We start from the raw sequence: 56,497 nt of genomic DNA on the forward strand, positions 1-56,497 counted from the left end.
CTTCGTCGTACAAGCCGCTGGTGGCCATGATCGAGTTGAGTTGCTTGGTCTGCCGGGCGGTAAGAATCTGCTGGCCGCTGTGTACGCAGAATCCCTGGTTGGCAAGAAAGCCAAAGGCCCGCGCCAGATCGACGCAACTCATGCTCATCGCGCAATGGTGAAAGTAGCTGCGCAACACGTCTTCCACGTCGTTATGGAAGTTTTCGAACGACTTCATCAGATAGGCCGCTGCAGCATTGCGCGAGCGGTGCTGGTATTCGGACTCGGCCACTTTCGAATCGGAGATTACCTCCGGGTTGCCGCAGAGCCTGCGCACGAAGTCGCGCAAAGACAACGAAGGCGCGGCGAAGCGCCCCTGGTTGATGTCGCAGATCACCAGCGCCCCCGCGTTGATGAATGGGTTGCGCGGTCTGCCTCGCTCGAACTCCAGCTGCACCAGGGAATTGAACGGCTGACCGGACGGCTCATGGCCCAGCCGCTGCCAGATGTCCTCGCCCGAGTGGCCGATGGCCTGTACCAGGCTGAAGACTTTGGAAATACTCTGGATCGAGAAGCGCGTCGTGGCATCCCCGGCATAGTGCAATTCGCCATCATTGCTGTAGACCGCGATACCCAACTGATCCGGAGCAACGCCACCCAGTGCCGGGATGTAGTTGGCGACCTTGCCCTGACCGATCAGCGGCCGTACTTCATCGAGTATCTCGTTCAACAGCTTTTGCATGGATGCGCTCATTGTTCTTTGGGACCGCAAGCTAGACGACCAACGGTCGCAACGCATCACACCGGCAACTGCGGACAACCCCGCCGGTTCACTCAGCTCCGGTTGCTCAAACAGCTGCTAGGCTCGATCTGTACTCAATCGAGAGGGCTTTCTCGTGACTGCAAAAATCATGCAAATAACCCCGTGCGCAGGCTGGAATTTTATTCACAAGGACGGCCATTCCGGCAAACTTTACATCCACCCGGTCGCGGCCTGGGCGTTGCTGGAAAGTGGCGAAGTAGTGGGGATGATTTCCGGCGATACCAAAGAACCGATGACGCCGGGGAAAACCGCGATGCTGATTCAGCCGCCAGCGGTGGGCGGGTATTACGCGCCGGTGGAATCCTGAGGCGTTATTTGTGGGAGCGGGCTTGCTCGCTCCCACAGGTGAAATGCGGTCATCCCGTGGGACCGGATTTATCCGGGAAGGCGTCGGTGCAGACACCACATCTGCGGCGTCTGTGGGTTGCCCTCAAACATAGAATGTCCTACAGGAGGCATGCGTATTTATCCGTCTCGGGGTCAATGCGGCGTAGGGTTCCGCTCTTACGGCGGGTCCTGCAGCGTTATCACCCTCACTCCACGCGCTTGACCGATATCACCTCGAAATACTTGAATTTCTCCTTGGCCGCCGCCTTCTTCGCTTCCTGCTCGGCATCGAAGGTGCTCAAGGTCTTGGCGTCGTAGACGAACATCGTCTCCTCGCCTTCGAACACCTTGGTGCAGCGCATGGTTACCCGAAGTGCCGGCGATACACGCTTGGCTTTGGGACGCGGGGCTTCAGGCTTAACCTCGGGCTGAGGCGGCGCGATGATGAACTCGGGTTCAGGTTCCGGCGCAACGGTCGGCTCGAGGTCGAATTCGATGACCGGCTCAGGTTGTTCGGCGGGTTTGGCTGGCTCATCAAGGCCCAGCGCCCGGCGCATGTCTTCTTCAGTCAATCCCATACTCATGTCACTTATCTCTTTACCAAATAGCCGTAAGCGGAATGATCAACAGGAAGGCCCAAGAAAACAAGCCAAGGATCGCCGGTGACCGGATAAAAGTGTAAATCGATCCACAATATGCGGCCTTGGTCCCGGATGACGCCCATCAATCAACCTCCGGGCCATTGGCTCGTGACAACAGCGCCCTCGTCCACTAGATTAGGCGCCCCGAAAAGCTCAATGCCTTTCGCGCCTCAAACCCGGTTAACGAAATAGTGAAATTCAATGCCTGATTCCCATACAGAACACGCCGTGACCTCCGCAAAGCTCGCTTACGAAGATGCCATCAGCCTTTCCCAGCACGTGCCTCAGGCCAAGATCATCAGTGAAATGGTGCTTGATACCTTTCAGAGCGCCAAGGAAAGCGATCAGATTCGTCAGCTGCGCGCCGCAATTCGCCAGGCCCAGGACAGTCTTGATGACGACAAGGCCTACGAGTTGATGGGTGAACTCAAGCAGCTCAAGGATGCCGAGGCGTCCGACAGCGCGGCCCTGGCGGATTTGAGCACGCGGTTCTCGATCAGTCGCATCCTGTTCAGCTACAAGGATGACCCGGCATTTCAGGAGTTGGTGTATAGCCTGGCGCTCAAAGTGCTGAACCAGACTCATCAGGCAGTCAGCAATCCGAGTGCCGGCAAAAGCAAGGTCGCCCGGGCCAAGAAGGACGTCGAAGTGTTTTCCATCAGCAAGGATGGCCTCAGCGTCAGCCTGCCGATGCGCACGCCGCGCTCCCGGCCGAACGTCGACCGTGAAGCCTTCGAATTCCTCGGTTTCAGCTTTGTGGGCGAAGGCGACGAGGCGGAACTGGAAAGCGAAACCTTCGTCGATAACGAAGGCAACGAGTTACCGGTGACGCGCAAAAATATCATTACCGCTTTGCAACAGCAGAAGGCGTTTGACGGTTACAGCATCGCCTGACCGTCCTGAAACGCAAAAGCCCGGTCCTGCGACCGGGCTTCAGTAAACAAGCAGCTGATCAGACGCGCCGCACCACCAACTCCACCGCCGCAATCCGCTCTACGTCCTGATAGCCATCTTCAAGCAATTCTTCGCCGAAGACATCCGGATCAATCTCCCGATAGGTCCAGGCCCACGCCGGACCGGCAATATCATCTGCCACGGCCGCCAGGAACGGGTCCGCGCCGTCAACCATTGCCACGCCGGTGTACAACACCAACGCGCCACCCACCGCCAGCCGCTGCAATGACTCGCGCAGGATTCGCACCGACAGATCAGCACCCAGCGCATCGCCACCGTGCCGGTACGCTCGCTGGCGCGCGTCCTTCATGTAGGGCGGGTTGGCGACAATCAGATCGAACTCGCCGTCCACGCCTTGCAGAATGTCACTCTCCAGGCGCTCAACGTTGTCGACCCCGACTACCTCGGCATTGACCTGTGCAAAATGCAACGCCTTGGGGTTGATATCCACGGCAAACACTTGAGCGTGAGGTTGCGCACTGGCAATCACCAAAGCGCCTGCGCCGCTGCCGCAGCCGATGTCCACCGCGCGCTTGATGGGCGTGAAAGTCCTGCTCAACTGGTCGCGAATCGACTGCGCGAAACGGTAGGTATCCGGGCCGAAGAATACCGAATCCTCGTCCGTGGTCGGATACGCCGAATGCGCCAGCAGCAAATCTCCCAGGCTCGACCACCTGACACGACTGATAAAGCCGCGCGCGTGGGCGGCAACAATGCCAGCGGCGAGCAACTCGTCAAGTTCCGCAGCTGGAAATAACCTTTCAGAAAATGGCCGACTCCAGCCGAACACATCCCGCAACGATAACGCTGTTTGATTGCCTTCGCGCGCGTTGACCCGTTGATGAGTCAGCGGCGTAGGCGTGATAAAGCGGTAACCGCCAGCAATGAGGCGTTGCCCGAGTTTCACCAGCGCATCATGAGAAGAGCGCTGGAGTTTGACGTCCGATGTATCAATCACAAAAGCCTGGTTGGCGTTCATGCTCGCTCTCCCGTCAAACGCTCAGCCATGGCTTCGACATAGCGTTTGGTGGCGAACAGTCCGGCGGGAGTCGCGTGCCTGGCGGGCGACATGCGCTCGATCAGGACCTGCATCTTCTGCGCCGCCGTGGCGTTCTTGAAATCGGCCAACAAGCCTCTGACATCCGGATCGACATCTTCGAGCCGCGTGTGCTGGTCAGCTGTGCGCAGGCCATCGTTGCGCGGCGCCGACCTGAAACGCGCGCGGAAAGCGTCTGGTGTCCGCTTGCCCGAGCTCGCCTGCGCCGCCGTGGCGGACCAGTCGCCCGCGATCCAGTCATGCAGCACTTGCTTTTCATAGGCATTGAACACGCCAAACATGGCCGCGCCCGCGCCATCGATCAGCTGCCAGAAGCGACTCTCGGTCGGATCCTGATGGCGTTTGATCCAGCCACGATTTTCCAGCACGGCAAGGAACTCACCCATCTGGTCCGGCTCCGCCAGCCATTGGTTGACGGTCTTGCCATCCAGCCGGCAATAGTCCGAATGCATATGCTGACCAAAGGTCCGCTTGCGCTCCAACAGGGCGATCAATTCCTGCTCCAGATCAAACGCCCGGATCACTGCAGTGGTGCCTGGCCCCAATTCGTTGAGTCGATAACCGTTGGCAATGCGCTGATAGAAATCGTCACGCTGCTCACCCATGGGCAACAAGGCCAGGACGCTTTGCGCCGCCTTGCGCGCATGGCCGGTGCTGGCGTTGTCGATGGTGATGTGCAGCGTGAAATAGTACGGATCGATACCCAGCTCGTTCAGCTCGAACGAGGTGATCAGCAAGTGCAGCGGCAATTGTTCATAACCCAGGTTGTAACCGATCACTTCCGGGAGAAATTGCCCAGCCTGATTGCCGAGCGCCAACTGAATGGCCCCTTGTAAATAAGCTTCGTCATCGAGCCCGTCGCTTAAATCGCATTCCAGGTCCGCCAACAGTTTCTGATACAGCGAAACGTGGTTCAGCGCGGCATCGCCATCGCCCAGTTCTTCGAGATAGGTGCGGATCAGCCCATGAAACCGGTAATCAGCCCAATGCGGCAGCAACCCATACAGCCACGCCCCATCGACCCGTTTGGTCGGCGCGACATGTTGCAGGAAATACATCGCGTGGGCCTTGTTGGTAAAAAACCGGCGAGGCGCCCCGGCACGACGTTGTTCCAGATACGCTGAATACTGCTCGGCAACTTTGCCCACACCTTCGGCAATCCACTGCTCAAGATGTTCAGGCTGATCGGGCAGATCGCAGGGATGCATGTCAGCGAGTTGCAGCTGTTGGCGTAGAAAAGCTGCCGCCTGAGGATCATCCTGCAACATCGGACTGTGCATCAGCGCGTCATAGGTCGCCTTGTAATAAGTTTGCGCAGTTCGGTGAGGCTGAGAGAAAGCGGTCTCTGTCGGCATTTGAAGAGAGGTCATAAATACTTCCTGGCAGTTCCTGATACAAGCAAGACATGCTCACGCGCAGAGACTCACGCGAAAGCGCTTCTTTAAGTCGTTGTAAGAAGGAGTACTGGCCGTTTGGAAAATTCACCGCTCTTGATTGGGGTCCAGATGGATGGTCGAAGGCCACGCCGTCGCCCATCCGAATACAAGGCCTATCCGTAGATAAGCCATTCGTTCGCAGACAAACTGCCTTTCAGTGATCGAGCTCAGTCATGACTGGATGCGAACATGCTCACCGCTTGCACTGCATCACTGGTCCCGGTTCGAATTTGCAGGATAACCGTACCGGCCTGATCAGCGAGGCTGACGCCGCGTTGCGCGCCTTCCTGAGTGGCGTCCATACTGGCGACCGCATTACGGGTTTCGCTCAGGATCATGCCGATCATCTCGGCGATCTCCGCTGTCGAGCGACTGGTGCGCCCGGCCAGTTGCCGGACTTCATCGGCAACCACCGCAAAACCCCGGCCCTGATCTCCCGCCCGTGCGGCCTCGATGGCGGCGTTGAGGGCCAGCAGGTTGGTCTGGTCGGCGATGCCGCGAATGGTGTTGACGATGGCCGTGATCTGCTCGGAACGTTCACCCAGCTGGCCAACCAGTTTCGCCGAAGCGCCAATATTGTCGGCAATCTGGCGCATTTCCCGAGCGGTCTGTTGAATGACTTCCGCACCGTGCTCGGCGACTTTTTCCGTCTCGGCAGAAATATGGTAAGCGCGTGATGCGCCACGGGAATCCGCCTCGAACTTTTCGACCCGATCGCTGATATCGGCGGCAAACTTGACGATCTTGTAGAGTTTGCCGTCAGCGTCGTACACCGGATTGTAAGAAGCTTCCAGCCAGACCACGCGCCCATTCTTCGCCAGTCGCTTGAATTGCCCACTGAAAAACTCACCGGCATTCAGTCGACGCCAGAAGTCGGTGTACTCGGCACTGTTGACCAGACTTGCCTCACAGAACAGGCGGTGTTGCTTACCCTTGAGTTCGGCCGCCCCATAACCCATCACTTTCAGGAAGTTGTCATTGGCGACCAGGACATTGCCGCTCAGATCAAACTCCACGACCGCCATGGCCCGATCAAGGGCGGCCAGCTTGCTACGGGTTTCGGCTTCCTGGCTCACCTTGGCGGTGACGTCCAGCGCATACTTGACCACCTTCAACACCTTGCCCCGTTCATCCGTTACCGGGTTGTAGCTGGCCTCAAGCCAAATGTTCTGCCCCCGGCCAGTGACTCGCTGGAAGGTACCCGAAACATATTTGCCGGCCCTGAGCTGCGCCCAGAACTCGCTGTATTCCTTGCTGCGCGTCAGGTTCGGCGAACAAAAGTCCTGGTGGGACTTGCTCAGCAACTCATCCTCGCGATAACCCATGGTCTTGAGAAAATTGTCGTTGGCGCGCAGCACTTTACCGGTGAGGTCGAACTCCACCACCGCCATCGAACGCTCAAGTGCCGCAATCAGTCCTTTGAACTCCACAACCTCGGCCGTCCTGGCCGCCAGTTCGTTTTTTAGAAGTGTGTTGAACATGACGTACCCTCAGCGATAGCAGAAACCAGCGAGCTCTTAACGTAACTATCGGCGGGGAGTGGGCGAACTGAAGCAGACCTAAACAGTTAAGAATTGACGTCAACCATAAGTTATTAGCCAGCTAACAACTTACAGTGACTAAGTTACCGCGAGATAGCGCTTATGATTGTTAAACCGATTGTTACTCATCAGACATCGCATAAGACTTGTATTGGGAAGCATTCCGCGAGGCTTGGTTTTGGATACACGACAGTGCCGCGCCAGGCTGCGGTTGTCATGACCTGATCCGCAGCGAGCGATCAGTCTTTTCACATACCGATAATGGCTTCAAGCCGCCACCCAATTAGCGCCAAGCGCATATTATCAGGCTAAGTTATTAACTTGATGGTTGAACATGCCTTGCATCAGGTTTGCCCTGCGACCTTGTCAACCACAGCTATCCTGCCTGCAGTCGCCCCTGCCATTCCTCCTCGCTGATTACCTCCTGAGTCATTTCGACGAACACCTTTGCCAGTGCGCTGGGGACTTTTTCGGTGGGCAGGATGGTAAAGCCAAAAAACGGAATCACGCAGGTCAACGGCCGGAAAATCAGGCCGGGCGGTGCGTCGAGGGTCGACAGCGGATTGGCGATCGACACGCCCATGCCTTGGGCGACCAGGGCGCAAAGGGTCATGCTGTACGGGGTTTCGATGCTCAACTGACGGCTTACGTCGGCGCGCTCGAAGGCTTCGTCGATAAGGCGACGCGTGCGGTCGACGGCGGACAGGGAAATAAACGGCTCGCCACGCAAGTCTTCAAGGCTGACTCGGTTTTTTACTGCCAAGGCATGGCCCGTGGGCAGTACTGCAACGCCTGGCAGCTGATACAACTGTTGCGCATGCACGTTGGGCGATTCACCAATGCTCGACGCGTAACCGATGTCGCAATAGCCCACTGACGTCCAGCGCCGGACCGTGGCTTCGCTGCGCATTTCCAGCAAGATTGCCACTTGCGGGTAGCGCTTCTTGAAGCGTTTGATCACGCGCGGCAACAGCCCTGCGATGGCCGGAATCGCCGCGATGCGCAAACGACCGGTACCCGAAACGCGAATCTCGTGGGCGGCCTGATTCAGATACGCCAGCCCGCTGAAACTGTGCTCGACCTCCCGATAGAACGCCGAGCCCTCATCGGTAGGCGTCAGGCGACTCGCGCCGCGCACGAACAGCTTGAACTGCAAACGCTCTTCAAGCTCGGTCACCAGCCTGCTGATGCTCGGTTGCGAGGTGTGCAGTTCACGCGCTGCGGCAACCATGGTGCCGAACATCATGACCGCCCGAAATGCTTCAACCTGACGCAAGTTCATGCCATAGACCTATATCACTGGTGAATAGCACACTTGAATATAACAATTGGACTGCATTGCCAAGTCGATCAACACTGAAATCGTTCAGCACATACCCCACCTGGTCGCCGCGGAGTACCTCATGACATATTCAGGTTTGAGCACCACCCTGACTGCTTGCGCTCTGGCGTTGGGCATTTCTGCTGTTAGCGCCGCCGAATTGCCCGCGCTGCCACCGGAAATCGCCGCCAAGGGCGAACTCAAGGCAGGCGTGCGCTGTGACCAGCCACCGTTCGGCTTCAAGGATCAAAACGGCGGCTTTGCCGGTGTGGAAGTCGAGATCGCGCGGCAAATCGCTGAGTACGCCTTTGGCTCCAAAGACAAAGCGATTCTCACCTGTGTCACGGCCGAGAGCCGCATCCCGCAGTTGATGGGCAACAAGGTCGACATGCTGGTGGCGACGCTGGGCATTACCCCGGAACGTGAGCGAGTCGTGGCGTTCAGCAAGCCGTATCGCTGGGACAGCAGCGACATTCTGGTCAAGAACGACAGCCAAACCATCGCCGACCTGGACGGCAAGACCGTCATCGCCCTCAAAGGCTCGACCCAGACGAACACGCCAGCGGCGTGCAGCTGACCAATCTAAACAGCTCGTCGGAAGCCTTGATGGCATTCCAGCAAGGCCGCGCCGACGGCTACGCCCACGATACCGCCACGCTGGTGATGATCGGTGCCCGGGACAAAAGCGTGCGCCGCATCGGCCAGCCTTATGGCATTTCCGAAGCCGCGATTGGCCTGCGCAAGAACGAAGCGGCATGGCTGGCCTATGTGAACGCGGCACTGGCACGCATGCAGGAACAGAATCTCTATAGCGGCTGGATCAAGGCCGTAGCGCCAGAAGGCACCGAGCAGTTCTACCTCGATGGCTTCACCAAGCCGACACCGGTCGCCAACCTGTAACGGCTGATCACCGCTGGCCAGAGGAACGCGCTCATGGATTTCGACATGCACTACCTGTTGCAACAGTGGCCGGCCTTGCTCAAAGGCGTCGGGGTTACGCTCAACGTCAGTCTGGTGGCGATCGGTCTGTCGCTGGTGATTGGCCTGGTCGGCGGCACCCTGCGCTATTTGCAGGTGCGTTGGGCGAGTCCGCTGATTGCCGGTTATGTCGAATTCATCCGTAACACGCCGTTGCTCGGCCAGATGTTTTTTATCTACTACGGACTGCCGGGGCTGGGCGTCCCGGTTTCGCTGTACTGGTCGGGCGTGTTGACCCTGACGCTCTGGGCCGGCGCTTATCAGATTGAAAACTTCCGCGGCGGCCTTGCTTCGGTACCGGCCGGGCTGCGCGAAGCGGCGACGGCCATGAGCCTCAATCGCTGGCAGTTCATGTGGCTGATCGCACGCCCTATCGCCCTGCGCACCAGTTTGCCTTCGCTGTTGAACACCACGGTTTCCCTACTGAAAAACTCGGCCTTCCTGCAAGCCATCGGCCTTGCGGAATTGACCTATGTCGCGGTGAACAAGATCGCCTCGGACTTCCGCACCCTGGAAATGCTCGCCGCCATGTGCGTGCTGTATCTGGCGCTGGTCGGGGCGCTGGCACTGGCTTCGGCCTGGCTCGAAGCGCGGCTGCACAAGCCGTATCGCACCTGAGGGCTGACCATGAACTTGTTGATTAATAACGCAGGCTTTTTCCTGCAAGGTTTGCTGACCACCCTGGCGCTGGCTGGCGTGACACTGGCCGGTTCGACCCTGATCGGTGTGCTGGTCGGCGCGATCGCCAGTTCACGCTTCGCCCCGCTGCGCTGGCTGATGCGCGCATACATCGAATTGCTGCGCGGCATCCCGCTGATCGTGAACATCTTCTTCGTGTTTTTCGGTGCGCCACTGCTGGGGCTGGATTTCTCGCCGTTCACTGCGGTCACCCTGGGTTTGTCGCTGTGGGGCGGCGCGAATGCCGCCGAACTGGTGCGCGGTGCACTCAATGCCGTACCGCTGCATCAGGTCAACAGTGGCCGGGCGCTGGGTCTCAAGGGCTGGGAAGTGCTGCTGTTCATCAGTGGTCCGCAAGCCTTCAAACATCTACTGCCCGCCTATGTCGGCCTGCTGACGCTGTTGCTGCAATCCACCACGTTGGGCGCCATCGTCGGCGTCGGGGAGTTCTTCCGGGTCGGCCAATTGGTGGTGGAACGCACGTCAATGATGGACGGCTACAACCCGGCACCGGCGGTGTATGCGCTGATCCTGCTGGTGTACTTCCTGTTGTGTTCGGTGCTCACGGCACTGGGCCGACGCCTGGAACGCAAGCTCAAGCACGAACGCGTGGCACTGGCCCCGACGCCAGAGAACACCCCTGCGCTGACGCCCAACTGACGCCTACAGGAAGCCTCCCATGTCCGAGACAACTCACCTGCCCTTGCTGCGCCTGCGCGGTTTGCACAAGCGCTTCGGGACGCTCGAAGTGCTCAAGGGCATCGATCTCGATGTACAACCGGGCAGCGTCATGGTTCTGATCGGACCCAGCGGTTCGGGCAAGAGCACATTGATCCGCATGCTCAACGGCCTGGTCCAGCCCGATCAGGGCACGCTGGAGCTGCGCGGTCAGAGTCTGAATATCCATAGCGAACGGGCGTGGCAAAAACTGCGTCTGGAAGTGGGCATGGTGTTTCAGGATTACACGCTGTTCCCGCACCTGAACGTTCTCGACAACATCACCCTGACGCCGGTGCGGCGCAAGCTCTGTAGCCTGGCCGAGGCGCAAGCCGACGCACGAAAACTGCTGGCCAAAGTCGGTCTGGAGCACAAGGCGGATGCCTGGCCAAGCGAGTTGTCGGGTGGTCAACAACAACGCGTGGCCATCGTCCGCGCCCTGGCCATGCGCCCCAAGGCCATGCTTTTCGACGAACCCACCTCGGCCCTCGACCCGGAAACCATCGGCGATGTGCTCAAGGTGATGCGCGATCTCGCCGACGAGGGCATGACCATGGTGGTGGTGACCCACGAAATGCGCTTTGCCCGTGAAGTCGCGGACCAGGTGGTGTTCATGGCGGGCGGCAAAGTGGTCGAGCAGGCCCCGCCGCAGGTCATGTTCAGCGCCCCGCAGGACCCGCACACCCGTCAATTCCTGTCTTCTTTCATCACTGCCGGAAACTGAGCCATGCCTTCGATCTATTCAGCCGACTTCAAGACCACGCCCTACTGGTGGGAGGCGGCCTCCCCGGAAACCCACAATGACCTGCTGCCTCAGCGCGTCGAGATGCTGATTGTCGGCTCCGGCTTTTGCGGGATGGCGGCGGCCATCGAACTGGCCCGGGGCGGGGTGCAAGTGCTGGTGATGGATGAACTGGCGATTGGCGCCGGCGGCAGCACGCGCACCGGCGGCATGGTGTCCGGCGGGCAGAAGCTGGTGATCGGCGGCGCGATCAAGGGCGTGGACGAGGCCCGCAAGGCGCGCTTGCTGAAAGACTCCCTGGCCTCGTTCGATTACCTGAAACGTTTTGTCGGCGAAGACCAGCTCGATGCCGATCTGAACATCAGCGGGCGTTTCTTCGGCGCGATCAGCCAGCGTCATTACGAACAGTTATGCCGCGATGGCGAGTTGCTGGGTACCCACACCGGAGTGACCGTGCACGAAATCCCCAAGGCCCGCCAGGCCGAAGTCAGCGCCACCGAGTTCTACAAGGGCGGCATCGTCATCGATGAATACGGCGGCCTGCATGCAGGCAAGTACCATGCGGCGCTGCGCAAGCTCGCCACGGCCCTGGGCGTGAAGTTCGCGTCCCATGCGCGGCTGGAAAAAGTCGAAGAGCAAGGCCTCACCAAGCGCGTCGTCACCAGCCGGGGCACCTTGATTGCCAGGACAGTCTTCATCGCCACCAACGGCTACACCTCGAACGCGACGCCTTACCTGGGCAAGCGGATCATCCCGGTGCGCAGCTATCAGATCACCACCGAACCGCTGCCGACGGCGCTGATGGACGAAATCAACCCGCGCCGCCTGATGATCACCGACAGCCAGCGCGAAGTGATCTACACCCGACCTTCCCCTGACGGCACACGGGTGATGTTCGGTGCGCGTCCGGGTGCGTTCGAAATGGACGAACGCGAGGCCGCGCCGCATCTGTACGCCAAGATGCTGGAGATCTGGCCGCAGCTGGAAGGCTATCAAGTCACCCATTGCTGGCATGGCCAGGTCGGCATGACCTTCGACAAGATCGCGCACATGGGCGAGCACGACGGCAGCGAGCATGCCGTGGGCTGCAACGGCAATGGCGTCGCCTTGATGACCTATCTGGGTTATCAGTTCGCCCGCAAACACCTGGGCACGCTGGAGCAACCCTGCGAGTTCGACAACCCGCAGTTCCCCGGACACCTGCTGTATCAGGGCAAAGCGTGGTTCCTGCCGATCGTCAGCGGCTGGTATCGCGGCCTGGATTACCTCGATCGTCGCCGCAACTAACGTCCGCCAGGACAGCTGGAGAATGCCGCCTATACTGCAAACCACCTACCTCTGAACCCGTCCCCCGGGCACGGAGGCCTGCATTTCCAACAATAAAAAGCAGAGGTGGAACATGGTCTGGCAGCAAGTCTACGATCCGTTCAGTAACCCGGTGCTTTCCACCATCATGGCCGCCGTGCCGGTGGTAGTCATGCTCGCTGCGTTGGCGTTCTTTCACATCAAGGCACACATTGCAGCACTGTTGGCACTGGCTTCGGCTCTGTTGATCGCGATCTTTGCGTTTGGCATGCCCGCCACCATGGCCGGTTCAGCAGCGCTGTTCGGGGCGGCCAACGGCCTGTTGCCCATTGGCTGGATCGTGCTCAACATCATTTTTCTGCACCGCCTGACCACCGAGAACGGCTCGTTCAAGGTGCTGCAAGACTCACTGGCGCGCATCACCGATGACCGACGCCTGCAATTGCTGCTGATCGCCTTTTGCTTCGGTGCGTTTTTCGAAGGCGCAGCCGGATTCGGAACGCCGGTGGCGGTGACCGGGGCCATCCTGATCGGCCTGGGGTTTTCGCCCCTTGCGGCGTCGGGCCTGGCGCTGATAGCCAATACCGCGCCAGTGGCCTTCGGCGCATTGGGGACGCCGATCATCACGCTGGCCAAGGTGACCGGGCTGGATGAAATGGAACTGTCGATGATGGTCGGCCGCCAGCTGCCGTTTTTCTCGGTACTGGTGCCGTTCTGGCTGATCTGGGCGTTTGCCGGCTGGCGCAAGATGCTGGAAATCTGGCCGGCGATCCTGGTCGCGGGTGTCAGCTTCGCCGTGCCGCAATTCGTCGTCTCCAATTACCATGGGCCGATGCTGGTGGATGTCATCGCGGCATTGATTTCCATGGCTTGCCTGACCGGGTTTCTCAGGGTCTGGAAACCGGCCACGATCCATACCTCGGCCGCCTTGTCGGGACGCGTGGACAATTCGCGAATCGACGAAGATCCGGATGAAAAACCCACCCCCACCTTTGCCACCGACGCCAAGCCGGCAGTGATGCGCGCCTGGATGCCGTGGATCATTCTCACAGTATTCGTGTTCGCCTGGGGCACGCAAAGCTTCAAGTCGATGTTCGACACACGCCAGGCGATGAACGTGCAAACCGGCGCGGCCATGCTTGACCCGCAAGGCAAGCCGGTGCGCGAGGCCAACCCGTTCTTCTCGCCCGCCGTGACCTTCGGCACATTGCATCAGCAGGTCGAAAAAGTCCCGCCGGTGGTGCCGCAGCCGAAAACCGAGGAAGCGGTGTACAAATTCAACTGGTTCACCAGCACCGGCAGCGGCATCCTGCTGGCGGCGATTCTCGGTGGACTGCTGATGGGTTATTCCATCCCGCAACTGGTCAGGCATTACCTGAAAACCATCTGGGTGGTGCGCTATTCGCTGATCACCATTGTGGCGATGCTCGCCCTGGGATTTTTAACGCGATATTCAGGACTGGATGCGACCATGGGCCTGGCCTTCGCCGCCACCGGGATTTTTTACCCCATGTTCGGCACGCTGCTGGGCTGGCTCGGGGTTGCCCTGACCGGCTCGGATACCGCTTCGAACGTGCTGTTCGGCGGCTTGCAACGGGTCACTGCAGAACAACTGGGGCTCAGCCCGGTATTAATGGCGGCCGCCAACAGTTCCGGTGGCGTGATGGGCAAGATGGTCGATGCGCAGTCCATTGTCGTCGCCTCCACTGCAACCCGCTGGTACGGCCATGAAGGGGAAATCCTGCGTTACGTGTTCTTCCACTCCATCGTCCTGGCGATTCTGGTCGGTGGTCTGGTGACCTTGCAGGCGTATGTCGCGCCGTTCAGCGACATGGTGGTCGGCGGACGCTGAAATACCGGACTGCACGCCTTGCTGATCCAGTCCGGTCAGCAAGGCGTGCGCAAGCTCAGGGGTGCGCTACCAACGCGGTCGCCAGTGCCGGATCGCGGCTATACACATCCGGGATATACAGCAGTTGACCCTGGCTATCGACCTGGGCGGTCCAGTAAGTCAGGAGAATCGGCACGGGCTTGGTCAGCCTGAATTCGTGGGTGATGCCGGTGGTCAGCAACACCTCGGTTCGCTCACGATCCACCGGGCCCAGCAGCATGTCGCGCAGGCGCAGCGGCTCCTCGACCCGCACGCAGCCGGAGCTGAAGGCGCGCGGGCCTTTGCTGAACAATGCCTGGCTGGGCGTGTCGTGCAGGTAAACCGAATAAGGGTTGGGAAAACGGATGACGATCTTGCCAAGCGGGTTTTTCGGCCCGGCATCCTGCCGCAACAGGATGTTGCCCGGATTGTCCCAGTCGATTTGTTCAACGGCCAGAGGATTGCCGTCCAGGTCCAGCACTTGCAGATTGTGTTTGAGCAGGAAGCCATGATCCCGGCGGATTTCCGGCAATTTGTCTTCGCGCAGAATGGTCGGTGGAATCGTCCAGGTCGGGTTGAGCGTCAAGCGCGTGACCACGGATTTGAGCAGCGGAGTCTGTCGCTCGGCACGCCCGACCTGGGTGCGGGTTTGCCAGACCGGCACCCCGCCCTTGTAGACGCTTAGTTGGGCGGCTGCGACGTTGACCAGCACGCTGTCGGGTTCCAGATCCTGAGCGAGCCAGCGAAAGCGTTCAAGGTTAACCCGCAGTTGTTCGCGACGCATCGCCGGGCTGACGTTCAATTCAATCACGGTTCCCTGGCCGATTACGCCATCGGTTTGCAGCGAATGATTGAGCTGAAAGCTTTTCACGGCATTCACCAATGCCGGGGCATAGCTGTTGTCCGGACCCGCAAACGGGCTGCTCAGATAGCCTTCGCTGAACAACCGCTGGGCCAACTGAGGGATTCGCGCATCCTGCATGCCGGGGCGCAGCAAGGGGCCGCTGTCGAGGGGCTTCCAGTTGAGCAACGCCAGGTGCCGCTGCTGGGCATAAACGCGGCGCAGATTCTGATACTGCTCAAGTCTCGGACGCGCCTGGCGAAACGCACCGGCCATGTCTTGCAAACCGGGGCCGGCAATGGCCAATACTTGCGGGGCGCGATCAGGCAAGAACTCGCGGGAACGCCAAAGCGGCTCGAAACGCGCTTGCAGCAATCGGCCGTAACGCAGGTCCTGCAAGGCTTGCAAATACTGCTGGCTGGTATTGAGGTCGGCACAGACCGAATCAGTGGGGCCCGGATCGGCAGGTTTGGCGTAATCAGCCGGGTTGAGGCCGTCGTCCGCCAATTGCCGAATCTCCGCCTCCAATAGCGCCAGGCGCCCTTGGCCAGACCAGACCGGCAAGTAGCCTTGCTGCTGATAAAAGGCCTGCAAGAGACTGAGCGCCGGCATGTCCAGACGCGCAGCCAGAACAGGACATTGCACAGGCAATTGGTTGAGCGCCAATTGCACCGGGTTTAATTGCACCGGGCTTTGCGCTTCGACGAGCCCATCCTGGGCAGTCGCGACCAATGGCGCAGCGAGCAGGCAAATGCTCAAGTAATATGCACGTTTTTTGACCAACTACTTTACTCCAATCCATGGCCGTCGATTTGACGGAATACCAACAGGAATCAGAAGCCGCTCACTGGCGAGGACTCCCTGCACATGCTGACCTTCATGCGCCGACTCTGTCTGGCAGCTATTACCCTATGCGCAACCTGCGGTCCAGCCCTCGCCGCCGGCACCAATAATCAGATTCTTTACAGCAAGCTCACCCAAGCCGCCCCGGAACTCAACCCCACAGTGCTGAAAAGCGCCCTGAATGCGGTGCAATGCGCAGTCAGCAGTGGTGACAGACAAGCCAAACATCTGGCCGTTATTGACTATTCCCAGCCCTCCACCGCTCGTCGGCTATGGATTTTCGACCTGACCAAACGGACATTAGTGCTGCGCGACCTGGTGGCCCACGGACAAAAATCCGGCGAGAACTTTGCCACACAGTTTTCCAACCGCCTGGGCAGTTATCAGTCCAGCCTGGGATTATTCCGCACTCAGGAAAGCTACGAAGGCAGTCACGGTTATTCACTGCGCATGGACGGTCTTGAACCGGGTTTCAATGATCGCGCCCGTGATAGAGACATCGTGATTCACGCCGCCGACTATGTGAACCCGTTGTGGAGCGAACGCCAGGGTCGTATCGGGCGCAGCCAGGGCTGCCCGGCCGTGCGCCCGCAAGTGGCGCGTCAGGTGATCGACAAACTCAAGGATGGCCAATTCATGTTCGCCTGGTACCCAGACCAGCGCTGGCTGAAATCTTCGGCGTACCTGAATTGTCAGTCACGGCAGATGGCGAGTCTGCCGACGATGAAAGGCGGCTAGGCTTCGCGTGTGGGACCGGATTTATCCGGGAAGGCGGCATTCCTGACGACGAAGATGCGGCGGATGTAACGGCCTCTTCCCGGATAAATCCGGTCCCACGGTTCCTCATAAGTCAGATGGCTATGTGTTTTACGGCTTACTGCTTCTGCTTACTACGACGCGGGCGCGATATTACTGACTCAATATTCTTGCGCCCGATCAGCTTCGGCTGTTCGGCGGATTGCTCGTCTGCCAACCATTTGAACATCACCAGGCAATCGACCAGGCCCAAGCGCGCGTGACGATAAGCGCGCGGCAGGCGACCGACCACGTCGAAGCCGAGTTTTTGCCAGAGCGCGACCGCCACCTCATTGCTCGCCACTACTGAATTGAATTGCATGGCCAGGAAGCCCGCGTCGGTTGCAACGCGCTGGGAGTGTTTGCACATCAGGCGCGCGACGCCCTTGCCGCGAGCCGCTTCGGTGACCATGTAGCCGCAATTGCAGACATGCTTACCGGGGCCGGCGGCGTTGGCCTTGAGGTAGTAACTGCCCAGCAACTCACCCTCTTCTTCGGCAACGAAGGTGTGCAAAGGCAGCTCCAGCCACAGCTGCAAAGCCCGCTCCCGGCTGAGTTCGGGGTCATAGGCGTAGGTCTCTTGCGCACTGACCACGGTGTGAAAAGTGGGCCAGAAGCGCTCGAAGTCTTCGGCAGTCATGGAGCGGATATGGATCATCAGAACAGCCTTGAACGGTCAGTGAAGCGGCAATCTTCGGGATTCAGGCTGCGGTTGGCAAGTCAGCCGCTCAATTGCACCTCAATCATGCGAACAAGGCCATGGGCAAATTCGATCCCGGCCCCTTATGATTGGTCCCATGACGACCCCTCTGCCGATCCGTCCACCCTGCCCGCCCGGCGCCTGCGATTGCGGGCGCGACTCGCTGCTGGAAACCCCGGGCGCGGACTTGCGCGTGCTGCTCCTCAATCGCGCGGAAGAAAAGCGCCTGCTGGATCGACTGGAAAACCTGCAAAGCCTTGCCGATCTTGAACGGTTGCAAGGGCGGATTTATGAACAGTTGGGCGTGCGCGTGCATATCGAGCCAGGCTTCAATGAAGTGCGCACCATGCGCGGCATCGGTATTACCTTGAGTGAACGGCCTGGCCTGTGCCGCAAGACCCGGCAGTCGATCCCGGCCGCGATTCGCCGGGGGCTGGAAAAGCACCCGGAAATCGCCTACGAACTGCTCAACGCCAACGACCTGTTGCGTGATACCTGAGTCTCATCCGGCCGAATGAACGCCTTCGGCTGTTGCCAGTGGCTCCGGTTTCGCCGCAGGCTCCTTGAGCAGCGTGAAGTACGCCACCGCCGAGCACGCGGCTACCACTGCGCTGATCACAAACGCCGAGGAGAACGAGCCGCTCTGCTGCACGCTGAAGCCGGTGAGAATCGGCGCGATGGAACCTGCCAGATAACCGCCGAAATTCTGGATCGAACCGAACGATGCGACCCGTTCCGACGGCACGATGGTATTGACGATCATCCACGCCGTGGCGCTGGAAATGTTAATGAAAAACATCGTCAGGCACAGCAGCACCACGCACGCCACCGCGTTGGTGGTGAACGCCACGATCAGGGTAAACAGCGCGCCGCCGAGCAAGCCGATGATCACCATCAACTTGCGGCTGGCGAGTACGCGCATGCCCCGCGCAACCAGCTTGTCGCATACCTTGCCGGCAACGATGGTCCCCACGGCGCCGAACAGATACGCCAGCGATACCACCCAGGCGGTGCGATACAGATCCAGACCGTGCTCGCGCTCAAAGTAACCGGGCAACCAGGTCAGGTTGAGCCAGATCATGTAGATCACGCCCATGAATCCGAGAAAAGCACCCCAGGTATTGCGGTCCCTGAACAATGCGGTCCAGCGCACTTTCGGCCCGGTAGTTTGCTTGACCTGGGCAGGCACCGGTTCGGCGCGCCCGGTTTCGGCCATGTATTGAGCCTTGCTCTTGTAGAAGGTAAACCAGCAGGCGGCCAGTATCAGACCGATGATGCCGGTGAGCACAAACATGCCGCGCCAGCCCAGATGAACCATGAACAAGGTCAGCAATGGCGGCGCAAGACACGGCCCGATGCAGGTTGAGGACCAGACCCAACCGGTTGCCGTGCCGCGCTCCTTGGTATCGAACCACTCCGACAGCGCTTTGGCCGCTGACGGAAACACCGGCGCTTCGCCGATCCCCAGCAATACCCGCAAGCCCACCAGATGCCCGTAGCTGCTGAACAGGCCGAACGCAGCCTGAGCAATTGACCAGACGATCAGCGAACCGCCCAGCGCCAGCTTGCTGCCCAAGCGGTCGATCAAGGCGCCAAGGGGCAACTGCGAGAATGCGTAGGCGACGGAAAAGGCCGACAACATGATGCCCATTTGCATCGGGCTGATTGCCAGGTCTTTCTGGATGGAAGTATTGGCGATGGACAGCGCACTGCGGTCCAGGTAGTTGACTACGCCAATCAGAAACAGGAACAGAATGGTCAGCGTCTTGTAGCTTTTTATTGTTCTCATGCGCGCCTCTGTTGAGCGGTTGACGCCCCTACCGTGGAGGTGGAGCGTCGGTCACTCTAGTAGGCCGATTGCCAGCTGCCCAATGACGAGATTCAATCAAACGATAACCAACGGTTATCAAGGTGTCTGGCGTGCGCTGCGCAGGGCATCTGCGCCCGCCAGCAGCTCTTCGATGAAGGCCTGCGCGGACCAGCCGGGCGTCTCGTTGCGCCGGGTAATGATCCCGTAATCAGCCAGCACCAGCGGGAACGGCAGCGCCAGGCGGGTCAGGCGACCGGCCTGAATATCCGGCCCGACCATGGATTCGGCGAGCATTGCGACCATGGGTGCGGTTTGCAGGAGTTGCAGCGTGGTCTGCATTGAGCTGGTCTCCACGGTATTTTCCGGGGTCTGCATGCCCGCCTCGGCAAAGGCTCGTTCCAACCGGGCGCGCATGGGGGTGCCCGCCGGATAAACGATCCACGGCCAGCTACCGAGCTCGGCCAGTGGCAATTCCCGCGCACCGGCCAACGGATGCTGGCTGCCGGTGACCAGGCACAGCGGCTCCGGCGCCAATGCCTGAAAGTCGAACAGTTTGCGATGACTGTCCAGTGTGAACCGGGCGATAACCAGATCCAGTTGCTTGTGTTCGAGCATACTCAACAGATTGGCGCTGGTGCCTTCCAGCACATCCAGCGCCAGCAGCGGCCAGCGTTGCTTGATGCCGACAATCGCGGCGGGGAGCGCCACCGAAGTGGGCGCAAAGATGGTGCCGATCTTCAGCAGGCCGTGCCCGCCCTGACGCAGATGATTGACCTGGCCGACGAAATGTTCGGCATCGTTCAGGGCAATCTGCGCATAGCGCGCGACATGGCTGCCCAGATCGGTGGGCGACATGCTGCGCGGCAGACGCTGAAACAAGTCAAAGCCCAGTTGTTTCTCGACCTCACGCAGCATTTTGCTGACCGCCGGCTGGCTGATATTCATCGCCTGCGCCGTGGCGTGCATGTTCTGCGTGCGGGCCAGGGTATCGATCAACACCAGATGACGGAACCTCAGCCAATTGCACAGCTGTTTGAAGCCGACGTCCGCCATTCGATAACCTCCAGTTATTAAGCCTTGAGAATATCTCATTGGAGATTATCGGCAAGTCGCCCTAGGGTTATGTCCGGCGTATTTAATAACAACAATGGATATCCACCATGAACCTCGCCAATAAACGCGTTTTGATTACCGCTGCGGCACAAGGCATCGGCCGGGCTTCGGTCCTGGCTTTCCAGGAGGCCGGTGCCCAGGTGATCGCCACCGACCTGCACATTGAAGCGTTGCAGGACATCCCCGGCATCCAGGTCCTGCAACTGGACGTGACACAGCCCTCGGCCATCGACGCCATCGCCCAACAGGTGGGCACGCTGGACGTGCTGTTCAACTGTGCTGGCTACGTGCACAGCGGCGCATTGCTCGATTGCGACGAACAGGCCTGGCAGTTTTCCTTCGACCTCAACGTTACCGCCATGTACCGGATGATTCGCGCGTTCCTGCCCGGCATGCTCGCGGCGGGCGGCGGCAGCATCGTCAACATGGCCTCGGTGGCTTCCAGCGTCAAAGGCGTACCCAACCGCTTCGCCTACACCGCCAGCAAAGCCGCTGTGATCGGCCTGACCAAATCAGTGGCCACCGATTACGTCAGCAAAGGCATTCGCTGCAACGCCATCTGTCCCGGCACGGTCGACTCACCTTCCCTGCGCCAACGTATTGCTGAACAGGCGCGCGCCCAAGGGCGTACGGAAGCGGAGGTCTATCAGGCTTTTGTTGATCGCCAACCCATGGGCCGCATCGGCACCGCCGAAGAAATTGCCCGCCTGGCGTTGTATCTGGCCAGCGACGCCAGTGCTTACACTACCGGCGGCGTGCACGTCATCGATGGCGGCATGAGCGTCTGACCCCTTTTCAACTCCATTCAGGAATCCTCTATGAAACTGCTGCGTTATGGCGATAAAGGCCAGGAAAAAGCCGGTCTGCTCGATGCTCAAGGACAGATTCGCGATTTGTCGGCCCACATTGCTGATGTGGCCGGCAAGGCTCTGGAGGCTTCCAGTCTGGAAGCGCTGAGCAAGCTCGATCCTGAAAGCCTGCCCTTGGTGAGTGGCTCGCCGCGCATCGGCGCATGCGTCGGTCAGGTGGGCAAATTTGTTTGCATCGGCCTCAACTATGCCGATCACGCGGCAGAATCGAATATGCCCGTGCCCGACGAACCGGTGATTTTCAATAAATGGACCAGCGCCATCAATGGCCCGAACGATGACGTGCAGATCCCGCGCGGCTCGACCAAGACCGACTGGGAAGTCGAGCTGGGCGTGGTGATCGGCAAGGGCGGTCGGTACATCGACGAAAGCAACGCCATGGACCACGTTGCGGGCTATTGCGTCATCAACGACGTGTCCGAGCGCGAATGGCAGCTTGAACGCGGCGGCACCTGGGACAAAGGCAAGGGTTTTGACACCTTTGGCCCTATCGGTCCATGGCTGGTGACCCGCGATGAGATCAGCGACCCGCATCAGCTCGATCTCTGGCTGGAAGTCGATGGCCATCGTTATCAGAACGGCAATACCCGCACGCTGGTGTTCCAGATTCCTGCGCTGATTGCCTATCTCAGCCGCTGCATGTCATTGCAACCGGGCGACATCATTTCCACCGGCACGCCACCGGGCGTAGGCCTGGGCGTGAAACCCGAGCCGGTGTTCCTGCGCGCAGGCCAGGAAATGCGCCTGGGCATCGCCGGTCTTGGCGAACAGCGGCAACGCACGGTGCAGGCTGACTGACTTAGTCCTGTTGGAGCGAGGCTTGCCCGCGAAGAACGATAACGCGGTGTGTCTGGTTCACCGAGGTGCCTGATTCGCGGGCAAGCCTCGCTCCAACGACATTCGACAATAAAAAAAGGAGTGACACATGCGGATCCTCATCACCGGCGGCACAGGTTTTATCGGCAAACAGCTGGCCGAGCGTTTGCTGAGCCTGAACAGCCTGACGTTCGAAGGCCAGGCACCCCAGGTCATCGAACGCATCGTGTTGTTCGACGCGTTTGCCGGCGAACACCTGCCCAACGACCCTCGCATCGAACTGGTCACCGGCGACATCGCCGACCCCGGCGTGGTGGCGCGGGTCACCGATGGGGTGGATCTGGTGTGGCATCTGGCAGCGGTGGTCAGTTCGGCTGCCGAGGCTGATTTCGATCTGGGCATGCAGGTCAATCTGCATGGCCTGATGACGCTCCTGGAAACCCTGCGCAAGCAGGGCAAAACCCCTCGATTCGTCTACGCCAGCGGTTTCGCGGTGTTTGGCGGCAAGCTGCCGGAGGTCGTGAACGATGACACCGTGCTGACGCCAAAATCGTCATACGGCATGCAAAAAGCGGTGGGCGAATTGCTGGTCGCCGACTATGCCCGCAAGGGCTTCGTCGACGGGCGCGTGTTGCGCCTGCCCACTGTGGCGGTACGTCCCGGCAAGCCGAACAAGGCGGCCTCGACCTTCTTCAGTTCGATCATTCGCGAGCCGCTGGTGGGGCAAACCGCCGTCTGCCCGGTGCGACCTGACACTCAGGTGTATCTCACCTCGCCGCGCCGGGTCATCGAAGCGATGTTGCACGCCATGCTGCTGGGACCCGAGACCTTGGGCGATGAACGCATCATTCCCCTGCCCGGCGTGACCACCACGGTCGCCGACATGGTTGCAGCCTTGCAGCGGGTGGCCGGTACCGAGGTGGTCAAGCTGATTCGCTGGGAACCGGACGCCACCATTCAGCGCATCGTCGAGGGCTGGCCGAGCAAGGTTGACGCACCCCGCGCCCGAGCGTTGGGATTCAACGCCGACGCCGATTTCGACGCCATCATCCGCGCCCATATCGAGGACACCGCCGCTGGCTAGCGGTCACTGACGACTCACGCTTCCCCTATCAATAACAACAAAAATAACGAGGCTGTGCGAAATGATCACACCACATCCCGATGTCTCGGACATCGAAAAACAAACCATCAAGCGCGTAACACGGCGCCTGATTCCCTTCCTTGTCCTGCTGTTCGTGGTGGCCTTCCTGGACCGCAACAATGTCGGCTTTGCCGCATTGCGCATGAACGAAGACATCGGCATCAGCCAGACCATTTACGGGCTGGGCGCGGGGATTTTCTTCCTCGGCTACTTCATGTTCGAAGTGCCGAGCAACATCTTGCTGCACCGCTACGGCGCCCGGGTGTGGATCGCGCGGATCATGGTCACCTGGGGGATTATTGCCGGGGCCATGGGATTTCTGCAGACCGCCGGGCACTTCATCACCTTACGGGTACTGCTCGGCATCGCCGAAGCGGGGTTTTTCCCCGGGGTGATTTACCTGCTGTCGCTGTGGTTCCCGGCGCGTTACCGCGCACGCATGATCGCCTCGTTTTACCTGGGCGTGCCTATCGCGCAAATCGTCGGCGCGCCGCTGTCGGTGGGCCTGATGCAACTGGGCGACGCCTGGGGTTTCGTCGGCTGGCGCTTGATGTACATCGTCGAAGCGGTCCCGGCACTGATCCTGGGTGTGGTCTGCTACTTCTACCTCACTGACCGCCCGGCCGACGCCCATTGGCTGACTGCCGAGCAGCGCAACTGGTTGATCAAGACCCTCGAACAGGAAGAGCGCAACAAACCGTTGGTGGTCGGCGTGCAACCGACCAAGGGCCAGATGATTCGCAAGGCACTGGCCAGTCGTCAGGTGTGGATGCTCGCGCTGGTGTACTTCGGCATCACCTCAGGCTCCAACGCCATGAACTTCTTCCTGCCGACCGTGCTGGCGTCATTCCGCGCCTCGTTCGGGCTGGAAATCGGCCTGATGCAGAACGGCCTGATTACCGCCGTTCCCTACGCTGTCGCCGCAGTGGCGATGATCTGGTGGAGCCGCCGCTCCGACCGTTTGCAGGAACGTCACTGGCATGCGGGCGGCGCTGCGATGCTCGCTGCTGCGTCCATTGCCCTGGCGCTGTTGATCAACCAGCCGTGGATCATCGTCATCGGCTTCATCCTGCTGGCCATGGGCGTGTACAGCGCAATCAACGTGTTCTGGGCAGTACCCGGACAAGTACTGACCGGCGTCGGCGCCGCAGCCGGGATCGGTTTGATCAACTCCATCGGTAACCTCAGTGGTTTCACCGGTCCTTACCTGACCGGGTTCCTGTTCAACGTGACCGGCAGCTACACGCCGGGCTTCCTGATCATTGCCGCGCTGGTCGGCGCCGGAGGTCTGGGTATGGTGTTGATGCCGCGCAATCCGGTAGCCGTGATTGACACTAAAAGCGCGCCCACTGACGCCTTGGGAGACAAGGCATGACCCTTGAAACCGTGGCCTTCGCAGGCACCGGCATCATGGGCAAACCCATGGTCCGCAACCTGCTGCAGGCCGGTTATCCCGTACAGATCTGGAATCGCTCGGCGGCCAAGGCTGCGGAACTGGTGGCCAACGGCGCAGCAGTTTTCGAGACAGCGGCGCAGGCAGCAGAAGGCGCAGATGTGCTGATCTGCATGCTCAGCGATGGCCCGACCTGCGACCAGGTTCTGTTTGGCGAAGGCGGCGCCGCGCGGGTGTTGGCCGAAGGTGCGCTGGTGATCGTGATGAGTTCGATCCCTGTGGAAACCGCCGTCGAACACGCCCGCTGGTGTGCTGCGCAAGGGCTGCGCTACCTCGACGCACCGGTCTCCGGCGGCGAACGCGGCGCCCGTGAAGCCAGCCTGGCAATCATGGTCGGCGGCGACGCAGCGGCTTTCGATCAAGGGCGCGGGGCATTGGCGGCCATGGGTCGTCCGGTACACGTCGGTCCGACTGGCACTGGCCAGCTGTCCAAGCTGGTCAACCAGTTGATCGTCGCCAGCACCATCGCCACCGTTGCCGAAGGGCTGCTGCTGGCTCAACGCGGTGGTGCCGATCCGGCGAAAGTCCATGAAGCGCTGCTCGGCGGCTTCGTCGACTCGCCAATCTGGCGCCAGCACGGCCAACGCATGCTCGACAACGACTTCACCCCCGGCGGCGCGGCCAAATGGCAACTCAAGGACACGCACACCGCCCTCGCCCAGGCCCGAACGCTGGGCCTCACGCTGCCCGTAGCCAGTCTGGTCGACGGACTGTTCCAGGCCATGGTCGACGCCGGTGACGGCGAGCTCGACCACGCTGGATTGATCCGTCAGTTACGCCGCCACAACCAATTGCCTGAATAACTTGCTGGAGCCTGCCATGACCGATCCAACCCCACGCCGCCTGCGCAGTCAGCAGTGGTTTGACGATCCCGCCCACGCCGATCTCACCGCGCTGTATGTGGAACGCTACATGAACCAGGGCCTGACCCGCGCCGAACTGCAATCCGGGCGGCCGATCATCGGCATCGCCCAGACCGGCAGCGACCTGACACCGTGCAACCGCCACCACATCGAACTGGCCAAACGGGTCAAGGACGGCATTCGCGACGCGGGCGGCATCCCGATGGAATTCCCCGTCCACCCGATTGCCGAGCAGTCGCGCCGCCCCACTGCCGCACTGGACCGCAACCTCGCGTACCTGGGACTGGTGGAAGTGCTGCACGGCTATCCGCTGGATGGCGTGGTACTGACCACCGGTTGCGACAAAACCACGCCGGCCTGTCTGATGGCGGCGGCAACCACCGACCTGCCGTCCATCGTGCTGTCCGGCGGGCCGATGCTCGACGGCTGGCACAAGGGCCAGCGCATCGGTTCGGGCACCGTGCTGTGGCATGCGCGCAATCTGCTCAGCGCGGGCGAAATCGACTACGAGGGATTCATGACCCTGACCACCGCGTCATCGCCCTCGGTGGGTCACTGCAACACCATGGGCACGGCCCTGTCGATGAACGCGTTGGCTGAAGCGCTCGGCATGTCGCTGCCGGGTTGCGCGAGTATTCCCGCACCGTACCGCGAGCGCGGGCAGATGGCCTATGCCACGGGTCTGCGCATCGTCGATCTGGTCCGCGAAGACGTGCGTCCTTCGCAGATCATGACCCACGCGGCCTTTGAAAATGCCATCGCCGTCGCCTCCGCACTGGGCGCATCCACCAACTGCCCACCGCATCTGATTGCCATTGCCCGCCACAGCGGCATCGACTTGTCGCTGGAAGACTGGCAGCGGGTCGGGGAAGACGTGCCGCTACTGGTCAACTGCATGCCGGCAGGCGAATACCTCGGTGAAGGCTTCCACCGCGCGGGCGGCGTGCCGGCGGTGATGCATGAACTGGACAAGGTCGGCCGTCTGCACCGCGATTGCCAATCGGTGAGTGGCCGAAGCATGGGCGAAATCGTTGAAGACGCGGTGACCGGCGACCGTGACGTCATCCGCACCTGGGAAGACCCGCTCAAGCACCGCGCCGGTTTCATCGTCCTGAGCGGCAATTTTTTCGACAGCGCCATCATGAAGATGTCGGTGGTTGGAGAAGCATTCCGCAGCACCTACCTGAGCGACCCGCTGCAACCCAACTGCTTCGAAGCGCGGGCCATTGTGTTCGAAGGCCCGGAAGATTATCAGGCACGGATCAACGACCCGACCCTGGACATCGATGAGCGCTGCATCCTGGTGATTCGCGGCTGTGGCACCGTCGGCTATCCCGGCAGCGCCGAGGTGGTGAACATGGCGCCGCCGTCCGCGCTGATCAAGGCCGGTATCGACTCGCTGCCGTGCCTGGGCGACGGTCGCCAGAGCGGTACTTCAGCCAGCCCGTCGATCCTCAACATGTCTCCGGAATCCGCAGTAGGCGGCGGCCTTTCGCTGCTGCGCACCGGTGACCGGCTGCGCGTCGACCTCAATGCGCGCAGCGTCAACCTGCTGGTGGACGACGCCGAACTGGACGTACGCCGCCAGGAACCGCTGCCCGCCCTCGCCCCGTCGCAAACCCCATGGCAGGAACTGTACCGGCAACTGGTCGGCCAGCTGTCCACCGGCGGATGCCTGGAACCAGCCACTCTTTACTGGCGCGTTATCCCGGAAAACGGCACCCCGCGCCATTCCCACTAAACCCAAGGATCAGCCTTATGCAAGCGCTGCAATTGACGATTGGAAATACCCTGCCCGACGACTGGCAACGCGCGACGCTGGTCGGTCGCGTGTGGCTGCCGGGCGAACTTGGCGGTCCGGCCGTGGTGGTGCTGCGTGACGGTGAAGTCATCGACTGCACCGCACGCTTCCCGACCTTGAGCCAACTGCTGGACAGCGAATCCCCGCTGCAGGCGGTACGCGACGCCATTGGCAACTCGCTGGGCACGATAGAAGCGTTGCTGGCCAACAGCGGCGAGCTGCGCGATCCGTCGAAGCCGAGCCTTCTGGCACCGGCGGATCTGCAAGTCATCAAGGCCGCCGGCGTGACTTTCGCCGCGAGCATGATCGAACGGGTCATCGAGGAGAAAGCCGGCGGCGACGCGCAGCGTGCCGAGCAAATCCGTGGCCTGGTGCAGAACGTGATCGGCGACAACCTGCGTGACCTGCGTCCCGGCTCTCCGGAGGCACTGCGCCTCAAGCAGGTGCTGATCGAGCAGAAAATGTGGTCGCAGTACCTGGAAGTCGGCATCGGCCCGGACGCTGAAATATTCACCAAGGCGCCGCTCCTGGCCGCTGTGGGCAGCGGCAGCGCCATCGGCATTCATCCGGAGTCGAGCTGGAACAATCCGGAACCGGAAGTGGTGCTCGCAGTGGATAGCCGCGGGCGCATTCACGGCGCGACCCTGGGTAACGACGTCAACCTGCGCGACGTCGAAGGCCGCAGTGCATTGCTGCTGAGCAAGGCCAAGGACAACAACGCTTCCTGCGCACTCGGGCCGTTCATTCGTCTGTTCGACGAACATTTCAGCCTTGACGATGTGCGGCGCTGTGAAGTGGCCTTGCGAGTCGAAGGCAACGACGACTACGTGCTCAACGGCAGCAGCTCCATGAGTCAGATCAGCCGTGATCCGGCAGATCTCGCCGAGCAGACCCTCAATGCCAACCACCAATACCCTGACGGCTTTGTGCTGTTCCTTGGCACGCTGTTCGCTCCCACCGATGACCGCGATTTACCGGGCCAGGGCTTCACCCACAAGGAAGGCGATGTGGTGAGCATTTCATCCGCGTCGCTGGGCGCCCTGCACAACCGCGTCACCGGCAGCCATCAGGCTCCGCCCTGGACGTTCGGGGTCGGCGCACTGATGAAGAATCTGGCGCAGCGCGGAGTGCTGGGCTAACCATCACGCAGCTGAGCTCAACCATCAGTACCGGCGCAAGTAGCCAGATATGCTCTAATGGCCAACACCATTTATGTTTAAGGAAGGACATATGCAGCATCTGATACTTGCCCTGGCATTGACACTGCCGATGCTCGGTGGCTGCGCTGTATACAGCGAACGCGGCACCGGCGAAGGCCAGGGTTCAAGCAAAGTCGGGAAGATATCCTGCGACGCAACACCCGCCAACCAGCCAGGCTGCTACCAGAAGAGTTCGTCAGACTGGAAGTTTGGCAACTTCAAGTTTGGGCTTGGGGTTTGAATACCTGGCAAATGACTATCCCGCGCATCACTGACCCAGGCGTTCAGGTACAGGTGGGTTTGTACCTGTAACTGGCTGAGTGAGCATTTCAAAACATCAGTTTTGTGGCAGGGCAGCGGCAAGCGCCGCCGTTTATTCAAAGGGCAGCGCATTCCCTCAATCAATCTAACCCTTGAATGTCTTGTTCCACACCTCAAGCATCGAGGACTGGTGTTCGATGATGTACGCATAATCAGGCTTGAGCATGCGATCGCGCTCTGCTTCGGTGAAGTTGATCTGCTTGTTAAGCTCGTCAGGGAGCACTGCATTGCTGACCGTGGGCACGTAGCCCATCCGTTCGGCGAAAGCCAACTGAGCGCGAGGGTCCAATACCGCATTCAGATACTGGAGTGCGTTGTCCTTGTTGCGCGAGTTCTTCGGCACCCCAATCCCATAGATATTAGGAAAGCCACCCTCTGTCGGGACGACATGCGCCAACGGCATGCCCGCTTTACGCCACATGTAACTGCGCGCCAGGGAGATTACCGTTATCCAGATGTCTTCGGATTTCAACGCTGCGGCGACCGCTTCGGTAGAAGGCAGGATTTTCACATCCAGGGAACGCAATTCTTCCAGCTTGCCTTTGGCAGGTCCGAAATCAGACATGGAGCCGCCGCCGACAACCGCTGCGATGGCCGTATTGGTATTGAACAGGAAGTCGGAAAGACCGACTTTACCCCGATATTTCGGGTCCCAAAGATCGGCAAATGACTGAGGAGGCACCGAGACCTTGTCAGTGTTGTAGACAATGACATGCGCCGAGTAAATGTGAGGGACCGAGAAATCCTGTTTGAGAAACGGAAGTACATTGGCGAGATTTGGTACAGCGTCGACAGTGATTTTTTCCAGAGCGTCCCGCTGGGCAACCGCCTGCATATCAAAATCGGCAAGGCAGCACACGTCCATGGAGCCACGTCGCGACTGACGCTCGGCCAACAACCTGGTTCGCCGCTCAGTGGGAGATCCGATACTTTGGATGACCTCAATGCCTTGGGCCTGCAACAGGACGTCAACGCCCTGGCGCAGCAAATCGCCATAGTCGCCGCCCCAGGTTCCGACTACCACGGGCGCACCTGAGGCGCTCAGGGCAAGGCGGGGCAATGCGAGCATGGCAGCGGCGCCCACGGCACCGCCCAATAGAGTACGTCGGGAAATATCAAACATAGCGGGCTCCAGATTGATTAACGTGCAGTGACCTGATTCATTCGGCGGCTGAATGCGCGGTCGGATTGATCGACATCCACTCAGCAACCGCCATGGACACAATGCTCAAGGCTGACTCGACTTTTTGTTCGGTGTAGAAATGCTGCTCATGCAGCAGATTGATTTGGCCGACGACCTCACCTGCGATGCTGATCGGAAGGTTCACCAGAGATCCGCAGCCCATGGCAAAAATCGTTTCATGGTCCGGGAAATCCCGGATCAGCGCCGGGCGATCCATCGCCACGTACGGATGACCTGTGTCACGCACCCGCACCATGATCGGTCCTTGCTTGAAGGACTTGCGACCCGTCGCTGGGTAGACAGCCGGGTTGTTGCTGAATACTCGCCTGGCGTCCGCAAGATTGGCGTCGTAGACAAGCACGGTCATATAACGATGGCCCACTCCTTGAGCAAGCTGCTGCTCAAGCCGTGGCAGTACGTTGATGAAAGAATCCAGGAGCGCAGGGTTCATGACTCAAGCCCCCATCGTCTTGACGTAGTTGCGATGAATGAGCCAGTTCGACAGGGAGGCCAGGATTAACGTCGTAACGATCAATACCAGCGCCATCGCAGCACCAAATGGCCAGTTGGACGCTTTGGAAATCTGGTCATACAGCGATGGAGCCATCATCGTCAGCCCGGTGCCGCCCAGCAGCACTGGTGTGGCATAAGCATTCATGCACAGGATGAAAACCAGCATGGTCCCCGCTGCGACTCCGGGTGCGGCAATGGGCAGGACGATGCGGCGGAATGTAGTGGCGAAGGTCGCACCCAGATTTTGCGCAGCCTCTTCAACCGAAAAATCGATGCCTTCCAATACGCTTTGCAAGGTCAGAATCATGTAGGGCATGACCACTGCCGTGGTGCCGATAATGACGGCGAACGGCGTGTACATGAACTTGACGGGCTCATCGGTAACGCCCAGCCACATCAACGTCGCATTGACGACGCCCACGTTGCCAAGAATCACCATCCAGCCAGCAGCCCGCACCACATTGCCGACCATCAGCGGAAACACCAGCAACACAATAAAGAGACTTTTGAAGCGACTTTGCGTCTTGGCAAGGAAATACGCGACCGGAAACCCCAGGACCAGAGCCAGGACTGTGCATATAGCCGCCACGCCCAGGGTGGTCATGAAGACCTTACGGTAGTAAGCATCGCCGAAGAACTTCGCGTAGTTCTCCAGAGTGAAGGTTTCCTGCATCAGTTCAACGGGGTCAAAATGATTGAAGCTGTATCCCAGCATTAAAAACAGCGGGACGACGATGATCCCCAGCACAACGATCGAGGCTGGAAACGCGAGACTGGCACCGGTCAACTGCGGAGAGTTACTCATGATTTCGCCCTTAGTCCGCGAAGAGAACGCAGTCACTTGCGCGGAACGACGCAACAAGTGAAGTGCCTGGCGATATTGCCGTGGTCGTCGACAATGCGTTATTGGCGAGGTGGAAATTCAGCGAGTCACCGCCGGGCAAGCGCAGGCGGATATCGATCAGCGAGCCCAGATACGCAGAGGATTCGACAACACCACTTAGAACGTTTTCGCTCTCAGGGCCAGCGCCAACCGTGATGCGTTCCGGACGTATGCCGACGCGACCCACCGGTTGCGTGCTTTGCACCTGAATGTTGGTTCCGGCATCGCTGAGGAACTGACCCGCGGCAACGAGCCTGCCTTTGAAAAAGCTCATGCGGCCCAGAAAGTCCGCAACGAAATGGTTGCCCGGCGCGTCGTACAGCTCCTTGGGAGTACCCACTTGCTGGACGCGCCCGTTGTACATGATGGCCATGCGATCAGAAATGGCCAACGCCTCTTCCTGGTCATGAGTGACGAAGACCGTTGTCAGCCCCAGGTCCTGTTGCAGGGTGCGGATCTCTTCGCGGACTTCAATCCGTAGCTTGGCGTCAAGGTTGGACAGCGGCTCATCCAACAAAAAAACCCTGGGTTGAATCGCCAGTGCCCGAGCAATGGCAACTCGCTGTTGCTGGCCGCCCGACAGTTGCCGTGGATACCGACCCCGGTACGACGACATGCGGACCATATCCAGCGCCGTTGCGATACGAGTGTCGCGCTCCTTGCCTGAGACATCATGCATCTCAAGGCCGAAAGACACGTTCTGCGCCACGGTCATGTGCGGGAATAACGCATAGCGCTGGAACACCATGCCAGTATTGCGCTTGTGTACCGGGAGGTGAGTGACATCAGTCTCGCCGATATGAATGCTGCCCGCCGTAGGTTCGATAAACCCGGCGATCATTCTGAGAGTGGTGGTCTTACCGCAGCCGCTCGGGCCCAAAAAAGCGACCAGCTCGCCGTCGGCGATTTCCAGAGAAAAATCCTCCAGAGCGACTGCATCGCCGAACTGCTTCTTCAACTGATTGATAGAGACGTTGGACATCGTGCTACACCACTTGACTGAGTTTTACGAAACGGTCGGTCACCAGCATGATGACGCCCAGCAACAAGATCTGAACCGCCGACACCGCAGCAATCGTCGGGTCGAGATTGAATTCGAGGTACTGCATGATTGCGATTGGCAAGGTCGTTTTGCCTGGCCCAACCAATGCCAGGGAAAGCTCGAGGTTTTCGAACGAGACGATGAACGAGAACAGCGAAGCCGCGACAATCGAAGGACGCAGCATCGGCAAGGTGATACGCCGAAATGCCGTCCAGCCCGAAGCCCCCAGATTGCGTGCGGCTTCTTCGATGGAAGGATCCAGGCCGGACATGCCAGTTGAAACCAGCCGTACAGTCCATGGAATGGTCAGGCAAATGTGCGCGACAACCAATCCGCCGAACGTACCCACGATATCGGTATCCAGTGCGTTTTCAGCCCGCATGTAGAACAGATAGATGGCAATCCCCGCGACGATTCCGGGGATGAGCAATGGCGAAAGCAATAACGTGTTGGCGAGCTTGCTGCCCAGGAACCGGTACTTGACGATCCCCAACGCTGCTGCCAGCCCGAGCAGTACGCCTGATACTGCCGCAACAACGGCTACCTGAAGACTCAGGATCAAACCATTCATGAATGAGGCGTTTTGCCAGGCGCTCTCATACCATTTCAGGGTGTAGCCCGAAGGCGGAAAGTGCGGAATCGAATCGACGAAAAAGCTCATCCACACGACAAAAATGAGCGGACTGAGCATGAAAAAGTACATCAGCAGCACAAAGGCGCGATGCAACAGAAAGGGCCATCGCAACTTGCGACGCATATTGGGCACGGCCTGGGCAGCGGATGGCGCGGCGACACTGGACATAAAGATGTCCCTCACTATGACTAAAACGTAGGCAAGTCAGCTTTGCGGCAACAGCTGGCCGCAAGATCAGGAATGAGTTCGAGGTGCGCGAGGCCTGAATTCAATGCCCGAAATCTGAAGACAGGATGGGCGTGTTGAACGCAGCAGGATGGGTTGACAGGAACGCATGGCAATACTCCTTCACGGAAGCCTTTAGCTTTATGGTTGGCGGCAGCGTGTAAGCAAGCGATCTTCGTTTTGAAGATATTGGCCCGATAAACCGGGCCTTTGGGAGCATGTCCCGAATAGTTATGGGACGAGCATGGCCCCTGGAAAAACCTGTGTAAAGTGCGTAATTTCTTGCTATACATGCGAAAAGCGCATATCTGGGGATGACGATGCTGAACACAAAAGGGCTTGAGGCGCTACGCGCTTTCGTCGAAACCGGGTCGGTCACCCAAGCGTCTGTGCGTCTGAATCGCACTCAACCCCAGGTCGGCCGTCTACTGGCGAATCTGGAGGAGGAAGTGGGTTTCACTTTGTTCCATCGCAGCAAGAAACGCTTGAGTCTAACCCCCGACGGATGGAGTTTTTACCGTCAGGTCGACCGTCACCTGGCCAGTCAGGAGTCGTTGCAGAAGCTGGCTGGACGGCTGAAATCAAGACAGAATCATCACGTCAGGGTACTGACCGCCCCGCATCTGTCGAACTCGATCGTCAACGATGCCCTGGCGATCATGGCCCAGCGCTCAGAGCAATTCTCGGCCAGTGTTGACTCCAGGGTTCGCCTGGACATTGAAACCTGGGTCGGTCAGGAAAACTTCGACCTGGGCATTACGGTGTTGCCGCTGGAGAATCCGCTGCTGGAAGTGGAGCCGTTCATCAGCGTCAATGTAGTCGCGGCAATGAACGCCGAGAATCCGCTGGCCAGTAAATCGTTCATCACCGCCGACGATTTGTCAGGGACATCATTGATCGCGTTGCATCCGCGTTCCGTGGTGCGCCAATCCTTGACCCGTCTGATTGCTGATCTCGAAACGCCCCCGCTGATCCGTTTTGAAACCACCAATGGCATCCTCGCTTGCCAGCTGGCAGCGCGTGGGCTAGGCGTCGCCATCTCCGACCCTTTCATCGCCACCTCAAGCGAGGTGCCATTGGTGCTACGTCCATTCGAGCCGGCCATAACCCTGGATTACGGGTTTATCTTCCCGATCTGGCAGGAACGGAGCACTGCAGTCAATGAGCTTGCCGCGCTTATCCGCGAGCACGCGCGTCAACGCATTGCCACGATTGAATCTGAGTACCCCGCGCGCCAGCACATGCGCTAAACGCATATACCCATTAAAATTACGAACTTTACGCATCAAGCAAAAACTCGCACTCTCGGCGTCATAACCTATGACCTGTAGTGGAGTGTCTGAATGTCTGATGCAGATAGCGGCAGCGTTGCCTGGAAGCTGGCTCCCAGCGAGTACCTGGCGAAGCGCAACCAGGATTTCGAGAAGCCTGACAAGCCAGTTTCGCACTACATCGCCATGCGTGACGGCTGCAAAATCGCCCTGGATATTTTCCTGCCTCAGCCAAAGCCAGGAATCGAAGCAAGCGAAACGTTCCCGACTATCGTCGTGTTCACGCCCTATTACAGGCGGTTCAAACTGGCTGCTGGCTCTGCTCAGGAAAACAGCCCGAATACCTATCGTTATCGTGATCAGTTTGTGCCGTATGGCTACGCCGTGGTGATTGTCGACGTCCGAGGCACCGGTGCCAGCTACGGCAGCCGCGACAGCTTTCGCTCCCCTGCAGAACGTGCCGACTCTGTTGAAGTGGTGGACTGGATCATCAACCAGCCTTGGTCCAATGGTCGTGTCGGGGCCACGGGTGTGTCTTACCTGGGAGCCGCAGCGGACTTTCTGGCGAGCACAGGCCACCCTGCGGTAAAGGCCATTGCCCCGCTTTTCTCGGTATGGGACACCTACGCCGACAACTACTATCCAGGCGGTATTCTGCTTAAGTCGCTGACTCGACTGTACGACGACATCATGATCGGCCTCGATCACGACCGTCGTGATGTACTGCAGCAATTCTCCTATTTCAACCACCCTGACTTTCAGGGGCCCCAGCCGGTCGACGAGGACGTGAGCGGCGAACAGTGCGCAGAAGCGCTTCAGGAGCACCTGGCAAATTTCAGGCAAACCGACTTCATGGCTGAGTTCCGATTCAGTGATGACAGCCTGCCCTACGATGCCACGTTCACTCCAGCCACGTTCAGCCCTCACGCCTACAGCGCGGGCATGCGCAGCGATGTCGCTATCTACTCGGTTTCAGGATGGATGGATGGCGCCGGCTATATGAACGGCGCTATTTCGCGTTTTCTCACCCTCAAAGACAACCCGCATCATTTGCTCCTGGGGCCATGGGATCATGGCGCGCGCATCAATGTGTCCCCATGGCGCGTCGAAGAGACCGCACAGTTCGGCCTGATGCCGGAACTGCTGCGCTTTTTTGACCACTATCTTGATGAAAGGGACACTGGGCTGGACCAAGAGTCGCCTGTGCACTATTTCAGCATGCACGATGAAAACTGGTGCGCGGCCGAACAATGGCCACCAACCCTGAATGCCGCGACACTGTATCTTGGCCAAGCGAATATTTTGGCCGCAGAACCGCAGCAAAACCCGCATAGCGATCAATTCAAGGTCGATTTCCGCCACGGTACCGGTGAGGGCACCCGCTTCGAGCGTATCGCCGGGATTGATAGCAGAACCTACTATCCCGATTGGCAAGGCCGGACCGACTCACTGCTGAGCTACACCTGCGAAGTCTTGCCAGAAGGCCTGCGATTGAGTGGCCACGTCATCGTTGAATTCTGGCTGGAATGCGATCAGCCTGACGCGGCCGTTTTCGTTTATCTCAGTGAGATTGAAGCCGACGGCAGCGAGCGCTATGTCACGCAAGGATTACTCAGGGCATTGCTGCGTAAGGAATCGCCGCCACCATCGACCTATCAAACCACATGGCCCTATCGCAGCCTTGCACGCAAGGACGCAGAGCCTATGCAACCTGGTACGGCCGAACAGATTCGCCTGGCGCTGTTGCCCACTGCATGGGCATTCAAGGCAGGCAGCAAAATCAGAATCTCTTTTGCTGGCGCAGATAGCGATCACTGTGGACAGATTCCCCACGGCAAACCGCCGACTTTTAATATCCTGAGTGGGCCGTCGACGCCGTCAAGGGTCGTGCTTCCAGCGCTTCTTTAATCCCAAACTACCCCATGGCCAGCCTGCCCGGTAAAAGCCAATCCGAGCAGTCGGCCAGCTACACACCTTTATCCGGCGCTTTGTCTGTGACGATGACCTTGTCCAGACCCCAGTCGCCGGGCACGTCCCAATCCTCTCCGAACAGCTCGGCCGGATGCATGGTTCGGTCGGAGCCGTTGCCGCACGCGAGGGAGTTGGCCGGACAATACTGGTCGCAACCCCAACAGATGCGCTCGGGGTGCTTGGGGTTGACGGGGAAATTCTTGGCCATGCCGTTCTCCGATGATTGAGAGGCGTACTTCCAACCTACAGCCTGTCTGCACGGTCGGCCTTGATGGATATCAAGGTTTAGCTATCCGAGCGACTGACCTCGCCCCATCGCGATCCCGGGGCTAAGCTTGCATCTGCTGAACAGACCTGGAGACGTCGCTCATGCTCAATAAAAATCCTTTCCCGAATGCCGAGACACCCGACCATCCGCCCCTGTCGACCTGGGACGATCAAAACGCCCCGCCGTCCATCGATAGCGAGGCGTTCACCGCCCCGCCTGCGTTGACCAACGCCGAACTGGTGCACTTGCGGGTCCGGGTCATTGCCCTGGAAAACCTGGTCATCGCGCTGCTGGCCGAAGGTTCGGAACGTCAGCTCGCCGTTGCCCGGGAAATGGCCGAGTATATTTCTCCCAGGCCGGGTTTTACCCAGCATCCCTTGACCGTTCACGCGGCCGCACAGATGACTCACAGTGTCGAACGCGCCCAGCGATTTCGCCAACGTGAAGAACCGCCGGTTTAATTACACGAAACTTGATAACAATCATTATTATTCGCAGCAAAGCTTCCTAGACTCGGGTTCCTACTCGACAGCGCTCAGGAAGTCATTATGCGTACCCACCTCTCACTCGCCCTGCTCCTGCTTGCACCGCTGGCTCACGCAAAGGAATACCCGATCGGGGAACCGCAGCTGTGCCAGGGGCTGGAAGTCGGGGCGGTGTATCTGCAACCGATCGAGATGGCGCCAGCTGGCATGATGCGCGCCACAGCCGATTCCGATGTCCATCTGGAGGCCGACATTCGCGCCACCGCTGACAATCGGCAGGGCTTTCAGGAAGGCAGTTTCGTGCCTTACCTCAATGTCTCGTTCAATCTGAAAAAAGCCGGCAACCCGGACGAAATCAAGGGTGACTTCCATGCCATGGTCGCCAATGACGGCCCGCACTACGGCGACAACGTGAAGCTGCTGGGCCCGGGTAAATATCAACTGACCTTCACCGTCCTGCCACCCGGCGGTCATGGTTCCCTCGGACGCCATACCGACAAGGAAACCGGCGTAGCCCCTTGGTTTGAACGCTGCGAACTGCACTACGAATTCGTCTACGCCGGGATTGGTAAAAAAGGCGGCTATTGAATGAAGCGCTTGCCTCTTGCCTGGCTGATGCTCGCCGGAGCCATGGCGCCGTTGACCGTCCATGCCGAGCTACCAACCTACGAACTGATCCTGCGCGATGGCCACTTTACCCCTGCCTTGCTGGAGGTTCCGGCCGGGCAGCGCTTCAAGATCGTCCTGATAAACAGTGGTCAGGGGCCGGCCGAATTCGAGAGCACACCGCTGCGGGTTGAAAAAGTCCTGTCGCCGGGGGTCACCACCTTCGTCGTCATTCACCCGCTCAGGCCCGGCCACTATCCCTTTTTCGACGAGTTCAATCCGCAACTGCCCGAGGGCGGCATCCTCGCCAGATAACCCGTCCATGCACGGAGTTTCCATGAATCAATCAATGTTCATCGTCTGGCGCGAAAGCGTCGAGGCGCTGCTGGTGATCGGCATTCTCCAGGCCTGGGCCAGCCAGCAAGACCAAGGCAATCGGCTGGTCAAATTCCTGTGGGGCGGGGTAGTGCTGGGGTTGCTGCTCTCAGGCCTGCTCGCGGTGCTGATTCTGTTTGCCGGTGAGGCCATGAGCGGCTCGGCCAGTGAATGGTTCCAGGCCGCACTGGCGCTGGTTGCCAGTCTGCTGATGGTGCAAATGGTGGGCTGGATGCATCGCCACGGCCGCACGCTCAAGCATGACTTGCGACGCCACGCCGATAGCCATCTGGCCCGGCGCGGCGGCTTGGGGCTGTTACTGCTGGCGATGCTCGCCGTCAGCCGCGAAGGCAGCGAAACCGTGGTATTCCTCTACGGTGCCGGCGCGCGCTTGCGAGGCCCCGAACTCGCCTTGTTCGCAGTCGGTGGTGCATTCGGACTGGTGCTGTCGGCGCTCACCATTGGCCTGTTGCACGGCAGTCGCCGCTTCATTTCATGGCAGCGCTTCTTTGCGATCAGCGAAGTCATCCTGCTCCTGCTTGGCGCAGCGCTGCTGGTCAGCGCCAGCGAACGTATTAACGGCCAATTGCTGGCCCTCGATGTGCCGGAGTGGGTTTACAGCGTCGTTGGCGAGGCGCTTTGGGACAGCAGCGCGCTGTTGAGCGACAGCCATGGATTGGGTAGTTTTCTTGCCGGCTTCGCCGGTTATCGAGCAACCCCCAGTGGCATGACTTTGCTGGTGTGGGTCGGTTACTGGCTGGTTGTGTGCGGCTGGCTACGGCAACGGACTGCGGAAAACCTGCCATGCCCAACCTGAGCTGGCGCAACCGATGGCTGCAGCGTGTGGGGGACGGCATGCGCCGCCACGCGGCCCTCATTCGTGCCGTTCAGTGGGTCGTTGTTCTTTTCTATGCGCTGCTGTTGGTGATCCCGGCACTGCTGCCTCTGCCGGACAGCCAGGCGCGGATGCTCGACAACCTGACCGTGCTCGCGCAGTTTTTGTTCTGGGGAATCTGGTGGCCGTTCGTGCTGCTGTCGATGGTGCTGTTCGGACGGCTCTGGTGCGGCGTTTTATGCCCGGAAGGATCCTTGAGCGAATGGGCCAGCCATTACGGTAAAGGTTTGGGCGTGCCGCGCTGGCTGCGCTGGGGTGGTTGGCCAACCCTGGCGTTCTGCCTGACCACCCTTTACGGCCAGCTGATCAGCGTTTATGACTACGCGCAGGCAGCGTTGTTGATCCTCGGCGGATCGACTGTAGCGGCGGTCGGCGTCGGCCTGCTGTTTGCCCGGGGCAAACGGGTCTGGTGCCGTTACCTGTGCCCGGTCAGCGGGGTCTTCGCCCTGCTCGCCCGTTTGGCGCCCGTGCACTTTCAGGTCGATGAGCAACGCTGGATGGAAAATGCCGCGCCACGCCTGCCGCCACCCAACTGCGCGCCGCTGCTGGATATCCGTCGCCTGCAGGGCGCCAGTGATTGCCATGCCTGCGGACGCTGCAGCGGGCAACGTGGCGCAGTGCAATTGATCGCCCGTTCCAGCAACCAGGAGATTCTTCACGCAACGGCGCAGACACTGTCCCGCTGGGATGCCCGATTGCTGTTGTTTGGCGTGATCGGCCTGGCCATGGGTGCGTTTCAGTGGACCGTCAGCCCCTGGTTCATCGCCCTCAAACAAACCCTCGCCCGATGGCTGGTCGAGCACGATCAACTTTGGGCTTTGCAGGATGACGCGCCGTGGTGGTTGCTCACCCACTATCCGCAGCTCAACGACAGCTTCAGCTGGCTGGACGGATTCAGCATTGTGGTTTATCTGAGTCTGAGTTCGCTGCTGCTCGGCACCGCGTTGCTGATCCTTCTGCAAGTGACGGCGCGTCTGGCGAAGAATCCTGCACTGTATTGGCCCCTGGCGCTGACGCTCACGCCCCTGGGTGGTGCAGGGCTATTTCTTGGGCTGTCGGCAACAACGGTGAAATTGCTCCGCTATGAAGGGCTGCTGCTGGAATGGGTACAACCCGCCCGGGCCTGCCTGTTGATGGCCGCGATAGCCTGGAGTCTGCTATTGGGCTGGAAACGCCTGGACCGCGAAGGTATTGACCTGGCGCGGCGCCTGTCCGGCGGCGCTTGCCTGTTATTCGCCAACGGCCTGATCGGATTGGGCTGGTGGTTGCAATTCTGGGGTTGGGCCTGAGTATCCCGGCGCCCTGAGCCAACCACCACCCCTGCCCCACTTAGATTGAACTAGACTTTGAAGCGCGCCACTGTCTGGTGCAGCGCCCCGGCCATCTGCGCCAGATCGTGGCCGGCGGTCTGCGTATGTCGAGCCCCCAGCAACACCTGTTCAGACAAGTTACGAATGCCCATCAAGTTGCGATCCACCTCACGCGCGACCAATGCCTGTTCCTCCGTGGCGCTGGCAATCATCATGTTGCGCTCGTTGATCTGCGAGATCGACCGAGTGATTTCATCCAGAGCGTCGCCCGAGCGTTGCGCCACTTCAAGGGCAGCTCGCACCAGCGTCCTGCTGCTTTGCATGGCCGTCACGGCATGGCCGGTATCCTGGCGAATGTTGCCGATCATCTGTTCGATTTCCTGGGTGGACTCCTGCGTGCGATGGGCCAGCGCCCGCACTTCATCGGCGACCACGGCAAAACCGCGTCCGGCATCACCGGCCCGGGCGGCTTCAATCGCCGCGTTGAGCGCCAGCAAATTGGTTTGATCGGCAATGCTGCGAATCACCTCCAGCACCTTGCTGATGTCCTGCACCCGGCCAGCCAGTTGCTCGATGCGCTGCGACGTATCGGCCACGCCGCTGGACAGCTCACCCATGGAAACCACGGTTTCCTGAACCTGCTCGCGGCCGCGTTGCGCGGTTTGCTCGGACTGCCGCGAAGCCTCGGAGGTGCTGACTGCATTGCGCGCCACCTCATCCACCGCTGCCGTCATCTGGTTCACGGCCGCAGCCGCCTGCTCAATCTCCAGCCCCTGCAATTGCAGGTTGCTGCTGGTCTGGCTGCTGACTGCACTCAGTTCTTCAGAGGAGCTGGCAACCTGATCAACCGAGGTCGCGATGTGCTTGACCATCGCATTCAGGCTTTGCTGCATCTGGTGCATGTTCATCATCACGCTGCCGTCGGCGCTTGAACTCACCGACACCGGAGTCGTCAGGTCGCCTTGGGCGATTTGACTCAAGACCCGCGCCGCAGCGTCCGGCTCGCCGCCCAACGGCCGGGTCACACTGCGCGTGACGACAACAGCGGCAGCGACAACCAGCGCCAGGCAGAACAGAAACAAGCCAAGCATATTGCGCCGGGCATCGCTGTAGAGTTCCTGCGCCGACTGTTCACGGTCGGCGAATATTTTTCCTTGCAGCGCCATCAGCTCGTCCAGGCTCTTGTAGACCTGGAGTTCGGCCGGCACGACCTTTTGTTTGAGTTGGGTCATGGCGTCGTCGAACGCCCCTTGCCTGATCAAGACCTGCACCTGGGTGAACGCCGCGACATAGGCCTCGCGGTTCTTTTTCAGTGCGGCATAAACGACTTTGCCTTCGGGCAGATAGAACAACGGCTCAAGGGTTTCGAGCGCCTGAGTAATGCGTTTTTTGGTGGTGTCGATGGACTGCTGCACTTGCTGGTTGTCTTTATCGATCAGCAAATCCCGGGTATTCCTGGCGTTATCGCGCACGCCAGTGGCAATGACCAGGATCGGGTCGATTTTCGGCCAGTCCTGTTTAACGATGACCACCGCCTGTTCCTTGAGCGTTGCCAGATCGTGTAACGCGTAAAACGCCATGCCCATCAGGGCCAGCGGCGCAATTGCAAAACCTATGACGATACGTTGTGCCGTCGATAATTTAGCCATATCAAATGCTCCCCGTTTGATACCTGCCCGATAGGCAGCGCATTTGAAAATCATGGTGGGTGTCACTGGTGAAGTGTGATCGTCAGCCTCGGTTATCCCCGCAACACGAAGGCTGGAAACAACTCGCGCATGGCTACCCAAAGATCGGGTAGCAAGGCTTGTGCCGAAACGTTCGGCAATAGAGGGTCGAACATCCGCTCGGTGCGAACCAGCTGCACGGCAAAGTGTTTGACGCCGAGCTTGTTCAAACGCTGCGCCAGGATCAACAGACGCTCGGGCTTGAACAGATGCCAATGCACGGTGGTGCGGCATTCGTAATCGACGCCACTGTCCAGCAGATGGTTGAGGCTGCGCCAGTTGGCCGTGCCACTCCCTTCAACCCGGGTGATGGCCTGGCAATCCTCGGGCAACGCCTTGACGTCGAAGCCGACCCAATCGGCACCGGTCAGTGCCTTGGCAAACGCCGCTGGCTTGATCCCGGCGCTGTGCAGACCAATGCGAAAACCCATCGCCCGCACTTCATCCATGGCGCCGGGCAAACTGTCTTGCAGGGTTGGCTCACCGCCGCTGAATACCACGGCATCCAGAAGACCCTGACGGCGCTGCAGAAAGTCCAGTACCTGGCGCCACTCCACTTCGTCCGCGCCGCGCGGCGGGATCAACTGCGGGTTATGGCAGTAACGACAACGCCAGGCGCAACCCTGGCAAAACAATACACAGGCGAGCTGTCCCGGGTAGTCGATAGTGGTCAGGGGCACCATGCCCCCAACCCGAAGCGTTCGACTCATTGGCGCCCGGCCAGCGCCGCGCTTTCAGTGAAGTGCACCCGCTCGCGGTGCTCGGACTGTTTGCCTGGATTGAACGCCGATACCGGGCGGTGATAGCCCATCACACGAGTCCAGATTTCACAGCGTTGACGTTGAGCCTGGGGCAGAGTTTGCGATGCAGTCATGGTGAAGCTCCTTGCGGTTGAGTGGATCGAAATCAGTGAACGAGGCCGGTTTTCTGCTCTTTGAGGAGCAGGACTTCGTCGCATTTTGGGCAGAACTCATGTTCGCCATCGAGGTAACCGTGCACCGGGCAAATCGAGAATGTCGGGGTCACGGTCAGGTAAGGCAAACGGAAGCGCCCAAGGGCTTTGCGCACCAGTTGCTTGCAGGCTTGGGTCGAGGAAATCCGCTCGGCCATATACAGATGCAGGACCGTGCCGCCGGTGTATTTGCATTGCAGTTCGTCCTGGAGTTCCAGAGCCTCGAAGGGGTCATCGGTGTATCCCACCGGGAGTTGGGAGGAGTTGGTGTAATACGGCGCCGCTGTGCTCCCGGCCTGAAGAATGTCGGGGTAGCGCTTGAGGTCTTCCTTGGCGAAACGGTAGGTCGTGCCCTCGGCGGGCGTCGCTTCCAGGTTGTACATGTGGCCGGTTTCTTCCTGAAAGCGCAGCAATGTGGCGCGCACATGGTCCAGCAGATTCAGAGCGAACTGCCGGCCATGCTCGGTGTGCATTCCATCCTCGTCGCCAGAGAAATTGCGCAGCATTTCATGCAGGCCATTGAGGCCAATGGTGGAAAAATGATTGCGCAAGGTGCCCAGATACCGCTTGGTATACGGGTACAAGCCGGCGTCCATATGGTGCTGGATCACTTTGCGCTTGACCTCCAGGCTCTCCATCGCCAATTCCATCAGCGTGTCCAGACGTTTGAGCAAACCGCTGGTATCGCCCTTGAACACATAACCCAGACGCGCGCAGTTGATGGTCACCACGCCAAGCGATCCGGTCTGTTCCGCCGAGCCGAACAAACCGCCGCCGCGCTTGAGCAGTTCGCGCACATCCAGCTGCAACCGGCAGCACATCGAGCGCACCTGATTGGGTTGCAGATCCGAATTGAGGAAGTTCTGGAAATACGGCAAGCCGTAACGCGCCGTCATCTCGAACAGGCGATCAGCGTTTTCACTGTCCCAGGGAAAGTCATGGGTGATGTTGTAGGTCGGGATCGGAAAGGTGAACACTCGCCCTTTCGCATCGCCGGCCTGCATCACCTCGATGTAAGCGCGGTTGAGCACATCCATTTCGACTTGCAGGTCGCCATAGGCAAACGGCATCTCCTCACCGCCAATGACAGGTATCTGCTCGCGCAAATCCTGCGGGCAAACCCAGTCGAAGGTCAGGTTGGTGAACGGCGTCTGAGTGCCCCAGCGCGAGGGCACGTTGAGGTTGTAGATAAACTCCTGGATCGCCTGGCGCACCTCTGGATAACTCAGCTGGTCCTTGCGCACGTAGGGCGCCAGATAGGTGTCGAACGAACTGAAAGCCTGGGCGCCGGCCCATTCGTTCTGCAGGGTGCCGAGGAAATTCACCATCTGCCCCAGGGCACTGCTCAGGTGCTTGGGCGGCCCGGCTTCGACGCGGCCCGGCACACCGTTGAGCCCTTCATGCAGCAAAGTACGCAGCGACCAGCCCGCGCAATAACCGGCGAGCATGTCCAGATCGTGCACATGCAGATCCGCCTCGCGGTGCGCCTGACCGATGGCCTCGCTGTACACCTCGTCCAGCCAGTAATTGGCAGTGACCTTACCCGAGACATTCAACACCAGTCCGCCCAGGGAATAGCCCTGATTGGCGTTGGCCTGCACCCGCCAGTCTTCGCGATCCAGATATTCGTTCATCGAGGTCGCCACTTCGACCAGGGTGCGGCGGTCGCGACGCAAACGCCCGTGCTGTTCGCGATAGACGATGTAGGCACGCATGGCGAGGAAAAAACCGGCGTCCATCAAGACCCTTTCCACCCGGTCCTGAATTTGTTCCACATGCAGCTTGGGCAGTCCTTCCAGGCGGGCTAACACGGCATGGAGCAAGCCTTCGGCTTCAGCCTCGGCAAATTCCCCGGTCGCCTTGCCAGCGGCGATCAACGCCTGACGGATTTTGTCCGCATCGAAGGCGACCAGATTGCCATCGCGCTTGTGCAAACGGTTAGATCCTATTGAGATCAGCGTGCTCTGCATTCGTCCTCCAGACACAACATATAGATGTTTACAAGACCAAAAACACAATATGCAGTGAAGACTACGGAAAAACTGTGCTTCTGCCATTGATCGATATCAAGATTTTTCGGCAAAAAAAACCGCCCGAAGGCGGCAAGGAAATCCATCTAGCCAATGAAGATTCACTGGGGGAGATTCTATGTTTGAGGGCATCCCACAGGCGCCGCAGATGGGGTGTCTGCACCGACGCCTTCCCGGATAAATCCGGTCCCACGGAATGACCGCATTTCTGAAGTGCACCCCAAACATAGAATCTCCTACAGTGAACTTTACCGAGCGCTTCAACCTCCGCTCATGTTCATGAACCGCACGATTTGTACTTCCCCTTCGGGGCTGAAATCGTGGCGCAACGGCTTGCCACGCAGGGCTTTGTGTACCGCATCGATCAGCGGTTGATCATCCAGCGGATAACGCCGCAGCAGGCCACGTAAATCCAGGGCATCGTCCTGACCCAGACAAAGCAACAGCTTGCCTTCAACGGTCATCCGTACCCGATTGCAGCTGCCACAAAAATTGTGGCTGTTGGGCGATATGAAACCGATCCGGGTATCGGGATGGCGCTCCAGGCGCACATAGCGCGCCGGGCCGCCGCTGTTCTCGGTGCTGTCGAGCAAGCGATGACGACTGGCGATCAGCGCCCGCACTTCATCGCTGGAACAGTACGATTCGCCCCGAGAACGGCCAACGTCGCCCAAGGGCATTTCTTCGATGAAACTGATGTCGATGTGTTGATCGATGGCGTATTGCACCAATCCCGGAACTTCATCGAAGTTGCGCCCTTTCATCACCACGCAGTTGAGTTTGATTCGTTCGAAACCCGCGTCGCGCGCCGCTTCAATGCCGTTGAGCACTTGATCGAGATCGCCGTTGCGGGTGATCGCGCGAAACTTCTGCCCGTCCAGGCTATCGAGGCTGATGTTCATGCGCTTGACCCCCGCGTCCACCAGCGGTCGCGCCAGACGGCCCAGTTGCGAGCCGTTGCTGGTCATCACCAGTTCACGCAGACCGGGCAACGCCGCGATGTTGCGACACAGGTCGACAATACCGGGACGGATCAGCGGTTCGCCGCCAGTGAGGCGGATTTTGCGTACACCCAGGCCGACGAACAACGTTGCGAGGCGCTGCAACTCCTCCAGCGTCAGCACCTGCTGACGCGGCAGGAAGGTCATGTTTTTCGCCATGCAATACACACAGCGAAAATCACAACGGTCCGTCACCGACATCCGCAGATAATCGATATGGCGTCCAAAACCATCCTGCATTACAGCGTTCATCACATCTCCCGGTTTGCCTCGATGCTCATTGCACCAGCGGTGAGTCGGCACCCTGCAAGTGGATGCCACGAATATCCGCCGCGCCAATCAGGGTTTGCAGGTATTGCACCAGGGCTTTTTGCCAGACGCCTTGCTGCAACTGCGTGCGGATCGCCGTCGATACCACTTCGTAAGGCAATGGCATGCCTTCGATCCGCTGGTCAATACTGATCACATGCCAGCCATAACGGCTTTCCAGTGGTTTACTCGCCAGCCCCGGCGCCAGGGTGAACAATTGACGCTCCAGTTCGGGCACGGTCTGGCCTTTGCTGATCTGCCCCAACGACCCGCCTTGAGCCTTCGACGGGCAAGCCGAATAACTCACGGCCAGCTCGGCGAAACTGCCGGGAAACTCTTCCAGTCGCTGCAGCAGCACTTCGGCTTGATCATGGGCCAGGGCACGGGCCTCGGCATCGTCCGGCGCGCATTCAAGCAGGATGTGCCGCACCGCCAGCAACGGCGCGCTGTGAAAGCGCCCGCGATTGTTTTCGTAGTAGCGAAGACTGGTTTCCTCGTCACACTGGGGTACATGCACCTCGCGCTCCAGCAACAAGCGCGTGGCTGCCTCTTCTTCGTTCTCACCCGCGCCGATCTCCAGCGACACGCCGAGCTCGGCAATACGTTGCTGCAACAGCTCACGAATTACCAAGGCCCTGGCGGCCAGATAAACCGCTTCCTCGCGGCTTTCCGCCGGGTGATATTGCAGCTCCTGCGCCATCGCCTCCGGGGTGATCGGCACCTCGTTGACGCTGATGATCGGCCACTCCTGCTCGCTGCTGGCGATTAACTGCGCCGGAGCGTCGTCGACCGCCTGCTCAAGCGGCAGAGCTTCAAACTGCACCGCCCCGGCTGCGATGTCGACAACCTCGGGTTGCGCCTGTTTGGAAGAACCGCAGCCACCGCTGCCCCCATTACCGCCGCCACATCCACATCCACCTGACATGATTGTCTCCTCAGATCTTCTGCCGAACGATTTGATAACGACGTCCCAGGTACCAGATCGGTGCACTGATCATGTGTACGAGACGGGTGAAGGGGAACAGCACGAACAAGGTCAAGCCGAGAAATACATGCAGCTTGTAGGTCAGCCCGACCGGCGCAATGGACGCCGCCGCTTCCATCGGCCGCAAGAGCACAGTGTTCTGCGCCCAGTCGGCGAGCATCACCATGACCGAACCATCCATATGCGCCGTGGAGGCGACGATGGTCAGCAGGCCGAGCAGCAGTTGCGCCAGCAGCACCAGCAGAATCAGGATGTCCGAAGGGCTGGAAGTGGCGCGGACCCGAGGATCGCTCAGGCGCCGCTTGACCAGCATCAACAGACCGATCAGGCACAACAGGCCGAAGAAGCCGCCGGACACCATCGCCAGCAACTGCTTGTTCTCAGTGCTGATCAGATGGTGATAAACCGACGCTGGGGTCAGCAGGCCGACGAAGTGTCCGGCCAGCACGAACAACACGCCCACGTGAAACAGGTTGCTCGCCACGCGCATGCCACTCTGATTGAGCATCTGGCTGGAACCCGCCCGCCAGGTGTACTGCGACAGGTCAAAGCGCGCCCAGCTGCCAATCAGGCAAACCGCCAGGGCCACATAGGGGTAAACCCCGAACAACAACAGATCCCATTTAGACATTGCCCACCTCCCTGGCTGGCGCGGCGGCCAGCCCATCATGCTGAAAATCCACCCAGTGCAGCGGCACCGCACTTTCTTCGCGAGCCTTGCCCGGAGCGCTTGGCAGCGAACTGCAACGGTCCTGCTGTTCGGCCTGGAGAAAGTCCACGGCCTCCTCTTCCCAGATCTTGTCGAGGGCTTCGAGGGAGTCGTCGCGAGGCTCCGCCGCCACTTGCGCGCGCAGGTCGGCCACCGCTTGATGGGGCTCGGCGCCAGCAATTTGCAGCAGTGCCCGGAAGCAACTGGCGTAAGCGCTTTCCCGCTCTTCCAGACGCGCCGCGAGCAAGGCCAGCAAGTGCGAGACATCCGCCAGGCCCTCGCGGGCCTCGATATCTTCGCGGGTCGAGAGGAACTCCAGGTACAGCGGGATATAGTCGGGAAGTTCTTTGACGCCGATGGCAAAACCGGCCGCTTCGTATTGCGCCATCATGTCGACCATGGCCTGGCCACGGTCGCGGGATTCGCCGTGCACGTGTTCGAACAGCAGCAGTGACAGCGAACGGCCCCGGCCAAACAGCGCACCGTAATGCTCCTGGCCGTCCATCAGGTCATTGGCGCAAATCAGCTCCAGTAATTCGAACAACGCAGCGCGCTGCTTGGGGCTGATTTCCCGGGACTGGATAATCGCCTGTTCCAGTTCATCGCGACCGCCGATCAACGTCTCGGTCGGATAGTCGAGCAACAGCGAAATCACTTTGAGAATCTGCATGCTCATTCCTCCCACAACTGGACGGTTTTCAGGATGTCGCGACGGTTGGCCTTCTTGGCGCCGAACATGTTGGTGTCGGAGCTGCCGCTGCAACCGCTGCCAAAACTGAAGCCGCACCCGGAGCGCTCGGCGAAGGCGTCGCTCATGGCGTCTTCCCGGTGCGCGCTCGGTACCACAAAGCGATCTTCATAGTTGGCAATCGCCAGGTAGCGGTACATTTCCTCGACCTGTCCCACGCTCAGGCCGACATCCTCCAGCACTTGCAGGTCCTGCACGCCGTCCACTTGCTGGGAACGTTTGTAGGCGCGCATCGCCAGCAAGCGTTTCAGTGCACGCTTCACCGGTTTTTCATCACCCGCCGTCAGCAGGTTGGCCAGGTATTTGAGGGGGATACGCAGGCTGTCGACATCTGGAATCACCCCGTTCATGCCCACAGTGCCAGCGGTGGCCGCGTTTTGAATCGGCGACAGCGGCGGCACGTACCAGACCATCGGCAACGTGCGGTATTCCGGGTGCAACGGCAGTGCGAGCTTCCAGTCCACGGCCATTTTGTAGACCGGCGAACGTTGTGCAGAGTCGATCACCGACTGCGGCACGCCATCGGCCAAAGCCTGACGGATGACCGCCGGGTCGTTCGGATCGAGGAAGATCTCCAGTTGTTTCTCGTACAGATCCTGCTCATTGGCGGTGCTCGCCACTTCGCTGATGCGGTCGGCGTCATACAGCAGCACACCGAGGTAGCGGATCCGGCCGACACAGGTTTCGGCACAAACGGTCGGCATCCCGGCTTCGATACGCGGATAGCAGAAGATGCATTTCTCGGACTTGCCGCTTTTCCAGTTGAAATAGATCTTCTTGTACGGGCAGCCGCTGATGCACATGCGCCAGCCACGGCATTTTTCCTGGTCAATCAGGACGATGCCGTCTTCTTCGCGCTTGTAGATCGCGCCGCTCGGGCACGACGCCGCACAGGTGGGGTTGAGGCAGTGCTCGCACAGGCGCGGCAGATACATCATGAACGTGTTTTCGTACTCGCCGTAAATGTCCGCCTGGATCTTGTCGAAGTTCTTGTCCTTGCGACGCTTGGCGAATTCGGTCCCGAGGATTTCTTCCCAGTTCGGGCCCCACTCGATTTTTTCCATGCGCTTGCCGGAGATCAGCGAACGCGGACGAGCCGTTGGCTGGTGCTCGCCCAGCGGCGCGGTGTGCAGGTGCTGGTAATCGAAGTCGAACGGCTCGTAGTAATCGTCGAGGCCCGGCAGGTCAGGGTTGGCGAAAATGTTCGCCAGCACCCGGAATTTGCCGCCGATGCGCGGGTTGATCGTGCCATTGGCGTTGCGGATCCAGCCGCCCTTCCACTTGTCCTGGTTTTCCCATTCTTTCGGGTAGCCGATCCCGGGTTTCGATTCAACGTTGTTGAACCAGGCGTATTCCATGCCTTCACGACTGGTCCAGACGTTCTTGCAGGTGATTGAACAGGTGTGGCAACCGATGCATTTGTCCAGGTTCAGAACCATGCCGATCTGTGAGCGAATTTTCATCTCAGTTCTCCTCGATATCGGTCGGCAGGGGACGTGGCAAGTCATCGCCACTTGAACCATCGAGCCAGTCGACTTTGGCCATCTTGCGCACCACGACGAATTCATCGCGGTTGCAACCGACCGTGCCGTAATAGTTGAAACCGTAGGCTTGCTGGGCGTAGCCGCCGATCATGTGCGTCGGCTTGAGCACGACCCGGGTAACCGAGTTGTGGTGGCCACCACGGGTCTTGGTGGTTTCCGAGCCCGGCACGTTCACGATCCGTTCCTGAGCGTGATACATCATCACCATGCCGTCCTTGACTCGCTGACTGACCACCGCCCGGGCGGTCAGCGCACCGTTGATGTTGAAGCACTCGATCCAGTCGTTGTCCTCGATACCGGCGCGTTTCGCGTCGTTCTCCGAGAGCCAGACAATTGGCCCGCCACGGCTGAGGGTCAGCATCAGCAAGTTGTCGCTATAGGTGCTGTGGATGCCCCACTTCTGGTGCGGAGTGATCCAGTTCAGGACGATTTCGATCTCGCCATTGCTGCGTTTGCCTTTCACCCCTTCGATGGTGCGGGTGTTGACGGGCGGGCGATAACTCATCAGTTGCTCGCCAAACGCCTGCATCCACGGGTGATCCTGGTAGAACTGCTGGCGACCGGTGATGGTGCGCCATGGGATCCCTTCATGAACGTTGGTGTAGCCGGCGTTGTAGCTGACGTGATCGTCTTCGAGGCCCGACCAGGTCGGACTGGAGATAATCTTGCGCGGCTGAGCCTGAATGTCGCGGAAACGAATCGCCTCGTGGGCCTTGGACAGCGCCAGGTGGCTGTGGTCGATGCCGGTGAATTCCGACAGCGCAGCCCAGGCTTTCACCGCGACCTGACCGTTGGTTTCCGGAGCCAGGGACAGAATCACTTCCGCCGCGTCGATGGCCGTGTCGATTTTCGGCCGACCGTGGCTGATCCCGGCATCGCCTTCGTGGTGATTGAGCTCACCGAGGAATTTCACTTCATCTTCGGTGTTCCAGTTGATGCCCTTGCCGCCGTTGCCATGTTTTTCCAGCATCGGGCCCAGCGAGTTGAACTGCTTGTAGATGTTTGGATAATCACGCTCGACCACATGCAGGTTCGGCGCGTTCTTGCCCGGCTCCGGTGCTACACCGGCACTTTTCCAGTCGGTGCCGCCAAAGGGTTGGGCCAGTTCGCCGACGCTGTCGTGCATCAGCGGAATGGTCACCAGGTCCTTTTCAACACCCAGATGCCCTTCGGACATGCTGGAAAACGCCTTGGCGATGCCTTTGTAGATTTCCCAGTCCGAACGCGATTCCCACGCCGGGTCGATGGCAGCCGACAACGGGTGAATGAACGGGTGCATGTCCGAGGTGTTCATGTCGTCTTTTTCGTACCAGGTCGCGGTCGGCAACACGATGTCGGAATAGACGCAGGTCGAGGACATGCGGAAGTCCAGCGTGGTGACCAGATCGAGCTTGCCGATGGCACCCTCGTCCACCCATTCCGCTTCTTCGGGCTTGCAATCGCCGACCTGGCCGATGTCTTCGTTCATCACGCCGTTCTTGGTGCCGAGCAGGTACTTGAGCATGTACTCGTGGCCTTTGCCCGAGGAGCCCAGCAGGTTGGAACGCCAGATGAACATGTTGCGCGGGAAGTTCACCGGGCTGTCCGGCTGCTCACAGGAGAAGCGCAGCGAGCCATCCTGCAGGGACTTGACCACGTAGTCCTTGGGGTCCATGCCGGCGGCCGCAGCGTCGCGGCAAATGTGCAGCGGGTTGGTGTTGAGTTGCGGCGCGCTGGGCAACCAACCGGCGCGTTCGGCGCGGATGTTGTAGTCCAGCGCATGCTCAGGGAACTGGGATTTATCGGCCAGCGGCGAGAGCACGTCGTGCATGCTCATCTTCTCGTGGCGCCATTGCGAGCTGTGGGCGTAGAAGAAGCTGGTGCCGTTCATCTGGCGCGGCGGACGGTTCCAGTCCAGGCCGAACGCCAGAGGCAACCAGCCACATTGCGGACGGAGTTTTTCCTGACCGACGTAGTGCGCCCAACCACCACCGGTCTGGCCGACACACCCGCAGAGCATGAGCATGTTGATCAGCCCGCGGTAGTTCATGTCCATGTGGTACCAGTGGTTCATCGCCGCGCCGACGATGATCATCGAGCGGCCCTTGGTCTTGTCGGCGTTATCGGCGAACTCACGGGCAATCTGGATGGCTTTCTCACGGCTCACGCCAGTGATCTGTTCCTGCCACGCCGGGGTGCCAGGCACCGAGGCGTCGTTGTAGTCCTTGGCAACGTTGTCGCCGCCCAGGCCGCGATCAATCGCCAGGTTGGCCGCAGACAAGTCAAACACCGTGGCGACCTTGGCCACGCTGCCGTCCGCCAGCACTACGTGATGCACCGGCACGCGGCGGTATTGCACAGCGTCGCCAGCCACGTGCTGGAAGTGCTCGTGGGACTCACCGGCGAAATACGGGAACGCCACTTCGGCAACGTCATCGCCGATCAGGCTCAGCTTCAGATCGATCTCACGGCCTTCGCCGCCTTCACGAGGCAGAATGTTCCACTTGCCCTTCTCGCCCCAGCGATAGCCGATGGAGCCTTGAGGAGAAACCAGCTCACCGCTGACATCCAGGGCGATGGTTTTCCATTCCGGGTTGTTTTCCTGGCCGAGGTTGTCGGTCAGGTCACTGGCGCGCAGGAAGCGGTCCGGCTGATACCCGGCGCCCGGTGCCTTGTCGACCATCTGCTTGAGCAACACCAGCACTGGCAAATCGGTGAAGCGCTTGGCGTAATCAGTGAAATAGGCGCTCGGTTTGTCCAGGTGGAATTCTTTGAAGATCACATGATTGAACGCCTGGGCCAGCGCCGCATCGGTGCCTTGCTTAGGGTTCAGCCACAGGTCGGTAAGCTTGGCGACTTCCGAGTAGTCCGGGGTGATCGCCACAGTCTTGGTGCCCTTGTAGCGGACTTCGGTAAAGAAGTGCGCATCCGGGGTGCGGGTCTGCGGAACGTTGGAACCCCAGGCAATGATGTAGTTGGAGTTGTACCAGTCGGCCGATTCCGGCACGTCGGTCTGCTCGCCCCAGACCATTGGCGAGGCCGGTGGCAAGTCGCAGTACCAGTCATAGAAGCTCAGGCACGCGCCGCCGATCAGCGACAGGTAACGCGAACCCGCCGCGTAGCTGACCATCGACATGGCTGGGATCGGCGAGAAACCGACGATCCGGTCAGGGCCGTATTGCTTGATGGTGTAGACGTTGGCTGCAGCAATGATCTCGTTGACTTCATCCCAGTTGGAGCGAATGAAACCACCCATGCCGCGCTTGCTTTTATAGGAGTCGGCCTTGACCTTGTCCTCGACGATGCTCGCCCAGGCTTCAACCGGCGCCATGGTCTGGCGCGCGTCACGCCACAGTTTGAGCAGCGGCTTGCGGATTTTCGGGTACTTGAGCCGGTTGGCGCTGTAGATGTACCAGCTGTAACTGGCGCCACGCGGGCAGCCACGAGGCTCATGATTGGGCAGATCGTTGCGGGTGCGCGGGTAGTCAGTCTGCTGGGTTTCCCAGGTAATCAGACCGTTCTTGACGTAGATTTTCCACGAACAGGATCCGGTGCAGTTCACCCCGTGGGTGGAGCGCACGATCTTGTCGTACTGCCAGCGGGAGCGGTAGACGTTCTCCCAGTCACGAGACTCTTTGCGGGTCTCTCCGTGACCGTCGGAAAATTCGTTTTGCTTGCGATTGAAAAACCGCAGTTGATCCAGTAAATGACTCACGGTGTAGTCCTCTCAGGCTTGCTGCGGGGTTCTGTGCCCCGCCCACGCAATGGTTGGATTTCGGGTCGTCTCAGCAGGGTGTCGCCGCGCCTTTGCGGGCGTACCACCACCAGGTCACGACGATGCAGCTCAGGTAGAAGCCGACAAACATGTAGAAGGCCATCTCCGGGCCGCCGGTCTGGGCCATGGAGGTGCCAAAGGATTTGGGAATGAAGAACGCACCGAAGGCGCCCATGGCCGAACTGAAGCCCAGGACCGCCGCCGACTCTTTACCGGCATCCTTGAGCGCTTGTTCGCGCACGGCGGGGGATTTCCCGGCAGCGGCTTTTTCATGCTGGGTGCGGAAGATCACCGGGATCATGCGGAAGGTGGAGCCGTTGCCGATGCCGGTGGTGATGAACAGCAGCATGAACATGCCGAGGAAGCCGTAGAAGTTGCCGCCCGAGCCGTTCTGCGGCAGAAAGTGCATGACGCCGAAGACCATCACGATCATCGCGACGAAGTTCCACAAGGTCACTTTCGCACCGCCCAGCTTGTCCGCCAGCCAGCCGCCCAATGGCCGCACCAGCGCGCCAACCAACGGGCCGAGGAAGGCGAACTTCAAGGCGATGACATCCGGGAACGAGGTTTTGATCAGCAATGGAAACGCTGCGGAAAAGCCAATGAACGAGCCGAAGGTCGCCAGGTACAACCAGCACATCAGCCAGTTGTGCTTGCGCTTGAAGATCACCGCCTGCTCGCTGAACGAAGCGCGGGCACTGGACAGGTCATTCATGCCGAACCAGGCAAGCACGGTCACCAGCACAATGAATGGCACCCAGATGAACCCGGCGTTCTGCAGCCACAACTGGCTGCCGTCCGGCAGCACTTGCGCATTGCCACCCATGAAGCCGAACACGCCGAAGGTGATCACCAGCGGCACACAGAACTGCATCACCGAGACGCCCAGGTTGCCCAGCCCGGCGTTGAGGCCAAGCGCGGTGCCCTGTTGGGACTTGGGATAGAAGAAGCTGATGTTGGACATGCTCGAAGCGAAATTGCCGCCGCCGAAACCGCAGAGCAAGGCAATCAGGACGAACACGCTGTACGAGGTGCTCGGGTCCTGCACCGCGAAGCCCATCCAGATCGACGGCAACAGCAGTGACGCAGTGCTCACGGCAGTCCAGCGCCGGCCACCGAAGATCGGCACCATGAACGAATAGAAGACGCGCAAGGTCGCGCCAGACAATCCCGGCAACGCCGCGAGCCAGAACAATTGGTCGGTGGTGAAGCTGAAGCCAATGGCGTTCAAGCGCACGATCACCGTGCTCCAGACCATCCACACGGCAAAGGCCAACAACAGCGCAGGAATGGAAATCCACAGGTTGCGGGTTGCAGTCTGTTTGCCGCTACTTCCCCAGAACGCTGGGTCCTCGGGGCGCCAGTCATGAATGACCGGGCCTTTTTCAGGCGTTTGCAGAACGGACATGTTCTTCTCCTTGGGCAATGCTGGAAAACGGGGACGAGGTCGCTGGCGGCTGTTTGCCCAGCAGCGGACGCTTGCGTATTTCGCTGAAGTACATCCAGGTGAGGGAGACCCAGACCACGCCGTACATCAACATGAAGCAGGAAGAGCGCACGCCGGTGAGGTCCACCAGGGCGCCGAACAGGATCGGCAGCACGAAGCCGCCCAGACCGCCCGCGAGGCCAACGATGCCGGACACGGCGCCCATGTTTTTCGGGTAGTCGTTGGCGATGTATTTGAAGACCGAGGCCTTGCCGAACGCGAAGGCGATGCCCATGACGAACAGCAGCACGGTGAACAACGCCGGAGTGAGGCCGATGTGGAAATCCAGCGGGCCGTTGATGGTCTGCACTTGCAATTGAGTCTGGGGATACGAGAGCAGGAACAGGCAGATCCAGCTGACCCACAACACCCACCAGGTCACGCTTTGCGCGCCCCAGCGGTCCGACATCCAGCCGCCGACAGCGCGCAGCACGCCGCCAGGCAGGGAGAAACACGCCGCCAGCAGCGCCGCGCTTTGCAGGCTGAAACCGTATTCCTGCACGTAGTACTTGGTCATCCACAGCGCGAGGGCGACGTAACCGCCGAAGACGATCGAGTAGTACTGGCAGTAGCGCCACACCGCTGGATCTTTCAGCGAACTCAACTGCTCGCGCAAGCTGGCGCCGGAGGCACTGCGATGGTCTTTGTTTTCGG

Annotated in this window: 54 protein-coding genes and 2 pseudogenes (2 of these 56 cut by a window edge); 26 read left to right on the forward strand and 30 right to left on the reverse strand. The window is 59.8% G+C overall.

Annotated elements, in window-relative coordinates:
* Positions 1-721 carry the 5' portion of a glutaminase B gene (glsB, locus tag ACP7E4_RS07030; RefSeq protein WP_426112676.1) on the reverse strand. It extends 188 nt beyond the left edge of the window, so 721 of the gene's 909 nt are visible here — the first part of the coding sequence; its start codon is at positions 719-721; its stop codon lies beyond the left edge, outside the window.
* A gap of 169 nt (positions 722-890) precedes the next feature.
* On the opposite strand from glsB, the gene ACP7E4_RS07035 reads away from it, so the two are divergent.
* Positions 891-1,109: a hypothetical protein gene (locus ACP7E4_RS07035; protein ID WP_426112674.1), complete on the forward strand. Its 219-nt coding sequence runs from the start codon at positions 891-893 to the stop codon at positions 1,107-1,109.
* A gap of 226 nt (positions 1,110-1,335) precedes the next feature.
* On the opposite strand, the gene ACP7E4_RS07040 is transcribed toward ACP7E4_RS07035, so the two are convergent.
* Positions 1,336-1,713 carry a hypothetical protein gene (locus ACP7E4_RS07040; RefSeq protein ID WP_426112672.1) on the reverse strand — a complete coding sequence of 126 codons (378 nt, stop codon included), beginning with the start codon at positions 1,711-1,713 and terminating at the stop codon, positions 1,336-1,338.
* Between the two features lie 258 nt (positions 1,714-1,971).
* Between ACP7E4_RS07040 and ACP7E4_RS07045 the strand changes: the two genes are divergently transcribed.
* Positions 1,972-2,664, forward strand: coding sequence for a hypothetical protein (locus ACP7E4_RS07045; RefSeq protein ID WP_426112670.1), 693 nt, complete (start codon positions 1,972-1,974; stop codon positions 2,662-2,664).
* 58 nt (positions 2,665-2,722) lie between these two features.
* Here ACP7E4_RS07045 and ACP7E4_RS07050 read toward each other — a convergent pair whose 3' ends face one another.
* From ACP7E4_RS07050 to ACP7E4_RS07070, 5 genes and pseudogenes are all read right to left on the reverse strand, one after another.
* Complete coding sequence (locus tag ACP7E4_RS07050; protein ID WP_426112668.1) at positions 2,723-3,703, reverse strand: methyltransferase; 981 nt, start codon at positions 3,701-3,703, stop codon at positions 2,723-2,725.
* Entirely contained in the window at positions 3,700-5,151 is a 1,452-nt protein-coding gene (locus tag ACP7E4_RS07055) for an iron-containing redox enzyme family protein (RefSeq protein ID WP_426112666.1), read from the reverse strand. The genes ACP7E4_RS07050 and ACP7E4_RS07055 overlap by 4 nt, the downstream gene beginning before the upstream one ends.
* A gap of 233 nt (positions 5,152-5,384) precedes the next feature.
* Positions 5,385-5,960 (reverse strand): methyl-accepting chemotaxis protein, encoded by a 576-nt coding sequence (locus ACP7E4_RS07060; protein WP_426224881.1) that lies wholly within the window; start codon positions 5,958-5,960, stop codon positions 5,385-5,387.
* Positions 5,934-6,698, reverse strand: a pseudogene (locus tag ACP7E4_RS07065) (PAS domain-containing protein); the annotation flags it as partial. The gene ACP7E4_RS07060 and the pseudogene ACP7E4_RS07065, both read right to left, overlap by 27 nt.
* A 436-nt stretch (positions 6,699-7,134) precedes the next feature.
* A complete protein-coding gene (locus tag ACP7E4_RS07070) occupies positions 7,135-8,040 on the reverse strand; it encodes a LysR substrate-binding domain-containing protein (protein ID WP_426112664.1) in 906 nt (301 codons plus the stop codon).
* A 121-nt stretch (positions 8,041-8,161) separates the two neighbouring features.
* Between ACP7E4_RS07070 and ACP7E4_RS07075 the strand changes: the two genes are divergently transcribed.
* The 7 genes from ACP7E4_RS07075 to ACP7E4_RS07105 all read left to right on the forward strand — a co-directional run bounded on the left by ACP7E4_RS07075 (position 8,162) and on the right by ACP7E4_RS07105 (position 14,351).
* Positions 8,162-8,656, forward strand: coding sequence for a transporter substrate-binding domain-containing protein (locus tag ACP7E4_RS07075; RefSeq protein ID WP_426112662.1), 495 nt, complete (start codon positions 8,162-8,164; stop codon positions 8,654-8,656).
* Positions 8,657-8,685: 29 nt separating this feature from the next.
* Positions 8,686-8,979: a hypothetical protein gene (locus ACP7E4_RS07080; RefSeq protein ID WP_426112660.1), complete on the forward strand. Its 294-nt coding sequence runs from the start codon at positions 8,686-8,688 to the stop codon at positions 8,977-8,979.
* Between the two features lie 33 nt (positions 8,980-9,012).
* Positions 9,013-9,675: an amino acid ABC transporter permease gene (locus ACP7E4_RS07085; RefSeq protein ID WP_426112658.1), complete on the forward strand. Its 663-nt coding sequence runs from the start codon at positions 9,013-9,015 to the stop codon at positions 9,673-9,675.
* A 9-nt stretch (positions 9,676-9,684) separates the two neighbouring features.
* Complete coding sequence (locus ACP7E4_RS07090; RefSeq protein WP_426112656.1) at positions 9,685-10,395, forward strand: amino acid ABC transporter permease; 711 nt, start codon at positions 9,685-9,687, stop codon at positions 10,393-10,395.
* A gap of 19 nt (positions 10,396-10,414) precedes the next feature.
* Positions 10,415-11,176 carry an amino acid ABC transporter ATP-binding protein gene (locus tag ACP7E4_RS07095; RefSeq protein WP_426112654.1) on the forward strand — a complete coding sequence of 254 codons (762 nt, stop codon included), beginning with the start codon at positions 10,415-10,417 and terminating at the stop codon, positions 11,174-11,176.
* 3 nt (positions 11,177-11,179) lie between these two features.
* A complete protein-coding gene (locus ACP7E4_RS07100) occupies positions 11,180-12,481 on the forward strand; it encodes an FAD-dependent oxidoreductase (RefSeq protein WP_426112652.1) in 1,302 nt (433 codons plus the stop codon).
* 112 nt (positions 12,482-12,593) lie between these two features.
* A complete protein-coding gene (locus ACP7E4_RS07105; protein ID WP_426112650.1) occupies positions 12,594-14,351 on the forward strand; it encodes an L-lactate permease in 1,758 nt (585 codons plus the stop codon).
* 55 nt (positions 14,352-14,406) lie between these two features.
* Here ACP7E4_RS07105 and ACP7E4_RS07110 read toward each other — a convergent pair whose 3' ends face one another.
* Positions 14,407-15,993, reverse strand: a complete 1,587-nt coding sequence (locus ACP7E4_RS07110) for a L,D-transpeptidase family protein (RefSeq protein ID WP_426112648.1) — start codon at positions 15,991-15,993, stop codon at positions 14,407-14,409.
* 84 nt (positions 15,994-16,077) lie between these two features.
* Between ACP7E4_RS07110 and ACP7E4_RS07115 the strand changes: the two genes are divergently transcribed.
* Entirely contained in the window at positions 16,078-16,791 is a 714-nt protein-coding gene (locus tag ACP7E4_RS07115) for a murein L,D-transpeptidase catalytic domain family protein (protein ID WP_426112646.1), read from the forward strand.
* Between the two features lie 136 nt (positions 16,792-16,927).
* On the opposite strand, the gene ACP7E4_RS07120 is transcribed toward ACP7E4_RS07115, so the two are convergent.
* Entirely contained in the window at positions 16,928-17,506 is a 579-nt protein-coding gene (locus ACP7E4_RS07120) for a GNAT family N-acetyltransferase (protein ID WP_426112644.1), read from the reverse strand.
* Positions 17,507-17,645: 139 nt separating this feature from the next.
* Here ACP7E4_RS07120 and ACP7E4_RS07125 point away from each other — a divergent pair, with 139 nt between their 5' ends.
* Positions 17,646-18,047, forward strand: coding sequence for a hypothetical protein (locus ACP7E4_RS07125; protein WP_426112642.1), 402 nt, complete (start codon positions 17,646-17,648; stop codon positions 18,045-18,047).
* Between the two features lie 3 nt (positions 18,048-18,050).
* On the opposite strand, the gene ACP7E4_RS07130 is transcribed toward ACP7E4_RS07125, so the two are convergent.
* Positions 18,051-19,337, reverse strand: a complete 1,287-nt coding sequence (locus ACP7E4_RS07130; RefSeq protein ID WP_426112640.1) for an MFS transporter — start codon at positions 19,335-19,337, stop codon at positions 18,051-18,053.
* Between the two features lie 117 nt (positions 19,338-19,454).
* Positions 19,455-20,411, reverse strand: coding sequence for a LysR family transcriptional regulator (locus ACP7E4_RS07135; protein ID WP_426112638.1), 957 nt, complete (start codon positions 20,409-20,411; stop codon positions 19,455-19,457).
* 107 nt (positions 20,412-20,518) lie between these two features.
* Between ACP7E4_RS07135 and ACP7E4_RS07140 the strand changes: the two genes are divergently transcribed.
* The 8 genes from ACP7E4_RS07140 (at position 20,519) to ACP7E4_RS07175 (ending at position 28,857) form a co-directional block, all read left to right on the forward strand.
* A complete protein-coding gene (locus tag ACP7E4_RS07140) occupies positions 20,519-21,259 on the forward strand; it encodes an SDR family oxidoreductase (protein ID WP_426112636.1) in 741 nt (246 codons plus the stop codon).
* Between the two features lie 30 nt (positions 21,260-21,289).
* Positions 21,290-22,138: an ureidoglycolate lyase gene (locus tag ACP7E4_RS07145; protein ID WP_426112634.1), complete on the forward strand. Its 849-nt coding sequence runs from the start codon at positions 21,290-21,292 to the stop codon at positions 22,136-22,138.
* A 127-nt stretch (positions 22,139-22,265) separates the two neighbouring features.
* A complete protein-coding gene (gene denD / locus ACP7E4_RS07150; RefSeq protein ID WP_426112632.1) occupies positions 22,266-23,240 on the forward strand; it encodes a D-erythronate dehydrogenase in 975 nt (324 codons plus the stop codon).
* A 61-nt stretch (positions 23,241-23,301) separates the two neighbouring features.
* On the forward strand, positions 23,302-24,675 hold the full coding sequence (locus ACP7E4_RS07155) for an MFS transporter (protein ID WP_426112630.1): 1,374 nt from the start codon (positions 23,302-23,304) through the stop codon (positions 24,673-24,675).
* Positions 24,672-25,556: an NAD(P)-dependent oxidoreductase gene (locus ACP7E4_RS07160; RefSeq protein WP_426112628.1), complete on the forward strand. Its 885-nt coding sequence runs from the start codon at positions 24,672-24,674 to the stop codon at positions 25,554-25,556. Before ACP7E4_RS07155 ends, ACP7E4_RS07160 begins: the two co-directional genes overlap by 4 nt.
* Positions 25,557-25,572: 16 nt before the next feature.
* Entirely contained in the window at positions 25,573-27,357 is a 1,785-nt protein-coding gene (locus ACP7E4_RS07165) for an IlvD/Edd family dehydratase (protein WP_426112626.1), read from the forward strand.
* A 17-nt stretch (positions 27,358-27,374) separates the two neighbouring features.
* The gene (locus tag ACP7E4_RS07170; protein WP_426112624.1) at positions 27,375-28,556 is read left to right on the forward strand and encodes a fumarylacetoacetate hydrolase family protein; all 1,182 of its coding nucleotides are present in this window, start codon (positions 27,375-27,377) and stop codon (positions 28,554-28,556) included.
* A gap of 91 nt (positions 28,557-28,647) precedes the next feature.
* Positions 28,648-28,857, forward strand: coding sequence for a hypothetical protein (locus ACP7E4_RS07175; protein WP_426112622.1), 210 nt, complete (start codon positions 28,648-28,650; stop codon positions 28,855-28,857).
* A 165-nt stretch (positions 28,858-29,022) separates the two neighbouring features.
* On the opposite strand, the gene ACP7E4_RS07180 is transcribed toward ACP7E4_RS07175, so the two are convergent.
* From ACP7E4_RS07180 to ACP7E4_RS07200, 5 genes are read right to left on the reverse strand one after another with little or no spacing between them, the layout of a single operon-like run.
* Positions 29,023-30,060 carry an ABC transporter substrate-binding protein gene (locus ACP7E4_RS07180; RefSeq protein ID WP_426112620.1) on the reverse strand — a complete coding sequence of 346 codons (1,038 nt, stop codon included), beginning with the start codon at positions 30,058-30,060 and terminating at the stop codon, positions 29,023-29,025.
* Positions 30,061-30,097: 37 nt separating this feature from the next.
* Complete coding sequence (locus tag ACP7E4_RS07185; protein WP_426112618.1) at positions 30,098-30,571, reverse strand: hypothetical protein; 474 nt, start codon at positions 30,569-30,571, stop codon at positions 30,098-30,100.
* Positions 30,572-30,574: 3 nt separating this feature from the next.
* Complete coding sequence (locus ACP7E4_RS07190; RefSeq protein ID WP_426112616.1) at positions 30,575-31,438, reverse strand: ABC transporter permease; 864 nt, start codon at positions 31,436-31,438, stop codon at positions 30,575-30,577.
* A gap of 10 nt (positions 31,439-31,448) precedes the next feature.
* Positions 31,449-32,498, reverse strand: coding sequence for an ABC transporter ATP-binding protein (locus ACP7E4_RS07195; RefSeq protein ID WP_426112614.1), 1,050 nt, complete (start codon positions 32,496-32,498; stop codon positions 31,449-31,451).
* Between the two features lie 4 nt (positions 32,499-32,502).
* Entirely contained in the window at positions 32,503-33,360 is an 858-nt protein-coding gene (locus ACP7E4_RS07200) for an ABC transporter permease (RefSeq protein WP_426112612.1), read from the reverse strand.
* A 377-nt stretch (positions 33,361-33,737) separates the two neighbouring features.
* Between ACP7E4_RS07200 and ACP7E4_RS07205 the strand changes: the two genes are divergently transcribed.
* Positions 33,738-34,667, forward strand: coding sequence for a LysR family transcriptional regulator (locus ACP7E4_RS07205; RefSeq protein ID WP_426112610.1), 930 nt, complete (start codon positions 33,738-33,740; stop codon positions 34,665-34,667).
* A 93-nt stretch (positions 34,668-34,760) separates the two neighbouring features.
* Entirely contained in the window at positions 34,761-36,596 is a 1,836-nt protein-coding gene (locus tag ACP7E4_RS07210) for a CocE/NonD family hydrolase (protein WP_426112608.1), read from the forward strand.
* Positions 36,597-36,654: 58 nt separating this feature from the next.
* Here the strand turns inward: ACP7E4_RS07210 and ACP7E4_RS07215 are convergent, their stop codons facing one another.
* A complete protein-coding gene (locus ACP7E4_RS07215; RefSeq protein ID WP_426112606.1) occupies positions 36,655-36,867 on the reverse strand; it encodes a DUF3079 domain-containing protein in 213 nt (70 codons plus the stop codon).
* Between the two features lie 161 nt (positions 36,868-37,028).
* Between ACP7E4_RS07215 and ACP7E4_RS07220 the strand changes: the two genes are divergently transcribed.
* The 5 genes from ACP7E4_RS07220 (at position 37,029) to ACP7E4_RS07240 (ending at position 40,577) form a co-directional block, all read left to right on the forward strand.
* Positions 37,029-37,388, forward strand: coding sequence for a hypothetical protein (locus ACP7E4_RS07220; protein ID WP_426112604.1), 360 nt, complete (start codon positions 37,029-37,031; stop codon positions 37,386-37,388).
* An 87-nt stretch (positions 37,389-37,475) separates the two neighbouring features.
* On the forward strand, positions 37,476-38,000 hold the full coding sequence (locus ACP7E4_RS07225) for an iron transporter (protein WP_426112602.1): 525 nt from the start codon (positions 37,476-37,478) through the stop codon (positions 37,998-38,000).
* A complete protein-coding gene (locus ACP7E4_RS07230) occupies positions 38,001-38,333 on the forward strand; it encodes a cupredoxin domain-containing protein (RefSeq protein WP_426112600.1) in 333 nt (110 codons plus the stop codon).
* A gap of 22 nt (positions 38,334-38,355) precedes the next feature.
* Entirely contained in the window at positions 38,356-39,210 is an 855-nt protein-coding gene (locus ACP7E4_RS07235; protein ID WP_426112598.1) for an FTR1 family iron permease, read from the forward strand.
* Positions 39,198-40,577, forward strand: a complete 1,380-nt coding sequence (locus tag ACP7E4_RS07240) for a 4Fe-4S binding protein (RefSeq protein ID WP_426112596.1) — start codon at positions 39,198-39,200, stop codon at positions 40,575-40,577. Before ACP7E4_RS07235 ends, ACP7E4_RS07240 begins: the two co-directional genes overlap by 13 nt.
* A gap of 50 nt (positions 40,578-40,627) precedes the next feature.
* On the opposite strand, the gene ACP7E4_RS07245 is transcribed toward ACP7E4_RS07240, so the two are convergent.
* The 13 genes and pseudogenes from ACP7E4_RS07245 to ACP7E4_RS07305 form a co-directional block, all read right to left on the reverse strand.
* Positions 40,628-41,689, reverse strand: a complete 1,062-nt coding sequence (locus ACP7E4_RS07245) for a methyl-accepting chemotaxis protein (protein WP_426224882.1) — start codon at positions 41,687-41,689, stop codon at positions 40,628-40,630.
* A 36-nt stretch (positions 41,690-41,725) separates the two neighbouring features.
* Positions 41,726-42,301, reverse strand: a pseudogene (locus ACP7E4_RS07250) (MCP four helix bundle domain-containing protein); the annotation flags it as partial.
* Positions 42,302-42,339: 38 nt separating this feature from the next.
* The gene (locus ACP7E4_RS07255) at positions 42,340-43,035 is read right to left on the reverse strand and encodes an anaerobic ribonucleoside-triphosphate reductase activating protein (protein WP_426112594.1); all 696 of its coding nucleotides are present in this window, start codon (positions 43,033-43,035) and stop codon (positions 42,340-42,342) included.
* Entirely contained in the window at positions 43,032-43,199 is a 168-nt protein-coding gene (gene nrdD, locus ACP7E4_RS07260) for an anaerobic ribonucleoside-triphosphate reductase (protein WP_102614419.1), read from the reverse strand. Before nrdD ends, ACP7E4_RS07255 begins: the two co-directional genes overlap by 4 nt.
* A 32-nt stretch (positions 43,200-43,231) precedes the next feature.
* On the reverse strand, positions 43,232-45,247 hold the full coding sequence (locus ACP7E4_RS07265; protein ID WP_426112592.1) for a ribonucleoside triphosphate reductase: 2,016 nt from the start codon (positions 45,245-45,247) through the stop codon (positions 43,232-43,234).
* Positions 45,248-45,567: 320 nt separating this feature from the next.
* Complete coding sequence (gene moaA / locus ACP7E4_RS07270) at positions 45,568-46,560, reverse strand: GTP 3',8-cyclase MoaA (protein WP_426112590.1); 993 nt, start codon at positions 46,558-46,560, stop codon at positions 45,568-45,570.
* Positions 46,561-46,585: 25 nt separating this feature from the next.
* Positions 46,586-47,542: a peptidylprolyl isomerase gene (locus ACP7E4_RS07275; protein WP_426112588.1), complete on the reverse strand. Its 957-nt coding sequence runs from the start codon at positions 47,540-47,542 to the stop codon at positions 46,586-46,588.
* A 10-nt stretch (positions 47,543-47,552) separates the two neighbouring features.
* The gene (narI, locus tag ACP7E4_RS07280) at positions 47,553-48,233 is read right to left on the reverse strand and encodes a respiratory nitrate reductase subunit gamma (protein WP_331148784.1); all 681 of its coding nucleotides are present in this window, start codon (positions 48,231-48,233) and stop codon (positions 47,553-47,555) included.
* Positions 48,226-48,981 carry a nitrate reductase molybdenum cofactor assembly chaperone gene (gene narJ, locus ACP7E4_RS07285; RefSeq protein ID WP_426112586.1) on the reverse strand — a complete coding sequence of 252 codons (756 nt, stop codon included), beginning with the start codon at positions 48,979-48,981 and terminating at the stop codon, positions 48,226-48,228. The genes narI and narJ overlap by 8 nt, the downstream gene beginning before the upstream one ends.
* 2 nt (positions 48,982-48,983) lie before the next feature.
* Complete coding sequence (narH, locus tag ACP7E4_RS07290; RefSeq protein WP_426112584.1) at positions 48,984-50,522, reverse strand: nitrate reductase subunit beta; 1,539 nt, start codon at positions 50,520-50,522, stop codon at positions 48,984-48,986.
* Between the two features lies 1 nt (position 50,523).
* Complete coding sequence (locus ACP7E4_RS07295) at positions 50,524-54,297, reverse strand: nitrate reductase subunit alpha (RefSeq protein ID WP_426112582.1); 3,774 nt, start codon at positions 54,295-54,297, stop codon at positions 50,524-50,526.
* A 70-nt stretch (positions 54,298-54,367) separates the two neighbouring features.
* The gene (locus tag ACP7E4_RS07300; protein WP_426112580.1) at positions 54,368-55,765 is read right to left on the reverse strand and encodes a NarK family nitrate/nitrite MFS transporter; all 1,398 of its coding nucleotides are present in this window, start codon (positions 55,763-55,765) and stop codon (positions 54,368-54,370) included.
* Positions 55,743-56,497: the 3' portion of an MFS transporter gene (locus tag ACP7E4_RS07305; RefSeq protein ID WP_426112578.1), read on the reverse strand. 550 nt of this gene lie beyond the right edge of the window; the window shows 755 of its 1,305 coding nt (coding positions 551-1,305); the start codon falls outside the window, past its right edge — the gene reads right to left on this strand; it ends in the stop codon at positions 55,743-55,745. Before ACP7E4_RS07305 ends, ACP7E4_RS07300 begins: the two co-directional genes overlap by 23 nt.

The sequence above is a fragment of the Pseudomonas sp. DSP3-2-3 genome (genome assembly GCF_049898225.1).
Lineage (GTDB): Bacteria > Pseudomonadota > Gammaproteobacteria > Pseudomonadales > Pseudomonadaceae > Aquipseudomonas.

Coding starts and splice junctions, on each gene's coding strand:
- ACP7E4_RS07035 (WP_426112674.1), top strand. CDS start 891: ATGCAAATAACCCCGTGCGCAGGCTGGAATTTTATTCACAAGGACGGC.
- ACP7E4_RS07040 (WP_426112672.1), bottom strand. CDS start 1,713: ATGAGTATGGGATTGACTGAAGAAGACATGCGCCGGGCGCTGGGCCTT.
- ACP7E4_RS07045 (WP_426112670.1), top strand. CDS start 1,972: ATGCCTGATTCCCATACAGAACACGCCGTGACCTCCGCAAAGCTCGCT.
- ACP7E4_RS07050 (WP_426112668.1), bottom strand. CDS start 3,703: ATGAACGCCAACCAGGCTTTTGTGATTGATACATCGGACGTCAAACTC.
- ACP7E4_RS07055 (WP_426112666.1), bottom strand. CDS start 5,151: ATGACCTCTCTTCAAATGCCGACAGAGACCGCTTTCTCTCAGCCTCAC.
- ACP7E4_RS07070 (WP_426112664.1), bottom strand. CDS start 8,040: ATGAACTTGCGTCAGGTTGAAGCATTTCGGGCGGTCATGATGTTCGGC.
- ACP7E4_RS07075 (WP_426112662.1), top strand. CDS start 8,162: ATGACATATTCAGGTTTGAGCACCACCCTGACTGCTTGCGCTCTGGCG.
- ACP7E4_RS07080 (WP_426112660.1), top strand. CDS start 8,686: ATGGCATTCCAGCAAGGCCGCGCCGACGGCTACGCCCACGATACCGCC.
- ACP7E4_RS07085 (WP_426112658.1), top strand. CDS start 9,013: ATGGATTTCGACATGCACTACCTGTTGCAACAGTGGCCGGCCTTGCTC.
- ACP7E4_RS07090 (WP_426112656.1), top strand. CDS start 9,685: ATGAACTTGTTGATTAATAACGCAGGCTTTTTCCTGCAAGGTTTGCTG.
- ACP7E4_RS07095 (WP_426112654.1), top strand. CDS start 10,415: ATGTCCGAGACAACTCACCTGCCCTTGCTGCGCCTGCGCGGTTTGCAC.
- ACP7E4_RS07100 (WP_426112652.1), top strand. CDS start 11,180: ATGCCTTCGATCTATTCAGCCGACTTCAAGACCACGCCCTACTGGTGG.
- ACP7E4_RS07105 (WP_426112650.1), top strand. CDS start 12,594: ATGGTCTGGCAGCAAGTCTACGATCCGTTCAGTAACCCGGTGCTTTCC.
- ACP7E4_RS07115 (WP_426112646.1), top strand. CDS start 16,078: ATGCTGACCTTCATGCGCCGACTCTGTCTGGCAGCTATTACCCTATGC.
- ACP7E4_RS07120 (WP_426112644.1), bottom strand. CDS start 17,506: ATGATCCATATCCGCTCCATGACTGCCGAAGACTTCGAGCGCTTCTGG.
- ACP7E4_RS07125 (WP_426112642.1), top strand. CDS start 17,646: ATGACGACCCCTCTGCCGATCCGTCCACCCTGCCCGCCCGGCGCCTGC.
- ACP7E4_RS07130 (WP_426112640.1), bottom strand. CDS start 19,337: ATGAGAACAATAAAAAGCTACAAGACGCTGACCATTCTGTTCCTGTTT.
- ACP7E4_RS07135 (WP_426112638.1), bottom strand. CDS start 20,411: ATGGCGGACGTCGGCTTCAAACAGCTGTGCAATTGGCTGAGGTTCCGT.
- ACP7E4_RS07140 (WP_426112636.1), top strand. CDS start 20,519: ATGAACCTCGCCAATAAACGCGTTTTGATTACCGCTGCGGCACAAGGC.
- ACP7E4_RS07145 (WP_426112634.1), top strand. CDS start 21,290: ATGAAACTGCTGCGTTATGGCGATAAAGGCCAGGAAAAAGCCGGTCTG.
- denD (WP_426112632.1), top strand. CDS start 22,266: ATGCGGATCCTCATCACCGGCGGCACAGGTTTTATCGGCAAACAGCTG.
- ACP7E4_RS07155 (WP_426112630.1), top strand. CDS start 23,302: ATGATCACACCACATCCCGATGTCTCGGACATCGAAAAACAAACCATC.
- ACP7E4_RS07160 (WP_426112628.1), top strand. CDS start 24,672: ATGACCCTTGAAACCGTGGCCTTCGCAGGCACCGGCATCATGGGCAAA.
- ACP7E4_RS07165 (WP_426112626.1), top strand. CDS start 25,573: ATGACCGATCCAACCCCACGCCGCCTGCGCAGTCAGCAGTGGTTTGAC.
- ACP7E4_RS07170 (WP_426112624.1), top strand. CDS start 27,375: ATGCAAGCGCTGCAATTGACGATTGGAAATACCCTGCCCGACGACTGG.
- ACP7E4_RS07175 (WP_426112622.1), top strand. CDS start 28,648: ATGCAGCATCTGATACTTGCCCTGGCATTGACACTGCCGATGCTCGGT.
- ACP7E4_RS07180 (WP_426112620.1), bottom strand. CDS start 30,060: ATGTTTGATATTTCCCGACGTACTCTATTGGGCGGTGCCGTGGGCGCC.
- ACP7E4_RS07185 (WP_426112618.1), bottom strand. CDS start 30,571: ATGAACCCTGCGCTCCTGGATTCTTTCATCAACGTACTGCCACGGCTT.
- ACP7E4_RS07190 (WP_426112616.1), bottom strand. CDS start 31,438: ATGAGTAACTCTCCGCAGTTGACCGGTGCCAGTCTCGCGTTTCCAGCC.
- ACP7E4_RS07195 (WP_426112614.1), bottom strand. CDS start 32,498: ATGTCCAACGTCTCTATCAATCAGTTGAAGAAGCAGTTCGGCGATGCA.
- ACP7E4_RS07200 (WP_426112612.1), bottom strand. CDS start 33,360: ATGTCCAGTGTCGCCGCGCCATCCGCTGCCCAGGCCGTGCCCAATATG.
- ACP7E4_RS07205 (WP_426112610.1), top strand. CDS start 33,738: ATGCTGAACACAAAAGGGCTTGAGGCGCTACGCGCTTTCGTCGAAACC.
- ACP7E4_RS07210 (WP_426112608.1), top strand. CDS start 34,761: ATGTCTGATGCAGATAGCGGCAGCGTTGCCTGGAAGCTGGCTCCCAGC.
- ACP7E4_RS07215 (WP_426112606.1), bottom strand. CDS start 36,867: ATGGCCAAGAATTTCCCCGTCAACCCCAAGCACCCCGAGCGCATCTGT.
- ACP7E4_RS07220 (WP_426112604.1), top strand. CDS start 37,029: ATGCTCAATAAAAATCCTTTCCCGAATGCCGAGACACCCGACCATCCG.
- ACP7E4_RS07225 (WP_426112602.1), top strand. CDS start 37,476: ATGCGTACCCACCTCTCACTCGCCCTGCTCCTGCTTGCACCGCTGGCT.
- ACP7E4_RS07230 (WP_426112600.1), top strand. CDS start 38,001: ATGAAGCGCTTGCCTCTTGCCTGGCTGATGCTCGCCGGAGCCATGGCG.
- ACP7E4_RS07235 (WP_426112598.1), top strand. CDS start 38,356: ATGAATCAATCAATGTTCATCGTCTGGCGCGAAAGCGTCGAGGCGCTG.
- ACP7E4_RS07240 (WP_426112596.1), top strand. CDS start 39,198: ATGCCCAACCTGAGCTGGCGCAACCGATGGCTGCAGCGTGTGGGGGAC.
- ACP7E4_RS07245 (WP_426224882.1), bottom strand. CDS start 41,689: ATGCTTGGCTTGTTTCTGTTCTGCCTGGCGCTGGTTGTCGCTGCCGCT.
- ACP7E4_RS07255 (WP_426112594.1), bottom strand. CDS start 43,035: ATGAGTCGAACGCTTCGGGTTGGGGGCATGGTGCCCCTGACCACTATC.
- nrdD (WP_102614419.1), bottom strand. CDS start 43,199: ATGACTGCATCGCAAACTCTGCCCCAGGCTCAACGTCAACGCTGTGAA.
- ACP7E4_RS07265 (WP_426112592.1), bottom strand. CDS start 45,247: ATGCAGAGCACGCTGATCTCAATAGGATCTAACCGTTTGCACAAGCGC.
- moaA (WP_426112590.1), bottom strand. CDS start 46,560: ATGAACGCTGTAATGCAGGATGGTTTTGGACGCCATATCGATTATCTG.
- ACP7E4_RS07275 (WP_426112588.1), bottom strand. CDS start 47,542: ATGTCAGGTGGATGTGGATGTGGCGGCGGTAATGGGGGCAGCGGTGGC.
- narI (WP_331148784.1), bottom strand. CDS start 48,233: ATGTCTAAATGGGATCTGTTGTTGTTCGGGGTTTACCCCTATGTGGCC.
- narJ (WP_426112586.1), bottom strand. CDS start 48,981: ATGCAGATTCTCAAAGTGATTTCGCTGTTGCTCGACTATCCGACCGAG.
- narH (WP_426112584.1), bottom strand. CDS start 50,522: ATGAAAATTCGCTCACAGATCGGCATGGTTCTGAACCTGGACAAATGC.
- ACP7E4_RS07300 (WP_426112580.1), bottom strand. CDS start 55,765: ATGTCCGTTCTGCAAACGCCTGAAAAAGGCCCGGTCATTCATGACTGG.